This window comes from Foliimonas ilicis (genome assembly GCF_039939195.1).
Lineage (GTDB): Bacteria > Pseudomonadota > Alphaproteobacteria > Rhizobiales > Rhizobiaceae > Foliimonas > Foliimonas ilicis.
Genome location: NZ_JBDUUH010000002.1, coordinates 222,728 through 277,964, shown reverse-complemented (window position 1 = coordinate 277,964; position 55,237 = coordinate 222,728). Strand labels below are relative to the sequence as shown.

The window sequence follows — 55,237 nt, the reverse complement described above, 5'->3', positions numbered from 1 at the left end:
GACTGGCATCGAGATTCAGCAGGCGCGGCTTCATCGGTGCTCTAGGCACGGGAGCCACGATACTGGCAACAACACCTCTCATTTCCGGTGGGACGCCTGCACAAGCTCAATCGGGGGTGGGCGCTGCGACCTCGACTGCATCTGCTCGGACGCGCGTAATTCCGAGAACGGAACAGACCCTGACAACACTCGGTCTCGGCACTTTCTTGACTTTTGACGCCCTCCCAGGCGCCGATCGTAGTAACCTTGGCGAGGTCGTTCGACGCTATGTGGCGGGCGGCGGAAGGGTCATTGATACGTCGCCCCTTTACGGATCGGCGGAAGTGTCTGTTGGCGCTTTCCTGGCGGGCACGCCGGAGGCATCGGAAATCTTTGTCGCCAATAAGATTTGGTCGACGGGCGATTATGCTGGCGACGAAAGCCATGCGGTGGCGAGCTTCGAGCAGTCGAGGCTGCGCATTTGGCGTGACACCATCGACCTCATGCAGTGCCACACCCTCGTCAATGCAGCAGTGGTTCTCCCCCTCATGCAGGCCTGGAAGAGAGAAGGCCGCATTCGGTACGTCGGCGCGACCCACAATGAAAACGTCGCGCATGACCAACTCACCGCGCTAGTCGAGACTGATGCTGTCGATTTCATCCAAACGAATTACTCGATTTTCAACCGAAGCGCCGAGGATCGTCTGCTGCCGGCCGCTGCCTCGCGTGGCGTCGGCGTCCTCATTAACCTGCCGCTCGAAAAGGCTCGCTTGATGAGGGTGGTGGAAGGCCGCCCCCTGCCGGACTTTGCTAGCGAATTCCAGGCGGCGACCTGGGCACAATTCTTCCTCAAATGGGTCATGGCACATCCGGCGGTCACGACGGTGCTTTGTGGCACCTCGAACCCAGAGCATGCCGAGGACAACGCCCAAGCTATGTATGGGCCTTTGCCAAACGAGGCGATGCGCCGTCGCATGGTGCAGCACATGGAAACGATCCCTGGCTTCGCGGATATAGGACGGATGCCTTGGTATCCCGGCAAGGATGGCCAGTATCAAGGACTCATTCAAGCGGCACAAGCAAGAGCTCGGGCTCGTGCGGCTCAGTGAGTTTCGCAGGCTGACGAACTCAGGCTTTCGCGAACCTTCGTCACAAGATCGCCAAACGGCCCGAACGAGACACATGTCTAGTAACGGTCGCACTCGATCAGTTTAGATTCGCTATTCAGATGGTGCCACGAACATCTCGAACGCGCTCATTAACGCGTTCAACTTACGCAATTATGGTCTTGTAGTTGCCGGCTGAGTGCGCTGGCCGCCGCCTATGGTTTGCTTGTCGCCTCCGGCCTTGCGCTGCGCAAGCCGCCGGACCGACGTGTTTTTTTAACAGGAGTTTACTGTGCAGATGAACGAACTTTCGCCCGCCGCCATTGACGAAGCAGAGCAAACGCTCGGCGACGGCCCGGTGGTTATGGTCAACCTCCTGTGGTTCCGCGAGACGCCGGACTATCCTGCCGATTTCGTAGACGCTAAGCTGAGCGCCCGCACCGGTTATTACGAAGGATATGTCGGCGGTTTTCGCGCGGCCGCGGAGCAAGTCGGTGTTGTCCCCGAACTTCTCTATGCCGGAACACAACTACACGGATTGTTGGCTGGCCCAGAAGACGATTGGGACGAGATCGCCATCGTTCGCTATGACAGTTTCGCCGACCTCCGGAAGATACTGAACTCCGAGATCTACGCCCAGGCGGCCAAACCGCATCGGTTGGCGGTGGTCGCGAACTGGCGCTTCTTCGCCACCCGCAGCCAGTCATGACAAACACCCGCTGGCTCCGTCCGGGCCATTGCCAACTGGCTGGGCGCAAAAGCCCGGCCAACCTGTGAACGGTGCGTAATAACCGAGGAAACCGGAGCTGCGTGGTGGCCGGCCTTTCCGGTGCGAATCTGGCGGGCGACGGCGTAGGCGCGAGCCGGATGGTCCAGGCGCGATGCTGCTCGAACCGCGACGCGCCGGGACGCAAGCAATCCATCCGCGCTGATTTGGAAGAATAGGCACGCAATCGCTAGGTTTGGGCATTCTCGGAACGACCCGGATGAGTAGCATCGGCGGCAATGTCTCAAGCGGCCGCCGATCGAATTACACCAGAAGTCGCGTTCATCGGCGCACAGATGCGGGTGCTGGCGGAGCGATATGAAGGGGTCTTCGTCACCCTGCATCACACGCTGAAGGACGAGCTCTCGCGATCCGCAAGCCTCTCCGAAGGCGCCTTGATCGCTATGACGATCGCGGACGCGGCGGCCTCCGCCTTGGTGACGCATCTTCCAAACCAGCCGACGCGCGATTGCCGGGCAGGCTGCGCCGCCTGCTGCCACCTGTACGTCATGGTTCCGCCGGGGGTCGTGGAGGTGATCGGGGACTATCTGACCGATCGCCTGGATTCGGAGGCTCTGGCCACATTGCAGGACAGCCTTGAGCGAGCGGCGGCCGCGGCGCAGGCGGCGCCGGATCCGTCGCAGCTGCGCCATCGGTGCCCGTTCCTTGGAACGGACGGGCTCTGCACCATCTATGAGGTGCGTCCGCCGACGTGCCGCGCCTTCACATCCACCTCCGCCGTCGCATGCCATTCGATGGCCTTCGATCCGGAAGGCGGGGTGTCCGCCATCCCACAGAATCCCTCGCAGTTCCGCGTCTATGTCGAGGCGACGACCGCACTGGAGCACTCGGCGCTAGCCCGGGGCCTTCCGTCGCGCCAGACGGGTCTCGCGGCGGCCGTGCTCGCCGCCTTGCCCTCGTCCTCGCGCACGCACTCGCCGAACACTGGAGCCTAGGAAATGGCTGCCGCGCAACGCCCTCTAGAACACCATGTCGCCCTCGTCACAGGTGCCAGTTCAGGCATTGGACAAGCGATCGCGGCGGCCATGGCCGAGGCAGGGGCCGCGGTGGTCGTCAATTATCACGCCCATCCGGAGCCAGCGAACGACCTTGTCGCCCGGCTAAAAACGGCTGGCGGCCGTGCGCTCGCCGTTGAGGCGGACGTGGCCCGCGAAGACGACGTCATTCGTCTGTTCGATGAGACCGTCGCCGCCTTTGGCCGCATCGATGTCGTGGTCTCCAACTCCGGCATTCAGGCGGACGCCCCGATCGCCGACATGTCCCTGGAAGCCTGGACCCGCGTCATCGACGTCGATCTCACCGGCCAGTTCCTTTGCGCTCGTGAAGCGATGCGGCGGTTTCGCCTTCAGCCGGGAGCGGCCAGGCCGTCGCGCAGCGCCGGCGTGATCGTCGCGGTGAGTTCCGTGCACGAGGTTATTCCCTGGGCGGGCCACGCCAACTACGCCGCCGCCAACGGCGGCGTCCGCATGTTGGTTCGGACGCTCGCTCAGGAGGTGGCCGCCGAGGGGGTCCGGGTCAACGCCGTGGCCCCCGGGGCCATCCGCACGCCGATCAATCAGGACGCGTGGGACGACCCGGACGGGCTCGCCAAACTGCTGCGCCTGATTCCTTACGGCCGCATTGGGGAACCCGAGGATGTCGCGCGTGCGGTCGTCTGGCTGTCGTCGGACGAGGCGGACTACGTGACCGGAACGACGCTGTTCGTGGACGGCGGAATGAGCCTCTATCCGGAGTTCCGCGACAATGGCTGACCCTGCGCGCAAGATCGCCGATCACGGCATCATCGGCGACCTGGAGACCGCCGCCCTTGTCGCGCGGGACGGCACGATCGACTATCTCTGCTGGCCGTCGCTCGACAGCCCCACGATCTTCGCTGACCTGCTCGACCCGGATACAGGGGGCGCGTTCTCGATCGCGCCGGTGTTTGAAGAGTTTCGATGCTCTCAACTCTACATTCCAGACACCAATGTCCTTGTGACCCGATGGACGGCGGCGGGCGGCTCGGCGGAGGTGACGGACCTCATGCCGTATCCGGTTCCAGGCGGCCCGAGCCAGATGGGCGCCCAACGCCTCTTGCGTCGCATCAGCGTGACGCGCGGCGTCGTCACCTTCGACGTCCGGTGCGCGCCACGGTTCGACTACGCCCGAGAGGTTCCAAACGTGGCCCATGCGGATGAGGGTGTGACCTTCTCCGGGCGAGCGCTGACCCTTCGCCTGCATGCCTCGACGCCGCTGGAGAGAAATGACGGCGCCGCGGAGGCGCGGGTCACGCTCAAGGCCGGCGAGTCGGCCTGGTTCGTCCTGGGCGAGGCCGATCTCGCGATGCCTTCGAACGAGGCGGTCGAGACGACGGTCGAGAGCACGATCCAGGCCTGGCGCGGCTGGGTCGCGCACTCGACCTATAAGGGGCGCTGGCGCGAGGCGATGATGCGCTCGGCCCTGGCGCTCAAGCTTCTGACCTCGGCGCGACACGGTTCGATCGCGGCCGCCGCGACCTTCGCCCTCCCTGAGGTGGTGGGCGGAGGCCGGAACTGGGATTATCGGGCGACCTGGATCCGAGACGCCTCCTTCACGGTCTACGCCTTCATGCGGCTGGGCTTCGTCGAGGAGGCCGAGCAGTTCGGCCGATGGATGACCGAACGCCTGAGGGCGGCGGGCGGCGAGCGCGCGCTCGGGGTCCTCTACGCCCTCGATGGTTCGGAGATGGCCGCCGAAGTGGAACTGGATCACCTCGCCGGCTACGGGGCCAGTCGGCCGGTCCGGATCGGGAACGGTGCCCGGGACCAGCACCAGCTGGACATCTTCGGCGAGCTGATCGACAGCGTCTATCTGTCCAACAAGTACGGCGCCGCGATCAGCCGGGAGGGCTGGGCGGGCGTGCAGGACGTGGTCGGCCATGTGATGGGCCACTGGCAGGAGCCGGACGCTGGAATATGGGAGATGCGCGCCGAGCCGCGCCACTATCTGCACTCGCGGATCATGTGTTGGGTCGCCCTGGATCGCGCGATCCGCTTGGCCCAGAAGCGGTCCCTCCCGGGCCCGGTTGCGGCCTGGGCGGAGTGTCGGGACCGGATCGCCGAGGATGTTTGGGCCAACTTTCGGCATCCGGAGCATGGCTATTTCGTACAGGAGCGCGACGGCGTGGACCTCGACGCTTCGCTGCTGATGATGCCTCTGGTTCGGTTCGTGTCGGCGACCGATCCGGTCTGGTTGCAGACCCTTGACGCGATAGAGGCGCAGCTTTGCGACGACAGCCTCGTCTATCGATACCGGGTCGCCGACGGTCTCGAAGGACGCGAGGGCGCGTTCACGACATGCACCTTCTGGTACGCCGAATGCCTGGCGCGGGCCGGGCGGCTGGATGAGGCGCGGATAGTCCTGGCTAAAGGGCTCGGCTACGCAACGCCGCTCGGTCTCTTCTCCGAGGAGGTCGACGTCCTTGGCGAACCGATCGGCAACTTCCCCCAAGCCCTGACGCACCTCGCCTTCATCAGCGCGGCCTTTTTCCTGGATCGGCAGCTTGATCCGCGGAACGGCGCGACTTGGCAGCCTTGACTTCGCCAACCCATGGAACTTCAGGCAAAAAGCCGGGGTATCCGCAGTGGACACAAGCATGACCCACGTCGAAATGCCTCGGGCGCGGGCATGACGGCGCGGTCGACATCTTCCGCTTGCGCTTCCGCGACACTGCCGAAGACTTCCTCTGTTCAGGAGTTGATCACGTCAATAAGCGAGCACTGGAGGGAGCTGTCCACTGGCCCCCAGTGAACGGGGCAGCCGGATGCTGGAGCGGTGCCGTTATCTTTCCGGACATCTCTAGCTTCTCTCCTCAGGCACCAAGGTGTCTTGAGTAGAACGGCACGAGTCGGTCGATAGCCTGATCCACGAATTCGGGTATGTAATACATGTCGTAGTGACCGGCCCCCTCGATGACGAAGAAGTCTTTCTCCGTGGTCGGTGAACGATCGAACAAGGCTTGCCCGGCTTCATACTGACCGGTGTTGCCGCGGCGACCGCCAACGATGACCTGAAGGGGCTGCGTCAGCAACTCGGGCACGAGACCGAAGGCATCGAAGCTCAGGAGATGGCTGTAACTTTTGAAGAGCAAACGGTTGGTGGAGTTCGGGTGGCGATTGCGCGACTCCCGATAGAAGGTGACGGCTTCGAACACTTCCGGATCCGTTATACCGGCCGCTTCCGCTTCTCTCAGACTGTCCGGAATCCAGGGATCCCGCCGCAGTTCGCCGCCACGAGCTTCGGCAGTGCGTTGCTTGCCGACGGCCTCCAGCGTCTTGAGGAGGTCATCCTTGGGCTGCATCTGGCGGAACGCTAGGCCGATGTCGTTGGCGACGACCGTTCCGATCGCCTTGAAGCGGTGTTCGGTCAACGCCGCGTTGATGGCATATCCGCCGCCGGCGCAGATGCCGAGCAGCCCGACGCGCTCCTCTCCAACGAAGGGCAGCGTCATCAGATAGTCGACGGCGCAGCGGATGTCCTCAACACGGGCTGCCGGGTCTTCCAAATCGCGGGGCTCACCGCTGCTTTCACCCTGATATGACGGGTCGAAGGTCAGGGCCACGAAGCCGCGTTGCGCCAGCCTCTTCGCGTAGATCGCGCCGATTTGCTCTTTCACACTGCTGCCGGGCGTCGCAAGGACGAGTGCCGTATAGGACTTCGTCTCATCGAATCCGTTCGGGAAATGGATATGACCGGCAACGTCAATATTTCTGTTCTTGAACGAAATTCGTTCCATATCGCCTGTCCTTCTATTATCTTCGGATGGATGCGCGGCATGGGTTGGGAAGGCGGCAGTGGCAGCGGTGGCGCTCGCTGCGATCAGGATGTCTCGTCTGGAAATTGTCAGATTGGGGCCTGCCATGTCGCTCGAACCTCAGGAGTTGCTGCTGGCATATTGTTCAGAAAATAGATAGTTCAGAGAATGAACATGTGCAAGGTTGGAAAGTGAATGACTGAGGCGGACGCCGCACGAATCTTCAGGCTGAACCTCCAGCTTTCGACGGAGACGCTTACCGCGGCGGTCCCCGAGATCGAGGCGCTGGGTCTTGAGGCCAAGGAGTTCTTTGTTTTGGATGGGCTGGAGGAACGGCCCTATCCAGCGGAGCTGGCCCGCCACCTGTCGATACCCAAGCCGACGGTCACGCTTTACCTGAAGACTCTTCAGGGAAAGGGTCTGATGGCCCGCGCGATCGATTCCAATGATTTGCGTCGGCATCGTCTTGAACTGACTGAAGCCGGGCGTGAAACACTCACGCAAGCGCGCGCGATTCTCGCCGATCGGTACGGTGAGAGGCTCGCTAGACTGAGCCGTCGTGAGCAGGACGAATTTGCGAAGCTGCTGGAGAAGCTCTCCAGCTAGGCGTCCATCAGGCGGCCGGCGCCATGCGCGTCTTCGCGGCCTTGATGTCTCGCGCGGGTGGCAGACCGAACATCCGACCATATTCCCGGGTGAATTGTGGAATGCTTTCGTAGCCCACGGCATAGGCGGCGTTGCTGATCATCGCGCCTTCGGCCAGCATAAGGCGACGCGCCTCGATGAGCCTGAGCTGCTTTTGAAACTGCAGCGGCGACAGCGAGGTGATCGCCCGGAAATGTTCGTGGAAGGATGACACGCTCATCCTCGCGGCCTCCGCCAGAGTCTCGATCCTTAGCGGTTCCACGAAGCGCTCGCGGATTATCGCGACGGCCCGGGTGATGCGCTGCGCGTGGCTATCGAGAACTCCGAGCGCGCGGATGGCGCCCCCATGTCGACCCGAAAGCAGCCAGAAATGCAATTCGCGGGTCAGCTGCGACTGGAGTATGGGCAGCGATGCGGGCCGGTCGAGAAGCCGCAGAAGGCGCAAGGCCGCGTCGGTGACCTCCGCCTCCGTTGGATCCACACGGACGGGCGTGTCGACGGCGAACGGCGTGAAACCCATCTCGACGACCAAGCGCTCGATCAAGGCGTAGTCGAGGTCGACGACGAGCGCCAGATAGGGAGCGTTGAGGCTGGCCTGCGTGATCTGGCTGGCAGTCGGTACGTCAGCCGTTATCAGGAGCGATTCTCCGGCGCTGAAGCTGAACGTCCTGCTTCCCGTCATGACCCGCTTGCTGCCTTGGAGCACCAGCGCGACGAGCGGCCGGGTGATCGCGTACTGCAGCGTGGTCGGTGCGGTTTCCCGGATGATCGTCAGGCACGGGATAGGCGTTTGGGCGACGCCCATCTCGTCGGCGTGCGCCTCGGCATAGCGGCGTACAGTGTTGAGCAGATCCTGGGTCATGCATGTCGTTGTAGATCACGCCGCTCGTCCCTTCAACGACAACTGGATAATCAGGCAAGAACGACCGACGATCCGGCAACAAAAGCGGCTGCCGTTCGGCGATGGTGGCGTCAGCACGACCGCTCACCTTTGAAGGACTTGCAGATGACCACGATCTCGATTGTCACGGGCGGCAGCCGCGGCCTGGGCCGCAACACCGCCATCAGCATCGCCCAGCGCGGCGGCGATGTCATCCTCACCTATCTCAGCGGCGCCGATGCCGCCCGGGCCGTCGTTGCCGAGATCGAGGGCCTCGGCCGCAAGGCGATCGCGCTGCCGCTCGACGTCAGCGACATCTCGACCTTCCCCGGCTTCGTCCAGAGCGTCCAATCAGCGCTGCAATCGTCCTGGGGCCGTGACAGCTTCGATCATCTCGTCAACAATGCCGGCCACGGCGAGATGGCCGGTATCGCCGAAACTACCGAGGCGCAGTTCGACAGCCTGTTCGGCGTGCACGTCAAGGGCGTGTTCTTCCTAACCCAGGCTCTGCTGCCACTTCTGGCCGACGGCGGTCGTATCGTGAACTTTTCGTCGGGGCTGACTCGCGTCTCCAATCCCGGCTTTTCGGCCTACTCGGCCGCCAAGGGCGCGGTCGAAATCCTGACCCTCTACATGGCCAAGGAGTTCGCCGCCCGCGGCATCACCGCGAACACGGTGGCGCCCGGCGCCATCGAAACCGACTTCCTGGGCGGCGCGGTGCGCGATACGCCAGCCTATAACGAGGCCTTCGCCGGCATGACGGCCCTCGGCCGTGTGGGTCTGCCCGACGATGTCGGTCCGGCGGTCGCCAGCCTTCTCGGCCCTGACAATCGCTGGATCACGGCGCAGCGCATCGAAGTGTCGGGCGGCCAGAACATCTGATCGCGACCAGCCCCGACCCAGCCTCGACGCTCACGGGTTCAGGAAGGTCGCCGCGTCACGACGCGGCGGCCTTCGTTCGCAATGCGACCAAGATCTTCGTCCAGACGAATAGGCAACGAAGCGCGCTCACTTTCGAGACGTCGCTTTGAGCGTATCGATGAACGCTCGCAGCGTCGAAGGAACATGTCGATTTCGCGGATAGTAGAGTGCGAGGCCCGGGCTCGGAGGGCACCAATCCTCCAGGACGGTGACGAGGCGCCCTGAATCCAGAAGCGTTCGGGCGAAACTCTCCGGCAAATAGGCTATGCCGAGCCCGCGCGCAGCGGCGGCGACCAAAAGGTCATTGTCGTCCAGAGTCAGGGTGCCGGGAACGTCCACAATCACTTCCGCGCCGTGTTTTGAGAACTCCCAGCGATAGCGCTTTCCGCTCGGCAGGCGCTGGCGGATGCAGCGGTGGGCGTGCAGATCGTCGGGCGCGGTTGGTGGATCGCGTCTCTCCAAGTAATCTGGCGATGCGACCGCGATGAAACGGACGTCGCCGCCGAACTTGACCGCGACCATGTCCCGCGGAACTGCTTCGGTAAGCCTGACGCCCGCATCGAAACCTTGCTCGACGATGTCGACAAGCCTTCCCTCGGAAACGAGGTCAATCTCGACTTCGGGATGATGAGCCAGGAACGGCGGTACGACCTCGCGGAGCAGGATCGCAGCTCCGCTCTTGTTGGCATTGATCCGCAGCGTTCCGCTCGGCGTGCCGCGCACGTCGGCGAGAGAGTCGAGCGCCGTATCGAGGTCCTGTAGGACCGGCCCCAGGTGCGCGAGCAGCCGGGCACCCGCCTCGGTGAGCGAAACACTACGGGTGGTCCGGTTCAGCAGCCGTATGCCCAGATTCTTCTCCAGGCCGATCATGGCATGGCTAAGCGCAGAACGTGAAACCCCCATGATCTCGGCGGCTTTGCGGAAGCTGCGATGATTGGCGATGGCCGCGAAGGACGCGAGATCGTTGAGGCTGGGGCGGGTCACTGGTGAAATTTTCTCACGTACCTATAAAACGATGGGCTTCTTATATCACCAATTGATCATCGCTACATCAAGGGAGCAACTTTCGAAGGAATTATTCGTGGCAAAAACTTGGTTCATTACTGGCGTGTCATCGGGCCTGGGCCGTGAACTGGCCGAGCAGCTTCTTGCCCGAGGCGATCGCGTCGTCGGCACAGTCCGTCAAGAAGCGGCCGTTGCCGATCTTCAGGACAGGCATGGCGACAATCTCCTCGTGAACAAGCTCGACTTGACGGACACCAACGGCCTGCGTGCCATCATCGATAGCGTGTTCGAGCGCATGGGACGGGTTGACGTGGTCGTCAGCAATGCCGGGTACGGGCTGTTCGGCGCGGCCGAGGAAGTCAGCGACGCCCAGATCGACCATCAGATTGCTACCAATCTGACTGGCTCGATCCAGCTCATCCGCGCAACATTGCCGCATCTGCGACGTCAGGGTGGTGGGCGCATCGTTCAAGTGTCGTCGGAAGGCGGGCAGATCGCGTATCCGAACTTCAGCCTCTATCACGCGACGAAGTGGGGCATCGAGGGCTTCGTCGAAGCCGTCGCGCAGGAAGTCGCGCCCTTCGGGATCGATTTCATCATCGCTGAGCCCGGTCCCACGGCCACGAACTTCGGAGCGGGCCTTGTGCGTCCCGCGCCGATGGAGGTCTACGACAATACGCCCGCCGGCGAGATACGCCGCGCGATCGACGGCGGCGGCTTCGTACTGAAGGGCGACGCGACCCGCACCGCAACTGCGATGATTGCCGCTGCTGACAGCGCCAGTCCGCCCCTTCGTCTGGCGTTGGGTAGCACCGCTTACGGTTCGATTTCCCAAGGTTTGGCGCAGCGCCTTGCCGCAATCGAAGCGCAGCGCGATGTCGCGTTTTCGGCCGATCGCCCGGACGCCTGACACTTGGTCCGAGCGTGTCTCGAACAACTGCGACGTGACCGGAAGGCCATCACGCCTGGTCGAGGCTCATTCAGACACTGCGATAGGAAGGAAGAAAAATGATCGTGCGTCCGATGCTTCTAGCGATCCTGATGGGGGTCACCGCGGTCAGCGCTCATGCGCAAACGGTTCCGTCGAACCAAGTGGTCGGCACTTGGCGTATGGTGTCAGCGCAGATCGATCCGGAAGGCAGAAATGTTCCTGCTTACGGCGAGCGGCCGAGCGGTATGCTTGTCTTCACACCGGATATGCATTTCGTCGAAGTTCTTACGGACGCCGATACGCCTCGCTTTGCGTCCAATGTGCGTGGTGAGGGTACCGATGTTGAGAATCGGGCTGCCATGTCCCGAAGCATCGGCATGTTTGGGACATACAGTGTGGATGAGGACGGAGTGTTTAGTGGCAACATAGTCGAAGGCGCCACCTTCCCGAACTGGGTTGGAGATACGCGGACGCGACGTGAGCTGACCCTTGTAGTCTCTGGCGACCGGATGACTGAGAATTTCCAGCGCCCGGACGGAACGAGGATTGCCATCGAATTTGAGCGCGTGAGGTAGCGGACTTCCGATGAGCGGAACCGCTCAACCCTATTCTCAAAGGAGACTTTGCATGCCTTTCAATCGCCGTTCACTGTTCAAGATGGGAGCGTTGGCCAGCGCGGCAGCGCTAGCCGCCCCACAAATCATGACGCGCGCCGCCTTCGCCGCCGTGCCTCAAAGGCCGGATGTCGCTAACGCCGGATTTCATCGCTTCACCATGGGCAATTTCGAGATCACCACCATCCTCGATGGAGGGGGCCTGGTCGACGGGCCGCATCCAATCTTCGGCGCCGACCAGCAGGCAGCTGATGTTGAGGCGCTCATGGAGGCGAACTTCCTGCCGGCCAATCGGATGATGGGCCAGTTTAACCCAGTGCTGGTGAATACTGGCACCGAACTCGTCCTTTTTGATACCGGCATGGGGCCGGAAGGGCGCGGGGCGGGCTCGGGCCACCTCATGAGGCGCATTTCTGAGTCTGGGTATTCGCCGTCTGACGTCACCATCGTTGTTATCACGCACCTGCATGCTGATCATATCAATGGCTTGATGGAAGGTGATCAGCCTGCATTCGCCAATGCCCGATATGTCACCGGGCAACGCGAGTGGGACTTCTGGACGTCCGCAGATGGTGCCGACACACCAGTTCATCATGTGGCAGCGGTAAATGCCAAGGTTCTGCCGTTTGCGGAAAAGATGGCTTTTATTGACGACAATGAGACCGTGACGGGTGGAGTTACTGGCATGGCCGCTGCCGGCCACACGCCGGGCCATATGGTTTTCATGGTTGAGTCGGAAGGCCGCAATCTGCTCCTGACTGGAGATACTGCGAACCATTTTGTAGCCTCACTGCAGAAGCCGGATTGGGAAGTCGCATTCGATATGGATAAAACAGCCGCAGCCGAGACCCGCAGGAAAATCTTCGGCATGCTGGCGGCGGACAGGGTGCCCTTTATCGGTTATCATATGCCGCACCCATCGGTCGGTTTTGTCGAGCCGCTGGACTCTGGCTTCCGCTTCGTTCCGGTAAGCTACCAATTTGCGATCTGACCGGAACATCGCCGTAGGCTTGCTGCATCTGGCTGCGGCTTTAGAGCTGTTTCCGATCAAGTTGGGTCATAGGCGTCGTAGCCTGCGGCGGCGGGATAGTTGCGGCACTCGTCAGAGGTGAAGCGGGTAAAGGCTTGCCGGATGGCGGCGTGCAGATCTGGGTCGGTGCGGGCTTCCGCGATCCGAGGCAGCGTTTTCAACAGCCGCCTTTTCATTGTAATAAGACGAGTTAATTTTGTGTCACGCGAGACGATGCAGCCGCAAGCATTCGGATGCCGCGGCGGCGGCGGCCTTTCGAGCGGCCAACGGGCGTCACGCGGCGAGCGGCGGCGGAGCGAGGAGACGGCGATGGCGACGCCCTACAAGATCGAGATTTCCGACGACCGGCTCGCGACCATCGCGCGCAAGGTCGCCGCCTACGACTGGAGCGAGCTTCCCGACGCGGGAGGTTGGCGATCGGGCGTCGGGGTCGCCGACCTCCAGCGGCTCGTCACCTATTGGCGGGATGTCTACGACTGGCGTGCCGTCGAGCGGCGCCTCAATCGGCTTCCGAATTTCATGACGGATATCGACGGCGAGCACCTACATTTCGTGCATTTGAAGGGCGACGGCTCGAAGCCGCCGCTTCTACTCCTGCACGGCTGGCCAGGCTCGTATCTCGAGTTCGAGCCGCTGCTGGAGCCGCTGGTGGCGGACGGTCACGACGTCGTCGTCCCGTCGCTGCCCGGCTTCGCTTTCTCGAAGCCGATCACCGGCCTCGTCGGGCCGCGGCGGGCCGCGGCGCTGATGAACGGGCTGATGGGCGAGCTTTACGGTGCCGAGCGCTTCATCGTCCAGGGCGGGGATTGGGGTAACGCCATCGCCGCGTGGATGGCGCACGACCGGCCCGACGCGCTGCTCGGCATCCACCTCAACATGGTCAACCTACACGCGGAGGATGCCGCACCGACGAGCGACGCGGAAAAGGCATTCGTCGCCAAACGGGACGAACTCTTGGAGCTGGAGAGCGGCTACAGTCACCAGCAGGGGACGCGCCCGCAAACGCTCGGCGCGGCGATGGCCGACAGCCCCGTCGGCGCGGCCGGCTGGATGCTCGAGAAGATCGGCAAGTGGGCCGATCTCCCGGTGGCGCCCGATGGCCGCCCGGACATCTGGAGCAAGTTCTGCGAAGAAGAGCTGCTCACCAACATCATGCTCTACGTCGCGCCGTCCTCGGTCGTCACCGCGACCTGGATCTATCAGGGCCGGCGCCTCGAAAAGTCGAACAAGTTTCCCGCTGGAACGCGCATCAAGGTGCCGACCGGCGTCGCCGCCTTCCCCGACCCCGTATTCATCCCGCCGCCACGCTCCTTTGCACAGAAGACCTACGACATCGTGCACTGGAGCGACATGCCGTCGGGCGGCCACTTCGCCGCTTGGGAGGAGCCGGACCTGATGCTGAGCGACCTGCGGGCGTTCGTCGCCCTGGTCCTCGGCGAAAGCTCGTGACGTCGGCAATCTTGGCGACCGCGGAATTGGCAGCTATACCCGCGGCCCTGCCGCGGGCGTGGCGGAACTAGCTAGCTTCGCCGAGCCTTGGCAAAGCCGCGATCCGTCGCAATGAATCTCTCCAGCATTGGGACAACCAGACGTATGGGATCCGCGACTGGTTGGCCATTTTCGTTTGCCAGGGCCTCGGCATAAGCGACGAGATCGCGATGAAGCGGCGCAGGCAGATCGAGAGTGATTTTCACTGGCTTATCGTCGGGCAGCGGCCCCAGCTTCAGCTTAGCCATTATTGTCCTCCGTAAGGCTCGAGCACCAGATCCCGTGTGACGATGACCCTGACCGGGAAGCCCGGCCGGATCGTCAGAGTCGGGGCGATGTTGAGCTGGCGCCGCACAATCTGCTGTCCGGCGTCGTTGATGGTATCCTGCCCGCCATTGCGGATCGCCTGGATAAGGCGATCGTCATTGTCGACGGCGAGTTCGGCGCCGACGCTGAGCAGCGTCGAAAGGCCTGCCGCCTTGGCGAGATCCCACCAATGATAGTCGACGCCGTCCTGTAGTCCGGCGAACCCCTCGGCGTCAGCGCCAGGCTGGCGCTCAAGGACGATCGAGCGTCCGTTCGGGAGAATCAGCCGGTTCCAGACGAGCAGCACGCGGCTTTGCCCGAACTGCACATTGTTGTCGTACTGCCCGATCACACGCGTGCCCTGGGGCACCAGAAGGATGCGGCCTGTCGGACTGTCGTAGATATTCTCGGTCACCTGCGCGGTGATCTGGCCCGGAAGGTCGGAACGGATTCCGGTGATCAGCGCCGCCGAGATCACGGCGCCGGCCTGAAGGATGTTTGGTGACGCTGGCGCAGTTACGCGATCGGGCGCGACCGTCCTGCGATCGGCCGCCGCGTTCAGGAAGGCGTTCTGGCGATCCTGCGCTGAGGGCGTGGCCGGCGACGGAGCAAGGCCAAGGCTCGCCAGATCCGGCGCTGGCGGGAGTGCTGGGATAGCCCCAGTCGCAGCGGGTGCGCCCCGGCTTTCCGATCCGGAGAAGAGGCGGCTGGTGCGCGCGGTCTCGATCTCCTGAAGGCGGCGCTGCTCTTCTGGACTGATGCCCGGATTGGGCGTGGCAATGCCAGGTGTCGGTACGGGTTGTCCCCGGTCTTGCGAACCGAGGATTGGCCGGCCGAGATCTCCGGGAAGCGGCGGACCGAGTTGTGGCACTCCGCTATAGTCGCGCGGCAGGCCGGCGAGCCCGTCAGCGGTGGAGCGGTTTTCGGTCGAATAGAGTTCGTCGTTCGGCCGGCCGCCATCACGGGTCTGAAGCGCATAAACGAGAGCACCGCCGAGTCCGACGCTGGCGACGAGGCCGATTCCCGCGAGGACCTTGCGCGATAGCCGGGTGACGCGCGGTGGCTCCGCGCGCAGACGCATTGGCACGGGTCCGACGGGCTCGCCGGTCAAGGGCTGTGCATCCTCGTCCGGCACTTCCTCATTCCGGGGCGGGGTCTCACTCACGATGCGGGCCTCCCGTCGGTGCGGGTGATGCGGACTCGCCGCTGCCGATCGCCGGAGCCGAAGCGCAGCTCGGCCGCCGCGAACAGGCGGTCGACGATCATGTGGTGGCCGCGGACGCGGTAGTTCACCAGTTCGGAGGTGTTGCCTTCGGCACCGACGACAAAGAGCGGCGGCATCTCGCCCTGACCGATGCCGCGCGGAAACTCGATGAAGACCTGGCGGCCGTCGTCGAAGGCGCGGAGCGGCCGCCACGGCGCACGGTCGCCCTCGATCGCATAGCGGAAATTGACGTTGGCGAGATCGACGCCGCTTGCCACCGGCTGAGCGGCCTGCGCCTCTGCGTTCTGCCGGCGCAGCGCGATGAGCTGGTCCTGCGGGTACTGCCAGGAGACCGACGCCATGTAGGTGCGCTCGGTCGAGCGCAATTCCATGTGATAGGTTCGCATATTGGTGTTGATGACGAGGTTCGTCATCAGGTCGGCCCGGGTGGGTTTCACCAGGATGTGAATCTGGCGCGTGGCGCCCGAGCCACTCTCGGTATCGCCGATGATCCACCGCACGGTGTCGCCGGCCGCAACAGGCCCTGCGCCGACGAGCTGTTCGCCGGGTTGCAGCGCGATGTCGGTGATCTGCCCGACGGCGGTATAGACCTGATAGAGCGCCCCTTGGGTCCAGGGGTAGACCTGCATGGAGTTGATGAAGCCGTCGCGCACCGGCTGGATACGCGCAGCGGCATTGGCCTGGTTGACCCGCGCCGTTGGGTCGGTCGGCTCTGGCGCGCGGCGCGTCTCCGGCACGCGCTGCAACTGGCCGGGAAGCGGCAGCGGCCGGGGCAGTTCGACCACCGTGACCGGCGCAGGCGGGTCGACCGTCTGCACGGCGGGAGCCGCATTGTCGTAGAATATCTCGGGCGGCGGATTGGTGGTCGCGCAGCCCGCGAGCGCCGACGTTGCCAGCAGGACCATGGGGAATGCGGCTTTACGAAGAGCCGGGAATACGAATGTGTGTGAAGCCGGGTTTCCGGCTTTACGGAAAGACGGCTTCATTGACCAAGCTCCCGTGACCAGTTGATGGCGTTGACGTAGATGCCGAGCGGGTTCGCCCTGAGCCGGTCGGCATTGCGCGGGATCTGCACGACGATCGTCAGGATCGCAGTCCAGCGTGTGGTCTCGGCGAGCTGGCCATTTTCGTATCGGCGCTCGACCCAGGCGACGCGGAAGCTGTCGGGCGACGCGCGGATGACGCTGGAGACGTCGACGGCGACCTGCTGGCGGCCGACGCGTGTGAAAGGATCGTTGGACCGGGCATAGTCATTGAGCGCCATGGCGCCGCGATCGGTCGTGAAGTCATAGGCGCGCAGCCAATTCTGTCGGACGATGATCGCGTCGGCCGGGATCGAGCGGACCTGCTCGATGAAACGCGCGAGGTGGAAGGCGATTTGCGGATCGGTTGGCCGGTAGTCGGCCTCTGCGGGCGCAACGGCCTGAGCCTGACCGAGGCGATCGACCTGCACGACCCAGGGCACGATTGTTCCGCGCGCGGATTGTACGACGAGCGCGGTGGCGAATCCGGCCGACAGGATCAGCGAGCCGAAGGCCATCAGCCGCCAGTTCTTGGCCTGCACGCGCGAGGCGCCGATGCGTTCATCCCAGACCTGGGCGGCGCGCTGATAGGGCGTCTCCGGCTCGGAGGCTTTGCCGTAGTGGGTGGAGGGTCGTTTGAACATCAGCGATCGCCTTCGGAAAGATTGACGGAGGAGCCGCCGCCGTGGGCGTCGCCGGAGCGGACGGCGTGGGCTGTGGCCTGAACGGCATGGGTCATGCGCTGGGAGCGGCGCATCCGCTGCGCCCATGCCGGCGGACCGCCGGCATTCGCGGAACCGGCGGCAGCGGCGCCGTCACCGGCCGCGTCACCGCCGATCGAGCCCGCGGTGGAGGTGCCGCCCGTCGCCTCGAAGGCGGCCTTGCCGCCGGCGTTGAAGCTGGAGCGCATGCTCTCGGCAGCGCGCGAGGCCGCGCGACGCAGTGGAGAGGCGGCGGCGCTGCCGCCGGCACGGGCGATGCCGCTGAGTCCGGAAGCGACGCCGGCCGCACCGGACTGACCGGCCGCGCCGAGGCTGTAGGCGGTGGATGCTCCGCCGGCGACCGCCGCGCCACCACGGGCGGCAGCGGCCGCACCGCCAGCAAGGGCTCCGACGCCTCCGGCTGCGGCGCCGACCGCAGCGCCTCCGGCGGCGATCATGCCGCCTGCGGCGAGGCCAGTTCCGACCGCGGCGCCGGCGCTGAGCTGCGGGCCGCCGGAGACGAGACCACTGGCGATGCCGGGACCGAAGATGCCGAGACCCAGAAGAGACAGCGCGGCAAGCACGATAGCCATGGCTTCGTCGATCGACGGGTTCTGGCCACCGAAGCCGGAGGTGAATTCGGAGAACAATGTCGAGCCGATGCCGATGATGACGGCGAGAACCAGCACCTTGATGCCGGAGGAAATGACGTTGCCGAGCACACGCTCAGCCATGAAGGCGGATCTACCGAACAGGCCGAACGGGATCAGCACGAAGCCGGCGAGCGTCGTCAGCTTAAATTCGATCAGCGTGACGAAGAGCTGGATGGCGAGGATGAAAAAGGCGAGCAGCACCAACGCCCAAGCGAGGAACATGCAGGCGATCTGGATGAAGTTCTCGAAGAACGACCAGTAGCCCATGAGGCTGGAGATCGAGTCGAGCAGCGGCCGTCCGGCATCGAGCCCGGTTTGGGCGACCCTGCCGGGCCGCATCAGATCGGCCGTCGTGAACCCGGTGCCGCTGGCTCTCAAGCCAAGGCCGGCGAAGCTCTCGAAAATGATCCGGGCGAGGTTGTTCCAGTTGCCGATGATGTAGGCGAAGACGCCAACGAACAGCGTCTTCTTCACCAGCCGCGCCAGGATGTCATCGTCGGCGCCCCATGACCAGAACAAGGCCGCCAGGGTCACGTCGATGACGATAAGTGTGGTGGCGATGAAGGCGACTTCGCCGCTGAGGAGACCGAAGCCGCTGTCGATGTAGCGGGTGAAGACTTCGAGAAAGTGGTCGATGACGCCGGTGCTGCCCATAATGCTACCGAACCTCGTCAAGCTGGGGCGCGCTCTCGCGGCGGATCGGATTTTCAGGGATTTCGCGCGGAATCGCATTCGGCGGAGGCGGTTCGGGAAGGCGCTCCATCGGACGGGCGCCAGGCGCGAGAAAGCGATGACGGTTCTCTGCCCAGGCTCGGAGGCATCCCGGATCGCGTGGTCCGGCTTCGCCAAGCAACTGGCAGCGGATCAGTTCATCGCGAAGCGGGTCCATTTGTGCCTGAGTGGCGCGACCGGACGGCCACTCGGCCGGGGCTTCCTCCTTCCGGTTCATCTCGATCGCGGTCGCGGTGATCGCAACTGCGATGAAGACGACGGCGCCGAGCCGGGCGAGCATCTTGCCGTCCATGGCCAGCACCCTCAGTTGCCGTTCGGGAACATGCGGGCGTTGCCGGGCTGGTAGCCGGTGCCCGGCGTCAGAAACCGGCGGCGCTGTTCGCGGCCCTGTTCGGCCGCGGCCGCACGTTCCGCCTCGGACAGGCTCTGTGCCCGGCCGTTGGCGGCAACGACGGCGGTCAGATCCGCGAGCTGCTGAGCCTGAAGCGCCAGGAGCTGGTTGCCGGCCTGCGTTGCCTGCAAAGCGCCGGTCGCGCCCTGACTTTGCCCGACCAGAGACGACATTTCGGTCCGGTTGGTGTCGATGTTGCCGACCACACCGGCCTGAACGCGCATGGCGTCCTGCAGCCCGCCGACAGTGTTCTGCCAGCGCTCACGCGCACCGGCGACGAGCTGCTGATCCGAGGCCGACATCGATGCGTTGCCATAGGTGGTCTGGAACGCCCGGTCGATTTGCTGGACGTTGAGGGCGATGCCCTGCGCCTCTTGCAGGAGCTGCTGCGTGCGCTGCACCGACTGCTGAAGCTGCTGGAGCGAGGAATATGGCAGGCTCGCCAGATTGCGCGCCTGGTTGATCAGCATGGTGGCTTCGTTCTGGAGCTGAGTGATCTGCTGATTGACCTGCTGGAGCGTGCGCGCGGCTGTCAGCACGTTCTGCGCATAGTTGGTCGGATCGTAGACGATCCACTGCGCGGCCGCGGGCGGCGCGAAGATCGGCGACAGCGCGAGCGGCGCGGCGAGGAGCGCGGCGGACATGCGCAGCGCGCGTGAGCGGGAATGAATCGGACGGGTCATGGGCGTGCCTCCGGATCGGTTTGGGGGGTGACGTTGGTGAGGTCGGCGATGAGGTCTGCGGCCCAGCCGAGCCGGTTTTCGCCAAGCCACTCGGCGAGGAAGCCATCGGTGCCGCTGCGGGCATGGACTTCGGCGATCAGCGCCTGGTGCTGTTTCGATGAGGCGGCGCAAAGCGCCAGCGCCACATCCGACAGGCCCAGCTCGAACAGCCGGTTGCCGCGCCGGGACTGGCAGTAATAGTCGCGCTTGGGCATCGCCCGCGCGAGGATCTCGATCTGGCGATCGTTGAGGCCGAAGCGGCGGTAGATGGCGGTGATCTGCGGCTCGATCGCGCGTTCGTTCGGCAGCAGGATGCGGGTCTGGCAGCTCTCGATGATGGCCGGCGCGATCGCCGAGCCGTCGATGTCGGAGAGAGACTGCGTGGCGAAGATGACGCTGGCGTTCTTCTTGCGCAGCGTCTTCAGCCACTCGCGCAGCTGACCGGCGAAGCCCTCGTCATCCAGCGCCAGCCAGCCTTCATCGACGATCAGCAGCGTCGGGCGACCGTCCAGGCGGTCTTCGATGCGGTGGAAAAGATAGGCGAGCACGGCGGCGGCGGCGGCGGTGCCTATCAATCCTTCGGTCTCGAAGACCTGGACGTTGGCTTCGCCCAGATGCTCGGCCTCGGCGTCGAGCAGGCGTCCGTAGGGTCCGCCGACGCAATAGGGTCGCAGCGCCTGCTTCAGGTCGTTGGATTGAAGGAGGACCGACAGGCCGGTCAGCGTGCGCTCAGTGACCGGCGCCGAGGCCAGCGATGTCAGCGACGACCAGAGATGCTCCTTCACCTCGGGCGTGACCGGCACGCTCTCGCGCCCGAGTATCGCGATCAGCCAGTCGGAGGCCCAGGCCCGCTCGGCGACGTCGTCGATGCGGGCCAGCGGTTGGAGCGACACGCTGTCGTCCGATCCTTCGGTCAGGCCGCCGCCGAGATCATGCCAGTCGCCGCGCATGGCGAGGGCGGCCGCCCGGATCGATCCGCCGAAGTCGAAGGCAAAGACCTGGGATTGCGCATAGCGACGGAATTGCAGCGCCATCAGCGCGAGCAAAACGGATTTCCCGGCGCCCGTGGGGCCGACGATCAGCGTGTGGCCGACGTCGCCGACATGGATGGAAAGCCGGAACGGGGTCGAGCCCTCGGTTCTGCCGTAAAGCAGTGGGGGTGCATCGAAATGCTCGTCCCGTTCCGGTCCCGCCCACACCGCCGAGAGCGGGATCATGTGGGCGAGATTCAATGTGTTGATCGGCGGCTGCCGGACATTGGCGTAGACATGGCCGGGCAGCGAGCCGAGCCAGGCATCCACGGCGTTGATGGTCTCCGGCATCGCGGTGAAGTCGCGGCCCTGGATGACCTTCTCGACCATCCGCAGCTTCTCGGCGGCGATCCGCGGATCATCGTCCCAGACGGTGATTGTCGCGGTCACATAGGCCTGGCCGGCATAGTCGGCGCCCAGTTCCTGAAGCGCCATGTCGGCATCGGCCGCCTTGTTGGACGCATCCGTGTCGACCAGCGCCGACGCCTCGTTCGTCATCACCTCCTTGAGGATGGCGGCGATTGACTTGCGCTTTGCGAACCATTGCCGCCGGATCTTGGTCAGCAGCTTCGTCGCGTCGGTCTTGTCGAGGAGGACGGCGCGGGTCGACCAGCGATAGGGAAAGGCCAGGCGGTTCAGCTCGTCGAGGATGCCGGGCGTGGTCGCGGTCGGAAAGCCGACGATGGTGAGGATGCGCAGATGCGCATCGCCCAGGCGGGGCTCCAGCCCGCCGGTCAGCGGCTGGTCGGCGAGCAGCGCGTCAAGGTACATTGGTGTCTCGGGGACGCGGACGCGGTGCCGCTTCGTCGAGACGGTTGAGTGCAGATAAGTCAGCGTCTCACCGTCATCGAGCCAGGCGCATTCCGGCATGAAGGCGTCGATGAGCTGGAGGATGCGATCGGTGCGGTCGGCGAAGCCGCGCAGGACCTCGTGCGCATCGACGCCGGCATGATCGCGGCCCTCGTAGAGCCAGGTCTCGGCGCGGGCGGCGTCCTCGGCCGGCGGCAGATAGAGGAAGGTCAGGAAATAGCTGGACTCGAAGTGCGCCCCGGCTTCCTCGAAATCGGCCTTGCGCTCGGCATCGACCAGGCCGGAAGCGCTGTCGGCGAACATGCTGGCCGGATAGGTGGCGGCGCCATGGCGCTGCGCCTCGACGAAGATCGCCCAACCGGAGCCGAGGCGACGGAAGGCATTGTTGAGACGGCCTGCGACTGCGACCAGCTCGGCCGGTACGGCGCTGTCGAGATCGGGGCCGCGGAAGCGCGCCGTGCGCTGCAAACTCCCATCCTTGTTCAGCACGATGCCTTCGCCGACCAGAGCGACCCAAGGGAGGTAGTCGGCGAGCCGGGTGTTGCGGTTGCGATATTCGGCAAGGTTCATCATCGGCGTTCCTCCTCAGACCGACAGGTGGCCGGGAATGCGCAGATGCTTGCGCACGACATCGACGAACTGCGGATCGCGCTTGGCTGCCCATACGGCCGCGAAATGCCCGACGGCCCAGAGGCCGAGACCGACCAGCCAGAGGCGCAGGCCGAGGCCGAGGGCTGCCGCCAGCGTGCCGTTCAGGATGGCGAGCGAGCGCGGCGCGCCGCCGAGCAGGATGTGCTCGGTCAGCGCCCGGTGAACTGGAACCGAGAAACCAGGCAGCTCGCCGCCATGGTCCGCGCCCTCGGCCATCAGACGAGCGCCCCGCCGCCGAACGAGAAGAACGACAGGAAGAAGCTGGATGCGGCGAAGGCGATGGACAGGCCGAACACGATCTGAATCAGGCGGCGCGCGCCGCCCGACGTATCGCCGAAGGCCAGCGTCAGGCCGGTAATGATGATGATCATCACCGCGATGATCTTGGCCACTGGCCCCTCGATCGATTCGAGGATGGATTGCAGCGGCGCTTCCCACGGCATCGAGGAACCGGAGGCGTGGGCTGCCGGAGCCAATGCCAGCGAGACGAAGGTGACGGATACCGCCGTGGCGACGTGGCGGCGGATGCGCAGGGCATGCTTGATCATGACGGGTCTCCGGTGAGGGGTTGGCTTGCGGGGGTGACGTGGTAGTCGCCGTCGGGGCCGAGTCCCTCGATGCGGGCGAGTTCGGCGAGCCGGCGCGACGCGCCGCGACCGGACAGCACGGCTACCAGATCGATCGTCTCGGCGATCAGCGCGCGCGGGACGGTGACGACGGCTTCCTGGATGAGTTGCTCCATGCGGCGCAGCGCGCCGATGGCGGTGCCGGCGTGGATGGTGCCAACGCCACCGGGATGGCCGGTGCCCCAGGCCTTCAGCAGATCGAGCGCCTCGGCCCCGCGCACCTCACCGATCGGGATGCGGTCGGGGCGGAGGCGCAGGGATGAGCGGACGAGGTCGGAAAGCGAAGCCACGCCGTCTTTCGTGCGCATCGCCACCAGATTGGGGGCGGCGCATTGCAGCTCGCGGGTGTCTTCGATCAGCACGACGCGGTCGGAGGTCTTGGCGACCTCCGCGAGCAGTGCGTTGGTGAGGGTCGTCTTGCCGGTGGATGTGCCGCCGGCGACGAGGATGTTGCGGCGGTCGGCGATGGCCTGGCTCAGGGTCGCGGCCTGATCTGCGGCCATGATGCCGGCGGCGACATAGTCGTCGAGGGTGAAAACCGCGACGGCGGGCTTGCGGATCGCGAAGGCCGGCGCGGAAACGACAGGGGGCAGAAGCCCCTCGAATCTTTCCCCCGTTTCGGGAAGCTCAGCCGACACACGCGGGGCGCCGGGATGAACCTCCGCGCCGACATGATGGGCGACGAGACGGATGATCCGCTCGCCGTCCGAAGGCGACAGCACTTCACCCGTATCTGAAAGTCCTTCGGAAAGCCGGTCGATCCAGAGCCGCCCATCGGGGTTGAGCATCACCTCGACGATCGCGGGATCTTCCAGAAACCGGGCGATCGCCGGCCCCAGGGCCGTGCGCAGCATGCGGGCACCGCGAAGGATCGCCTCCGATTTCTGGTGAGTGGTCGCCACGTCGTCCCCGTTCTCTTGCGGGTCCGCGAAGTGCGGCCCTGGATCGGGGATGAGTAGAAGAGGCAGAAATTATGGTCTGACAACAACCAACATGTGGTCGTCGTACTGTGGCGTGCAAATACGTGGAAACGGCGGAGCTTCTATTGATGCTGTCGTTTCACGCAGAACTTTCGGTATCAGCCGTCCCCCCATCACGGAGCTAGCGGCTTGCGGCTAGATCATGGAAACCGTCCTAGCTTCGCCGCAATGACAAATGACATAATCGCGATATTGTCATTTGTCACGGTTTGGACTATACGGAATGGGTTCAAACAACCTGGAGGTCACAATGGCCACTGAGATACGCTCGCTCGGAACGAAAGGCCCGATCGTTTCGGCTTTGGGGCTGGGCTGCATGGGAATGTCCGAGTTCTACGGGCGTAGCGATCGCAAGGCATCGCTTGCCACGATCGCCGCAGCGCTCGAAGCCGGCGTCACTCTGTTCGACACAGGTGACTTCTATGGAATGGGCCATAACGAGATGTTGCTCGCCGAGGGGCTTCGCGGGCAACGTGACAAGGCGTTCCTTCAGGTGAAATTCGGCGCGCAGCGCGGTCCGGATGGCGCGTTCATGGGTATCGATGCTCGGCCAGCCGCGGTCAAAACCGCGCTGGCGTATACCCTCAAACGGCTGGAAACGGATTATGTCGATCTCTATCAGACTGGACTGGACCCTGCTGTGCCGGTCGAAGAGACGATTGGCGCCATCGCCGAGCTGGTCCAGCAAGGCTATGTCCGTCACGTCGGCATTACCAATGTCGATGCTGAGACCATCCGCCGCGCGTACAGCACGCATCCGATAACGGCGCTGCAATTCGAGTACAGCATCATGTCCCGCGACATGGAGCAGGACGTCTTGCCGGTTTGCCGCGAGTTGGGAATTGGCATCACCGCTTATGGCGTGCTGAGCCGAGGCCTGCTTACCGGCAGCAAGGGAAGCGGCGACGGGGATGTTCGCAGTACCTACTATCCGCGCTTTCAGGGTGAGAATCTCACCAGAAATGAGCTGCTTGCGGCAGCGCTCGCCGCAGTGGCGCAGAGCGAGGGCATCAGTGCAGCACAGGCGGCAATAGGTTGGGTCGCGAGCCAAGGGGACGATATCATTCCCTTGATCGGCGCCCGCACCCCCGAGCGACTCGCGGAAGCGCTCGCGGCACCACTCCGGCTGTCGTCGACTGCATTGGCTGCAATTGAGGCAGCGGTTCCGACCGACGAGGTTCAAGGAACCCGTCATATGGCGCACTGACCTCGTAGCCATTATGCGGGGTAGAAGTTTTCCCGAACTTTCGAACGTCAATCCGGAGCCGCCGTTCGGCGCTCCGCAAACATAGGCCTCGACGTCATGCGCAAGTTTGCGCCATCAAGGGACATGGAGCAGAGCGACAAGGATGCGGGCGCCATGCGTACTCGCATCCTCGACACTGCCGAAACCCTTTTGCGTCGCCACGGCCTTGAAAAGCTGACCGTCGTCGATGTTGCTCGGGTACTGAAGATGAGCCACGGGAACGTGTATAGGCATGTCCCTAGCAAGTCAGCGCTGCGGGCGGAGGTGATCGAACGCTGGCTTGACCGCGTCTCCGATCAGACGAACGCTATTGCTACACAGGAGGGTCCGGCGGACGCTCGCTTCAGGGAATGGCTAACGGTGCTTGCCGTTATCAAACAACGGAAAATTACTGATGACGCTGAGATGTTGGCCGCTGCGATACATGTCGTAGAGGAATCGCCTGCTGTCCTGAAAGACCATTCAGAGAGGCTAACGTCGCAACTGGCGAAGATTCTTAACGATGGACTGGTCGACGATACGTTACCCGGTGTTGGAGACGCATTTTCGACAGCCACGATTGTCCTCGATGCAACCTTCCGCTTTCACCATCCGAATTTGGTCGCGTCTGGCGGGCCCGCTGGCGAACAACTGGTTGCGCTGAACGGAGTTATCGATCTTATCCTTCCAACGCTCAAGGCACCAGCGAGAGCTTAGAGACCAGAAACCGGGCGATCGTCGCCCAAAGGGGCGCCCACAGCATGCGGATTCCATGAGGATCGCTTCCGGTTTCTCGTCAGTTGCCGCCAAGTCGTCCCCGTGGTCTTGCAGGACCACAATCCGCGACCTTGGATCGGGGATGAGCAGAAGAATCAGAAATATTGGGATCGTTAGGCCTTAGAGATCGTGAGCGCCCATGGACGAAGAGCTTGGCAAGATCTGTGTAGTCGCGCTGATCCAACAGTTTGATGAAGCGATGGTTCAAATTATTGATCGCGGCATAATCATCGGTCACGCAAAATTCTTTTTCAAGCAGTCGGGATTAACTGTGATTGCGTCCGATCATCCCGGTCATCTCGAAAGCTGGAGTTGATCGCGATCGGCGCTCTTGCCGGCTACACAACGCCGAGTGCCAAAGCGCTCTGCGCAGCGTCAATGATTGTGGTCGCGGCGGGGCGTGGCTGCCAGGCGAGCCTTGCTCCGGCTTTGGCAGATGTGAAAATGTGTTGTCGATCGAGCAGAGGCACGACAAATCTCACGGGCCGGTCGAACAGCGCAGCGATCCTTAGAACGAAGTTTGGCAGCGTGCGGGTCGGCACGCGGTTCGCGGCGTCGCCCAGGTTATTGCGAAGTGTCGCGGCGATGTCCGCCATCCACATCCAGTTACCAGCGGCGATAAACCTCTGTCCGGCAGCATCGGCGTCCTCCATGGCACGAATGTGCAGGTCGACGACGTCTCGAACGTCCACCACGCAGAACCCGATCCGCGGTACTGCCGGCGGCTTGCCGCTCAACAACCGCTTCATCAGCACCAGGGAGTGTTCGTACTCGGCGCTGAAGACCGGTCCGAGAATGGCCGAGGGCAAGATCGTGGTCAGCCTCGTCGCGCCGGATTGACTTGCGATGAAATCCCATGCCGCTTTCTCGGCAAGCGTCTTGGCGAGACGGTAGGGGCCAATGAGGGGGTCATTGGTGTCGGTCCAGCGGCTTTCATCGTAGAGCCCGTCCGGCGCGGTCATGAGCGGCCGACAAGCTTCGATCGCCGAGGTCATGACGACACGGCTGACGCCTGCGCGGCAGGCAGCGCGCAACACGCGCAACGCCCCATCCCTGGTAGGGACAATGAGTGCCGCCGGATCCCGAGGCGCGTCGACCCCCACGGGAGCGGCGATGTGCAACACGTGTTCACACCCTTGGGCTGCCGCGTCCCAACCCTCATCCTTCGTGAGATTCGCAACCGCAAATGACAGCCGGTTCCCGGCGTCAATCTGCGATGCGATCTGCGTTCGCAGCCAGCCTTCCTTATCCGGGCTGCGGATCGTGGCGCGCACCTCGTAGCCGCGCCTGAGCAATTCGACGATTGTCCAACCGCCGATGAAGCCAGTTCCGCCGGTAACGAGGATGGTACTCATGCAATGCTCCTAAAACGTGTCATTCGTTGTCAGATTGAGAAGGCTCCTGCGGCACGGGATCTGGTGCTATCGCTCGGTGCTACCGCCCGATTCGTAAGTGACGCCGGGTACAAGGTTTCCGCGTTGTCGGATTAGCTCCGGGACGGTGACGAACTCAAAACCCCTGGCGGAAAGATCTTTCACGATCGCCTCTGTGGCGTCGATGGTTTGCGCGGAGGTGTCGTGCAGAAAGACGATGTCGCCATCGCGCGCGTGATCGACAACGCGGCTTCGAACCGTCGCCGCACTGAATGCCAGCCTTTCGGGGTAGATGCTCCACAAAATCACGGACAGGCCGTTCTCGCGGACGATGCTGGTCACGGCGTCGTTCATCGCGGCATAGGGCGGTCGGAAAACGATGGGTCGCTGCCCGGTCAACCTCGTCAGAACTGCGTTTGCCTCTTCGATTTCAGCGCGGGCCGCTTCGACAGAGAGCGACGTCAGGCGCGAATGGCTGATGGCGTGATTGCCGACGGCGTGACCTTCGAGCGCGATCCTGCGCATGATGGCGGGCGCGGACTGGACGCTTGAACCGGTCGGAAAAAACGTCGCCCGAGCTTTATGCGCTTTGAGGATATCGAGGAGCTGCGGCGTAAACTCGGTCGGCCCGTCGTCGTACGTAAGGGCGATCAGCTTCGTCGCGCTACGCTCAGTGGCGTTGGACGTCTGCTGCTCGGCCGAACATGCGGTCGCGGCCAGCGACAAGACGACGCCAAGTGTAAAGGTTCGGACTGCCTCAAACATTCATCACCCACGGTCTCCAGCAAGGTTGGTGACACGAGCCGGGATCGGCCCGCGCCGAGCGGGCATCGCAGATGGTCCGGTGGCGTCGTGATGGTGCATGACAACCAATGTAACGTGCCGGATCGGCGGGAATAAGCGGCCGCGGGGGGACGACCCTGTTCGAAAAATCGCACAGTCAAATGCTAGGCATCGTCACCATATAGTTTTGCGCGCATAGTCTGGCGCTGACCAATGGAGTGCAGATTATCAGAAGGATTGGCTGTGAGCGATGAACTGGGAGAACTGAAAGCGTTTGCGGCTGTGGCGAGGGCGGGCGGGTTTCGCGAGGCGGCCAGGCTTTTGGAATCCAGCCCATCCGGGCTGAGTGAAGCGGTTCGACGCCTCGAAACCCGGCTCGGCGTTCGCCTCCTTCACCGCACTACGCGAAGCGTTCTTCCGACCGAACAAGGACAGCGGCTGCTCGAACGGGCTGCGCCCGCGTTCGAGGAGTTGGATCACGCCTTGAAGGACGTGGCCTCATCAAGGGATCAACCTGCCGGAATATTGCGGCTCAATGTTCCGGCGAATGCGGCACGCCTCTTCCTTCCGCACGTCCTTCCGCCCTTTCTCAAGAAATATCCCGATATCGTTGTCGAGGTCGTCGCGCAGACAGGGATTGTCGACGTCCTGACGGCCGGATGCGATGCTGGGATCCGTTACGACGACCGCCTTGAGCAGGATATGATCGCGATCCCAATAGGGCCGCGCGAGCAACGCTTCGCAACTGCTGCATCGCCGTCCTATCTCGAGCAGCATGGAAGACCGGAGCATCCCCGCGACCTGATGAACCATGAATGTCTAAGGGGAAGGTTCGGTAGCGGCAACCTGGAAATCTGGGAATATGAGCAGAACGACGAGGTTTGCCGGATCGAGCCTAAGGGTCAGCTGATTTACAGCGCCGGTACCGCCGTCGACCTTGGCGTCTCGGCGGCGGTTGCGGGACTGGGTGTTGTTTATCTCTTCGAGGACTGGTTGCGGCCACATCTCGACAGCGGCGACCTTCAGCCGGTGCTTGAGCCCTGGTGGCAGTGGTTCACTGGCCCGTATCTTTATTACCCAGGCCGCAAGCTTGTGCCATCGCCTCTACGGGCGTTCATCGATTTCCTCAAGGCCGGGGCCGGCAATTTTTCGTAGAGGGCGGCAGCGCTCATGGGGAGAAGACACCGCCAAACCGTCGCGTCCGAACTTACTTTGAGGCGCGGCGTGGCATCTTCCACATAATCAAGGCCGCGATAAGCGCGGCGGCCCCCATGATGCCGGTAACCCATGCGCGGTCGAACTGTTGGTCGAACAATATCGCTCCGAAAGCGGGAGCGACCGCGCTTCCGATCCGGCCGACGCCGATAACGAAGCCGGAACCCGTCGCAAGCATCCGGCTTTCGAACGCCGATGTCGTGACCACATAGAGCGCGACGGTCGCGCCCGTGATTGCCGCGCCGACCAGCGCAGCCGCCAGGGCCAGCCACCACAAGCTCGCGGGTACCAGACCGAACAATATCAGCGAAAGCCCGAGGCCGAGTACAGATATGACCGAAATCCGTCGCTCGTCGACACGACTTGCGATGAAGGCGAAGAAAAGTACGCCCACTGCTCCTGAAAAGCTGCTCGATCCGGAGATCGCTGCTGCCGTTGTGGGGTCTAAACCGGCGGCGACCAGCATTTGTGTTTGCCAGCTCAGGAAGAAGAAGATCGCGACCCAGGTCAGAAAGCTGAAGGCCGAGGCACAGAGCGTTCCAGCGATATGCTTCTTCTGAAAGATGGCAAGGTAAGGAGTGCGCGCGTTATCGGGCGGGGCCGGCAGGCGATCGATCGGTCGATGACCAAAGCGCGTAAGGATTGCGTTGATCCTTCCCACCGCGTTGCGAGGCTGTCTCTCCATTAGGTATTCAATGGACTCCGGAAGCAGCCAGATGACCACCGGCACCAACGCAAGGCCCGCCGCTGCGCCGACGATAAACACGATCTGCCATCCATACGTTGCGGTTAGCGCCGCCACGAGGCCTCCTAGTACGCCTCCGATCGGAAATCCGATCGACTTGATCGCGATCGCGAATGGCCGGCGCCGTTCATTGGCAAGTTCTGCGGCGATGGGGTTGACGATCACCATCATCGCTCCAATCCCGACGCCGGCGAACAGCCGTGTCGCCGCCAACTGGGTCAGGGAGGTGGTAACGGCGGAGGCGGCCATGCCGATAACCATGATCAATAGGCTGATCAGGACGATCGGTTTGCGCCCGATGGCGTCGGCGAACGGCGCGAGGAGGAAGGCTCCGAAGAGCGTGCCCGTTAGTCCAGACGAGAGAACGATGCCCAAGCCAGAAAGACCTACGCCGAATTCCGTTGCCAGTGCGGGCGCGACGAAAGCCGTTGCGAGAAGATCATAGCCGTCGACGACAGATAGCAGTCCAGTAATGATGATGCCGTTGATCTGGCTGGTCGACATCGGCTCATTGCGGATAATTTCTCGCGGATCCCTGATTGGGGCCTGCTCTGTACCCTGTGATGGCATTTTGTCGTCCACTTCAAATCTGGCAAACACTCCCCGGCACGACGGCGCGCGGCATCGAGCTTGGCGAACCGTTAAGGTTTAGATCATCGGGCCGGGCTGAATAACCGGCAGCCGCCCGCACATCCCCGTTCGCTCGGGCGAACAATCGGTCCGTTTTGCTGGGTGAGAACTCTGGCTTGCTACGGTACTGTTCGCTTAAATGAACGGCCCTGTCCTTGGCCACCCCTCTACTGGTGGGTGCCGGCGAGGCTTACCCTTAGTTCCAGACTTCGAAGCATCTCGCTCGAACCGGAGGATCTGATCGTCCGTGCCACGAGAGTCGGTGACCAAGGCTTCGACGATTCATGGACAAATCAATCAAACGAAAAGGTGGGTTTTAATGCCAAACGACAGCGAAATCAAAACAGCACTTGTCACTGGTGGTAATCGCGGGATCGGCAAGGAGATCGCGCTGGCGCTCGGACGGGCGGGTATCGATGTGGTGCTGACATATCGCTCGAATGACGACGAAGCGAACGCGGTTGTGGAGGATCTCCGGTCATTGGGGCGAACGGCGACCGCGCTGAGGCTAGATCTTGCCGAGCCAGCAGAATTGGACCGCTTCGTTGAGAACTGCCAAGCTATTCTCGAGCGTGGTTTTGCAAGCGCCAGATTGGATTATCTCGTCAACAATGCAGGTTTCGGCAAGAACCTTCCGATCGAAAGTCTGACTTTCGAGGATTTCGATGCTTTCAACAACGTTCATTTCAAGAGCGTGGTGTTCCTGACGCAGAAGATACTGGCCACGATGAATGATCAGGGAAGCGTCGTTTTCATAACCGCGGCTGGTGATCGGTACATCGTGCCTGGCTACGCCACCTATGGCGCGTGCAAGGGGGCCATCGAAGTGTTCTCGCGCTACGTGGCCAAGGAATATGGCCCGCGCGGCATCAGGTCGAACACCGTGGCTCCCGGCGGCATCGTGACCGACTTCAACAACGCCACAATCCGTAGCAATCCGCAGGCGCAATCCTTCATCATCGGTCAGACGGCCATGGGGCGCTTGGGTCAGGCTGACGATATCAGCGGCGTCGTCTCGTTCCTGTGCAGCGACGGTTCACGGTGGATGACCGGGCAGCGCCTGGAAGTCACTGGGGGATTCAACCTGTGAGCTCGTGCCGACCTGTCGAGATGAGCATCCGGGTTAGGGCTGCACCGGCGTTGCTTGGTTACTCGGCCGTAGTCAGATGGAGCCTGATGTGAGCAATGCCAAACTGCAGGTGGGGTTCGTTGGGCTCGGCGATCAGGGGTTGCCGATGGCGGTGGCCATAGCCGGGGCCGGCCACGATCTGCATGTATGGGCGCGCAACCCAGCGTCTTATGCTCAGTTAAGCAGCGTGCAGCACACCCAGCATAAGAACTTGGAACAATTTGCTCAACAATGTGAATTCGTGGCGCTTTGCGTTCGCAGCGATGAAGATGTGCTGGAGGTTCTGCAATCAGGGTTGATCGCGGGCCTTAGAGCTGATGCCGTCATCATCAATCACGGAACCGGACTGCCGCGACACGCTGCGCGTGTGGCCGAGCTTTGCAAGATGAAAGGAATAAACGCGTTGGACTCGCCGGTGAGCGGTGGTCGCTCCGGCGCGGAGGAACGTCGATTGACGACATTCGTCGGTGGCTCAGTGGACGTCGCCGAGCGAAGTAGCCCAGTGTTCTTGAGCTATTGCAAAAGCGTATTCTACATGGGCGATCACGGCAGTGGTCAGTATGCCAAGCTCTTCAACAACGCGCTCATGATCATGAATCAAGCCGCGATTGCAGACATAGTCGCACTGGCGGACGGGTGCGGCATGGACGTACCGGCGCTGAGCGAAGCTTTGAAGAACGCCAGTGGTGCGAGCCGATCACTCGGCTATTTCGGGACAATGATCACCGGCGAGACGGTCGATCACCTCTCGGCAGTCGAGCAGGAGGACATGGAGATGTTCGCAAGCGCGATGTCGAATGCCGGTCTGGACGGGTCTAACGTCACCAAGAGGGGGATGCAGGGTGCACGATCATTGCGACGTGTTCTTGAAAGCCTAATAGCGCGCGCTTGATCGATCAAAGGGCAGTTATCGGGCTGCGTAGCACCGAATAAAGATACGAGGATGTCGTCAGCTTATCCGGGCTGTCCTAATCGTACTTAGCACATTAGGCGATCCAGAGGACGCCCGGAGATCGACATGGGCCACCGCCGGCTATTTCTCTTCAGCCGCAAGGGGGATGTCTTCTGCAATCTCTTGTCGCAGCTTCGGTCCCTGCGCGAGTCGCCGACCGAGCGCGGTGACGAACGCCTCGTAGCGCTCACCGGCTTTGGCACGGGCCGCGACCTGCGCGGGCTCCGGTAGTGGCGGGTTTGTCGTCAGCCAGAAGCGGATGAACACGGCGAGGGTTTCGACGGCGATGCCAAGGTCGCGCTCCATCCGCGCCATTCGCCGGTCGAGCTGGTCGAGCCGCTTCGTTGTTGCGGCCTCCTGCCGTTCGGCAGCATCGGGCGACAGGAAGGAGGCGATGCCGGCTTCCGCGATCAGCGAAAGGGATTGATCACGCCGGGCGGCGTGCGCGGCGAGCGCCTTCATGACGTCTGGTTCGAGATACACCGACAGGCGCTGCTTTTTGGGAGGCTTTGCCATGGTGTCTCCTAAAGCTCGATGCCATCGCCAGGATCGAGCGACGCCTGGCGTGCGACCTGGCGCATGGTCTGATTCATGCGTGAGAGCCGTGCGGTGTCCTCATCGGCGTCGTCGCGGGGATCGATCTCGAACTCGTTTTCGATGGGTTGCTTAGGCTCGACGGGTTTCGAGCGGCTCAGCTCCGGCTGGTGCCGGCGCTCGGAGTCGGTCGTATCCTCATCCTCCGATCCGTCGCCGCTGGCGGCCATCGCGACCGCCGGCGCCGCCGGCAGGGCCAGCGTGCTCCAGTCGTCCGATTGGGCCTGTGCCGGTTTCAACAGGTTCGGCGGCGGCAGGATGCGCTCCTGAAACCGACGATCCTCGTAATATCGCGCCTTCTTGGCGCGGATCGGCGGGGTGCCGGCGACCATGACGATTTCGTCGGATGGCGGAAGCTGCATGATCTCGCCCGGCGTCATCAGTTGCCGGGCCGTTTCCGAGCGGGAGACCATCATGTGGCCCAGCCATGGCGAGAGGCGATGACCGGCATAGTTCTTCATAGCGCGCATCTCGGTCGCGGTGCCGAGCGCATCCGAGACACGCTTGGCGGTCCTTTCGTCATTGGTCGCGAAGCTGACGCGGACATGGCAGTTGTCGAGAATGGAGTTGTTGGGCCCGTAGGCCTTCTCGATCTGGTTCAGCGACTGGGCGATGAGAAAGGCTTTGAGGCCGTAGCCGGCCATGAAGGCGAGCGCGCTTTCGAAGAAGTCGAGGCGACCCAGCGCCGGGAATTCGTCGAGCATGAGCAGGAGCCGGTGGCGGTTGCCCTTCGCATTCAGATCCTCCGTGAGCCGTCGACCGATCTGATTGAGGATCAGACGGATCAGTGGCTTGGTGCGGTTGATGTCCGATGGCGGCACGACGAGATAGAGCGTCGTCGGATGCTTGCCGCCGACAATGTCGGTGATGCGCCAGTCGCAGCGGCGCGTGACCTCGGCGACGACGGGATCGCGATAGAGGCCGAGGAATGACATGGCGGTTGACAGCACGCCCGAGCGCTCGTTGTCGGATTTGTTCAGCAGCTCGCGGGCCGCACTAGCAATCACTGGATGCGGTCCGGCCTCGCCGAGATGCGCCGTCCTCATCATGGCGGCGAGCGTGGAATCAATCGGCCGCTTCGGATCGGAGAGGAAGGCGGCGACGCCCGCCAGGGTCTTGTCGGCCTCGGCGTAAAGGACGTGCAGGATGGCTCCGACCAGCAGCGCGTGGCTGGTTTTTTCCCAGTGGTTCCTTTTCTCGAGCGAGCCTTCCGGGTCGACCAAAATGTCGGCGATGTTCTGGACGTCGCGGACCTCCCACTCGCCGCGGCGGACCTCGAGCAGCGGATTGTAGGCGGCCGACTTCGCGTTGGTCGGATCGAACAGCAGCACGCGGCCATGCCGGGATCGAAAGCCCGCCGTCAGCGTCCAGTTCTCCCCCTTGATGTCGTGGACGATGGCCGAGCCCGGCCAGGTCAGCAGTGACGGCACGACCAGGCCGACACCCTTGCCGGACCGAGTTGGCGCAAAGCACAACACATGCTCGGGACCGTCATGGCGGAGATAGTCGCGCTCGAACTTGCCCAGGATGACGCCATCCGCGCCCAGCAGGCCCGCGGCACTCACTTCGCGAGCAGCGGCCCATCGGGCGGAGCCGAAGGTCTCGGCGTTCTTGGCTTCGCGCGCCCGCCAGACGGACATGCCGATCGCGACGGCAATGGAGATGAAGCCGCCGGACGCGGCGATATAGGCGCCCTCGACGAAGATCGGCGGAGCATAGGCATCGTAGAAGTACCACCACCAGAAGAAGGCGGGCGGATAGTAGATGGGCCAGCCGGCCAGCTCGAACCAAGGGAGGCCGAGCTGCGGCTGGAAGCCGAGCCGATAGGCTGTCCACTGCGTCGCCGCCCAGGTTGTCATGACGACGATCAGGAAGACGGTGAGAATCTGGCCCCAGAGGATTTTGGTCGCCGACATGGCGGGCACTCCTTTTTTCTTGATTGGGCTACATGCCGAGCCCGCGGTTGCGGCCGAAGCTCCAGTCGACGCCGCCCGCGCCGCGCGACACGCCGGAGACGTGCTGACCGAGCTGGCGTTCAAGGGATGGCGACCAGGGCACGAGCTGGAATCCGAGGCCGTCGTCGATCATGGCGAAGCGGCCGGACGCGAGCGCGAAGCGCTGCCGGTAGGTGCCCGCCACATACTCGCCCGTTGCGGCCTTCGAGAATTGTCGGCCGGTCTCGGCCGCGAGCTTCTCGCCAAGGGCGTCGACCTCGCGCTGCCGTAGCGTGTCGATCAGCCCCGGCGAGAAGCTGACGCCGCGGGTCTGCCGCTCGGCGAGCCCCTGAGTGATGAGGTGTTGGGCCCGCCGATCCATCGCCTGGCGAACCTCCGCGCCGAAGCCGCCACCGCCGAGTGCGACCGGATCGCGGGCGATTGCCTGCCGATCGAGCCAGGTTGCGCCGGTCGCGTTGACTTGGGCGGAGATGTCGAGATCGGAGCGGACGGCGAGCGCGACCCGTCTGCGTCCCTGCGCGTCGTCGAATTTGCGCAGCTCCACGATCGAGCCCGGCGCGCTGTCGCCGGCCGCGTCGAGGTCGGGCAGCTTGATGTGATGGGTTCGTCCGTCCGTGCCGTCGACCACGGCATACGCCGTGCCCTTCAGTTCATCGTCGAGACCACGATCGACCAGCCGGCCGACGACAGGATCGTTGAGGCTCTCGCCGGCGAGCACATAGCTGGCGGCGCCGCGCTCGATACCGCGTTCCGTCAGGCCGCGATGAATGCGTTTGATGATGTCGCCGCGCTCGCCCAGTTCGCGCAGCGTCGCTTCGGCATTCTCCGATACGACCCATTGGCCGGGGCCGATCTGATCCGCAAGTCCGAGCGTCTCCAGCTTGCGCAGGCGGCCGACCTTCATCGCGTGGAATTCGTCGGGCTGGCGGTCAGGGTGCGGCGCCAGATCGACGACACCGGTGCGGTAGCTGTCTCGGGCAAGCTGCCGGTCAAGGTTGGTCCAGCGCTCCGCGTCGATCTGCCGTTCGAGATTGCGGCGGATTTCGTGATCGGTGCGCGGTCCCAACTCCTGGGTAACAAGATCCTGCGCGCGGGCGCGCATGCCTTCCTTGATGTAGTCGCGCGAGATGACGAGGTCCTGGCCGTCATCGGTGCGACCGCGAAGGATGATATGGACGTGCGGATTATCCGTGTTCCAGTGATCGACCCCGACCCAGTCGAGCTTCGTGCCGAGGTCCCTTTCCATTTGCCCCATCAGGTCGCGGGCAAAGGTCTTGAGGTCGGACATCTCGGTCGCGTCCTCGGGCGAGACGATGAACCGAAAATGGTGGCGGTCGTCCTGGGTCCGCTCGGCGAAGGCTTTGGGGTCGGCGTCCTCGGTCTCAGGGCCGAACAGCTTTGCCTTCTCCCCATCCCGGGTGACACCCTCGCGCCGGAGATAGCTGAGGTGAGCGGACAGCGGCGCGGCGCGAGCGGTGTGCCGGACGACGCGCGTCTTGATGACCGTGTTGCGCGATCGGCTGGTGAGCAGCCGATTGGCCTGCACGGTCGCGCGCTGGCCGCGCCCGAACCGTGAGCGGTTGCCCGGGCTGATCTTGCCGGACCGCGAGACGCTGCCGCCGGCGCGCTGGGCGGCGGCCAGCGCTTGGGCGATGAAGGGCCGCGCCTGTTGTGCACGGGTCGAGCGGATGCGGCCTGGCCGGATGCGGAAATCGTCCTCGCCGCTCATGGCCGAGGTCCCGCACATCGCGCAATCGCGCGGTAATCCTTGGCGAAATGACGGTTGCGCAGGCTGCGCCGATCAGGCGCACCTCGCGCAGATGCGCCATAAGTCTCTGAAAACACACGACCGCACCAAGCCGCACCTCGCGCGCTTTTATCTCGCCATCGTGCGGTTGTGTTGCCTGCTCCTCCTCCTCGGACCGCCCATCTTCCGCCAAAGTACGCCATTCCACGAAATGCTGCGAACACCGTCATCGCGGCCCCCCATCGCTGTTTCGGGCGACAAACAGGCCTCCGGATTGCGGAGCGATGGCCGGAGCATCGCGCACCGAAGATGCAACCGAAGTCTCGTTCGAAGCGCGATTGCTGGCCGTAAAAACAGCGGTCGCGGCGCGCTCGGACTGCACGATGAAGAGGGGCGAGCGTGCCCAGGCGTTGGGATCGGCCGCCGCGACCGTGACGGGAGCGAGGGCATCTCCGCCGCCGATAACAGGCGCGAGCGCAGCGACATAGGCGCGCGTTTCGGCCGGTAAAGGTCGGCCAGCAAGATACTCTTCGTAGCGGCCGGGACCCGCATTATAGGCTGCGAGAAACCCCGGCGATCCGTAGCGGTCGTGCATCTCGCGGAGATAAGCCGCGCCCGCCAGAATGTTGTCGCGTGGATCGTAGGGATTCGCGCCGAGCCGGTGACGGGCGCGCAGATCGGTCCATGTGGCGGGCATGATCTGCATCAGTCCCATCGCGCCTGCTGACGAGATCGCTCGCACGTCGCCAGCGCTTTCGACGCGCATGACGGCGCGAATCCAGTGCTCGGGAACGCCGAACCGTTGTGCGGCCTCGGTGATGAACGCGGCGTAAGGATCGACGCGAGAGGGGCGCTCGGCCGACACCGTCTGCGCATTCGCGGTGACGGAAAGCGGCGCGGACAGCAGAAGGCCGGAAAGGAGAAGGGCGGCTGTGTGCCGGGCGGTTTTCGACCGCCGGGCACCAGCTTGATGGCGCGGGACCGACATCGTTCAGTCCCGCTCTGCGCGCTTGGGCGGGCGGTTCCAGTGCAAGCCCCAGGCGGCCTTGTCGTCGGCCGACTGAAAGAGGTTGGCGCGGATCGGATGACCGAAGGTCGGATCGTCGATCTGCAGCGAAACGTAGTCGCCGGCCTTCTCGCCGGTGCGCTTCCAGCCCGCACCGATCTCCGCGCCGGTTTCGTTGTTCATGCTGTCGAGAACATGGACACGGAAGTCCGGCGCGTTCTCGGCATCGGACGGTTCGGCCGGAACGATGACGATGTCCTGGTGCAATGACAGCGTCATCAGATGGCCGATGAAGCCGTCATTCTCGCGCGTGAATTGACCGATAACGGACATGGGTTTCTCCTTGGCTGTGCGGTGGAAGGGGTCATGGGCGTGACGTCACCGCGTCGGCGCGCGCCAGACGAAGCGGTCATCACCGTCCTCGTCGGTGTAGAGGGGGGTGGCCCGGCCGATGACCGAGGTGGCGGGGAGCGGGCCGAAGTAACGGCCGTCGAGGCTGTCGCGGACCTGCCAGTTCATAAGGAACAGCTCGTCGTCGGCGATGAGGCGGCATCCCCGCCAAATCGGCAGTTCGCGGCCCCGGCGATCACGGTCGAGCGCATCGCCGATGGCCTGGCCGTCGACGGTGATCGTGTGGCCCGAGCGGCAAACCCGTTGACCGGGCAGACCCGCGACCCGCTTCAGCAGCGGCACGCCACGTGGCAGATATCCGCCATCGGCAAGGAACGTGGCGATCGGCTCGGGCGCCGCTACGGCCACGAGGTCGGACGCTTCCAATCCGTCGCTGGCGCTGATCGCATAGAGGCCGATCGGCGTGCTCGCGGAGGCATTCCAGATCAGCTTCGGCGCGAAGGAAACGATCGAGAGGACGCCCATCAGCATCACCGCGAAGTACGTCGTCATGACGTATCCAAAGCGGCTCATGGCATGATCCTCCGGCGCAGGAGGAAGGCGCGATGCTGCTGCGCGTCGTAGGCGCGGGGTGCTTCACCGGCCGTCAGACGGTTGTGGACGTGGCGCCAGTGATCAGGCGAAACGTCGATCGCACCGATGCCCCGCGCCTCGATGGCATCGATGAGCTGGAGGACGCGCTCGACCTTCGGCCAGCCATCGGCGCGCAACAGGATGTCGCCGCCGGGGCGCACGAATGGCAGGGTCTGGAAGCACTCGCCCGCACTGACGGCGCGCACGATGTCGAGGCGCGAAAGTGCGGTGCCGTAGTCGTTGGAGGTCCAGCGAACGAAGGCGAAGACGCTGTCAGGCGCGAACGACACGACGCGCCGACGTCGGTCGAGGATCTGTTCGGCCGTCTCGCGACCGAACCTGATCCAGAATTCGATCTTCTTCTCGACCCACGTCAACTCGACATGGGTCAGTGCATCTGCCGCAGGCGCGTGCGGCAAGCCGCTGCGCAGCGACGTGTCGGCGACACCGATCATCGCGGCTCTCCTTCGCTGGTGGGGAACTCGCGCTCGAACAGGGCGCGCAGCATGTCGGCGACCGTCTGTCCGCGCTGGAAGGCGGCAATCTTGATCCGGCCTCGCATGTCGGCGGTGACGTCGATCGTCAGCCTGGCGGTGAATTCGGCGGCGGGGTCTGTGCGCGGCGATGGACGGTCCGGCGCCTTGATCCAGCTTTCCGGATCGGCCGGTCGGGACGCGAAGCTGCGCTTTGTCTCGCGCCCACTCATTGGGCCGCTCCGTCGATGAAGGGCAGCACGCCGCTGACGCGGACGCGGGCGCGCTCCGCCATGTCGGCGTCGATCTCGCAGCCGAGATAGCGCCGGCCGGAAAGCCGGCAGGCTTCGCCGGCCGCACCCGATCCGGCGAACCAATCGCCGACCAGGCCTCCCTTGGGGCAGCTCGTGCGGATCAGGATTTCAAGGAGGCCGCTGGGTTTCTCGGTCGGGTGGATGGCATGGCCGTGCGCGTTGCGGGCATAGATGACCGAGCGCATGAGGCGCGGTCCGCCGTCTTCGCTGACATAGGAGCCGGCGTCGATATGGCCGGTGTGGGGTGGACGCTGCTTGCGCCGCACGGTGCGTGTCGTGGCGTCAGGCGTCGTCTGGACGGCATTGTAGATGTCACGCCATGCGACTCCGGTCGGGTAGAACTGGCCAGCCAGCTCGTGAACTCGCTTGAAGCGGTCGGCGTGGAAGCTGCTACCGTTCTGCTTCTCCCAGATAACGTCCTGCGCGAGGCGAAGCCCTGCTTCGGCAAACTGATCGGCGGTGGCCATGAAGCAACGCAGCGAGCCAAAGACCCACAGCGATCCGCTCGGTGCGAGCGCAGCGCGCGCGAGCGGCAGCCAACCGTCGACACGGCGGTCCCAGGCAAGGGAGGTATCGCCATAGGGAGGATCGGCGAGAATCAGATCGAACGGCGCGTGCGCTGGCATGACGACGCGGCAGTCGCCGGTGAGGATTGTCATGGCGCGATCCTCCCGACGCGAAGCCGGTCGATCTCGGCGGCCAAGGCCGCGATCTCGCGTGCGGCGGGCGATGTCTCGTCTTGCTCGGCCGCGAGCCGTCCCGTCTGCACGACATCAGCAAAAGCGATGCGCTGGCCGATGGTGGTCAGGAGCGGCGGGGGATCATGCTCCGCGAGCGTCTCGGCGGTTTCTCGGGCGAGGATCGTGCGGGCGGCACAGCGGTTCAGTACGAACCGCGCCTTGAGGTCCGGTCGATAGATCCGCGCTTCGCTGAGCAGCGTCAGCATCTCGGCCGACGCCCAGCCGTCGAGCGGCGACGGCTGCACCGGGATCAGTACAAGATCGGCGGCGAGCAGCGCCGAACGCATCAGACCGGCGACACGCGGCGGTCCGTCGATGACGACATGATCGACGTCGCGCGCCAGCTCCGGCGCTTCGCGGTGGAGCGTGTCGCGCGCCAAGCCGACAACACCGAAGAGCCGCTCCAATCCCTCCCGGCTGCGCTGCTGTGACCAGTCCAGCGCCGAGCCTTGCGGATCGGCGTCGATCAGCGTGACGCGCTTGCCGTCCCGTGCCCATTCGCCGGCGAGGTGCAGCGCCAACGTCGTTTTGCCGACGCCACCCTTCTGGTTGAGGAACGCGACGATCATGACGGTCTCCCGGCGATCGGGGACTCGTCCACAGCGGTCGAAAAACGCGTTTGCGTTAGAAAGATTCCGTAGGAATCTAGGTTAGATAAGTTACGGGGCTCGCAAGCTGCTGATTCAGCGCGATGAATCGACGATTCCGGTCCCCGATAGCACGAGAGTCCGGTCCCCGATGGCACGATAGCGCCGGTCCCTGATAGCACGAGATGATTCACAGCTTATCCCCAGGTCGAGTTGTCGAGCGGCGACGGCGGCGCGGGATGCCGAGCGCGTCGGGATCGGTGGGTACGAAGGACAGAATTTCGGGGCCGCCGAAGCACTGCTCGATGGTCAGCCGATAGCCAGGCAGCGGCTGGCGGCGGACGATGTCGCGCAGGTCGTAGGCGAAATGCTTGAGCGGCGAGAGACTGCCGGACTTCGCGTGCAGATGCGGAAAGTCGAAGCTCCAGCCGTATTCCTGCTTGCCGCCATGCTTGCGCACGAGGCGGTAGAGCCAGCGCTCCAGACCGCCGGTCAGCCTGAAATAGTTGCGGTCGATCGTGAGGACGAGAGCATCATCGAGGACAGCCGCGTAGAACCAGTCGGGTACGATCAGTTCGAGCCCGAGCGGGCGGCCGCGGTGATCGGCGCGTTCCTTCCACTCGTTGATCCAGGAAAAGCGGTGCATCCGCCGCTCGGTCGGCTGGCGAATGGATGTCGCTATGGTGGTGGACTGGAGGCGGTCGAGCGCGGCCTTCAGTCGGTCGTAATCGCGCAGCGAGACACCGCGTCCAATGAAGTTCAGTATCTCGTAAGGCGTGGTCGCCATCAGGCGTGACGGGCGCAGGCCGACGTCACGGGCCTCGACGATTTGCGAGGCCGCCCAGATCAGAACATCGGCGTCCCAGATCGTTGCCATGCCGTGCTCGGGCACGGCTTCGACACGGATCTTCACCGAGCCTGCCTTGAAGTCGATCGGCGCCAGGCGCTTCGACTTGGCAAGCGAGAAGAATGGATAGGCCATGAGGTCCTGCGCGTCGCGCGGCGCGAGATCGCCGGGGAGTGCCCGGAACAGATCGAGCTGCGCTCGCTCATCGTGCGGATGGTGCCGGGACAACATGGCAAAGCGGCTCAGCGGGAGCCGGCCATGCCGCCTAGGCGGCCGGCCTGCGGCTTCGCGGCAGACAACCCGCCATGCCCGGGATCAGACGTCGACGTCTTTGCCCCGCGCTCCGCCCAGCGCTGTAATTCTTCCAAGGCGTACACGACTCGCCCGCCGAGCTTGAGGAAGGCCGGGCCGGTCCCATAGGTGCGGTGCTTTTCAAGGGTCCGACCGGAGAGCCCGAGAAAGCGGGCGGCTTCTGGTGTGCGAAGAAAGCGTGGCGGCAAGCCCGCCTGTTGTGCGGCCATGATCGAAACCTCCGTGCGGTGATCGGACGCCGCCGGTGGCAATCGGCGGTGTCAGAGCACGGTGGCTTCAGACAGCCCGTCTCTCCATGTCGAAGGTAGCCGCGTAAAATCGACACGCTGCGGTGGCGTGTAAGCGGCTAGGATCGGCGGGAGTAGCGAAGCAAATCGCGGTAACCCCCGCGGACCAGTTTGACGCCGTCACGAACGAGGCGGATCGTCGTTTCGCGAATGGAATTGACCGCCCATGATCCGGCATGAAGCGTATGGCGAGGGAAGAGCGCCTCTGCGATCGAGCGGTAGGTCGCGCCCTCGTCGCGGCCATCAAGCGCCTGCAACATCATGCGGAGCCGCAAACGTCGCTGGGGCGTGATGCGCCCGTCGGGCGGACCGCCGTTGCTGCTTACAGATCGCCAGAACCGGTCGAGGGCGTGGAGTCGATCGTGCGTATCTTCATTCAGCAGCACTACTGCGGCTAATGGCGAAGCTCGGCCGTCTCCGATGATCTGCACATCGAACGAGTGCTCACCAAATCGAAGGCGGAGAGTGCCATCCAATGCCGTGGAAATGGCAACCGCATGGACGGCGCTGCTAGAAAGTCCGTCTGCAGGCGCGGCCGGGAACTGGCTGAGAATAATTTTGGACGGGTCGGCGATTGGGGTCCAGGAGATCGGTGTCGCCAAGGCATTGAGTGCTGGGTCGATAGCGAAAAGACAACCCCCAGTGTTCCAGCAGAGCAAGGATTTTGTCGGCGTCAGCTTGCTCGCCATTTTGTAATTGGGTGAATTCCCGACGATAGTCGGGATTTCGCCGCAGAAATTCCCAAGCGAGATCAGACGTATTCAAGCTGTCAACATAATCGTAGGCGGAACTCGTCCGCCAACTACCTTCCTCTGGCATGACATCCTCCCGTTTGCTTGCGTTATGGCGAGCAATACGGCGCTCACGATTCCAAGTTGTGTGTACGTTGGGAAGTTCGAAGTTGGCGCCACGTGATGCGGCCCACGCATCACTCGTGTCCGTCAGTGGTAGCTTGACCGGATCAGGTGGCGCAGGCCGTTTTCGGTCATCCATTTGGCGCGGGCCAGATGCGTCGCGTATACACGCCCCGCGCGATCTGGCTCCTTCTCGGCATCCAGGCCGAAAACCACATGAACTATTTCTTCCCAAGGGCAGCCCTCTGCGTCGGCATCGAGCAGTCGCAGATAGGTCTTCAGATGCTCACGATCATAGGTCGTGAGCGCAGCACTCTGAGGTGGTTCGTCCTTAAACGTCACTTGTGTCACCGAGACCCCCAGCACCGATGATATCCATTTCGGAGGGATTTGTTAACCAATCCCGAAATGATCGCAATGTGAAGAGTGCCGGGCCGGAAGGCGGGCTGTCTGCTATGCTTTCGGTTGCTTTGCACGAACGATCATCACTCCTTCGCCCCGGTCGGAGTTCAGGAGAACGATGCCGCTTGCCTCAAATGCCCGTCGAACCTCATCGCGCGTCGCCTCGTATACCGCGAGCCCGTTTTCGGACTCGAGGCGCTTAAGCGCGGTCAATGATACTCGGGCCTTGTCAGCGAGCGTCTCCTGTGTCCAACCCAGCAACGCGCGTGCGGCCCGCGATTGTCGGGCGGTGATCATGCATGATCACCTCCCACTCAGACCTACGCACATGCTAGAACTACGACTATAATAGTCGCTCTTTGGCGAGGATGCTACCTCATACTGGCTTGGCGGGATGGCTGGGCACTCAGGGGGTGCCAACTGATTCGGTCGCTCTCAAAGCGATTGGCCCCGCCCGGATTGTCCGGACGGGGCGTCGCGCTGGCCTTAATCGCCGTTGCGGCGGTTGGGGCGGGACCAGATGAGGCTGTAGCCTTCGCCTTCCTCGTCGTCGAAGAGGTTGGCGTAGATCGGGGCGTTGAAGCTGGGATCGTCGAGCTTCAGGCCCAGGTAGGCGCGGCCCTCGTTGGAGGTCTTGGACCAGGCGGCGCCGATTTCGGCGCGGCCGACGAACAGGCGGTGGCTGGGGGCGTTCTCGCCGGTAGCGCGGGCCTCGGGGACGATGCGGACGTTCTTGGTCTGGACACTGAGGGTGACGATTTCGCCGGTGAACTCGTTGTTGCCGGTCTTCTTGAAGGTGCCGATGGTCGCCATGGTAGTTCTCCTTGAACTCTGTTCCGAGCCCGCACCATTGCGGCCTCGATGGCGATCGACAGGCCGGAGGCGATTGACGGCGCACCCCGCAGGGGCCTGACAGCAAAGGAGGGGCTTTCTTGGCGCGCGAGGAATGACGGCGTAGCCGGCAGGGGAAGAAAGTTCCGACGCCGCTGTTGCGGCATAGGCGATCGAGGCGCAGCCGACCTTCGGCCAGATCAGCCCATTGAAGAGGCCGTTTTGGAGCGGTCGACCTGACAGAGACGCATCACAGGAGAACGTGGCGGCCACCCAGGACCGATATGACCGTGACCACCCCGGACACCGCGGTTCGAACCCGCTCCGTCTGACGCTACGTACCGTCGCTTCCTGCCCGTCGCCCGCGAGATCGCCCCTCTCGACACTCGCACCGTCGGGCGCGTTGTCACGGCATTGACGCCAGCGCCGTCACCGAGGGAGTGACGCGTCGGCTGGGATTAGCCGTCGATCCGATCAACGCGATTGCAAGCCATCCTGACGACGAGGAGCGCGCTAGGTGACATCAAGCTCAAGCTACCGTACTGCCCGCCGCCGGCAACGATGTTAGGCGCGCGCGACGTTTTGCCCGGTCGGCCGGGGCGCGGCCATCGCCGTCACCCGGATCAGCGCCGTGATGCCAACGGCGATTGCGCCGATGACGGAAAAGATGATCTGCCAGGTGTCGGAGGGCATGGTGTGTTTCACGATGCCATGTGTCGCATGGTAGCCGGCGAGCGCCGCAGGCGCGACGAAGGCGAGTGCGATCGCGAGCCGTATCCAGAGCGGACGGATGAAGGCGAGTAGGAATTGCCCGAGGCCGAGCGTCAGTGCGGCGGTGACAAAGCCGATGAGGATCGCGCCGAGCCAGCCGGCGCCGGTCTGATAGGCCCACGTCGCGGCGCTGACGCCGGCGAAGAACGGGAGCGCGAAGACGGCCAATGTGAACAGCAGCCAGCACAAAACGCCGATTGCTGCGATGCTGGAGAGGATGCCGATGAAGATCATGGTGGTGTTCTCCGTGAGATAAAGGTCTGACGGTCGCGCCTCCACCACCACCACGGCGCGTTGCCAGTGTAGCCGAATAGAAGGCTGGACGGGCGCGGAAATCCCATGGGACTTCCGCTTACGGCCCTGTGAAATTGCCCGCGATCAGCGGGCGAAGGGATCGACCTCGTGAACGATGGCGGCGACCTCGCCGTCATATTCGCCGGCCGGCATGACGCCCATGGTGCCGTCGCCTGCCTGGAAGATGACGATCGAGACCATAAGGGTGGTGGCGAGGCTGAAGGCGAAGGCGTGAGCTTGATTGAGGGACATCTGACCGGCTCCTGTCTCGGAGGCGGGAGACCATCTCCCGCGCGACAGGCGCCCGATATGTCCGGCCGATGGCCGCAATCACCGCGCAGGCGAAGCTGGAGCGGCGGCATGCTCGCATAGCCGACCCTTTATGGGTTGATGGCGTCAGGCCAGCGGCTGGACCAAGGATCAGCGCAATGGAAGCGGGAGATGGTTTCCGCCATGAGCGGCGATGGCTCGATTGACAGTCCGATACATCAATTGCCGATAGGTAAAAGTCAGCGGTGTTTCAGGTCACCAAGGAAGGGCGCCCATCGTGGCATGGGTAAACGTCCCGGTCGGCGCCTCTGGACCAAGTAGCGCGACGCGCACGGCTTCGGCAGCGCCTTCTTCAACTGTCTCCGTGCCTGCAAATCCGGTGAGCCTGGTCTTGGTGTAGCCAGGGGAGACGGCATTTACCTTGATGCCCTCGGCATCTAATTCGATCGCCATCGCGAGCGTCAGGCCGTTAAGCGCGGCCTTCGAGGCCGCGTAGCCCGCGTCGAAGAGAGGTCTCAAGGGGAAGTCCGGATCGGAATTCAGCGTCAGCGACCCGGCGCCGCTAGAGATATTGATGATACGCGCGTTCGGCGTGTCGCGCAGGATCGGCAGCATGGCCTGATAGACGGCCAGCACGCCGAACACGTTGGTGTCCCAGATGGTGCGCATTTCATCGAGGGGGATGACGCTGGGGCGACCGGCATTGGCAAGCTCATCGGACGTTTGCGGGCCATCGCTCGCGGACGCGATGGCGGCATTGTTGATCAGCACGTCCAGGCGGCCGAACTCCTCCCTGACCCGCTCTGCGGCCGCCGTGATCGAGGCCTGGTCAGTGACATCCAGTTGGATCGCGACGGCGGTCGTTCCCACCTCCCGGGCAGCAGCTTCGCTGCGCTCAAGGTTGCGCGACCCCAATAGGACCGTGAGGCCATTGGCGGTCAGCTCTTTGGCGATCTGTAGACCGATGCCTTGGTTGGCGCCTGTGACCAGCGCGACGGGCGTGTCCTGCATAAGAATCTCCTGGTGGATTGTTGTAAGCGCTGCAGCATTCGGCTAAATCAAAAGGAGCAACGCTCCGTTTCTTAATACGGAGCAATGCTCCTTTTAGCAAGCGAGATTCGTGTTGAGCGCCCGATCAGATGACCAGCGTCCCTCTATGTCGGAGGAGGCATGCGGCGAGCGGCGCCTTCGTGCCGATGCGCAGCGGAGTGTTGATGCGCTAATCGCGGCGGCACGCGAACTGTTTGTCACGAAGGGTGTCGATGCCACGACCCGGGAGATCGCCGACCGGGCGGGCGTCGGCATGGGCACGCTCTATCGCCGTTTTCCCCGCCGGGCCGACCTCGTCGGCGCCGTCTTCCAGAGCGAGATGGACGCCTGCGCAGAGGCCGCGACAACGCTTGCCTGGGACAATCCGCCGTTCGAAGCGCTGGCGAAATGGATGCAGCTCTATGTCCAGCTTATCGCCACCAAGCGCGGTCTGGCCAAGGCGATGAGTTCGGACGATCCGGTCTATGTCGGCATGGCGGCGCGCTTCGATCAACGGCTGCGTCCCGCCGCTCGTACATTGTACGAGGCGGCGGTAGCGTCGGGAGAAGCGAGGCCCGATATGGATGCGGCGGAGATATTCTCCGCTGTATCGACATTGTGCATGTCAACCTACGATGGCCGGCCGGATCACGCCAGCCAGATGGTAGCTCTCCTTGTGTCGGGCCTTCGGCTCCCGCAATGACCCGCATCTTCTGGAGGGAAAGCCGCCGCCGAACCGGGGTTGGTCGGATCGGACGTGGTGCATGCGGTCACAATCGCGGTTCTTCGAACCGGAGATCTTGAGCATTCTCTGTGAGATCAGGTCCGACGGTTGCGCCTTTTGCTTCGAGCAATCACCGCTCGCTGCCGCGCTCACGTTTGGCTGTTCCTATCAACCCGAGATGACTGACGCCGAAGCCACTACTGTATTTCAGGCCGTACCCGAGGGCACGGTCAAATCCGATGTGCGCAGCCCAGATCAGACCCACTGCCAGCACCATCTGCCGTGGCTCGGACGCGCCCCATGCGATGCACGCGAGCGGCAAAGCATACGAATGGCCGGCGTTGTATACTGCCGCTCCCACCTTTCGGCCTGCTAGGTAGCCTGACATGGATAGGTCAGGTGCCAGGAAGAGGACAGCGAATACCCACCAGCTAAGGCTTTGCTGTTGATAGGCCGCCGTAGCAACGGCGAGCACGCATAGCCCCTCCAAGCGCAGGAGAAGCTTGGGCGTTCCAGTGACATATCCGGACATTTGACATCTCTTTCATCGATGTCCGAACCTTAACCGACGCATCTTTGCATAGATATATAGCAAAATCGGATGTATGACTTTCAAATATGAATAGTATCGATTGGACCTTACTCCGCTCCTTCCTCGCGGTGGTCGAGAATGGTTCGCTGTCGGGAGCCGCGACGCGCAGCGCAACGTCGCAGCCGACCCTAAGTCGCCACATTCGCGAACTGGAAGCAGCGCTTGGCGTCACGCTGTTTACCCGCTCGGTGCGTGGGCTCGATCCCACCGAAGCTGCACTGGGGTTGATAGACGACGCCCGCGCCATGGGCGCGGCGGCCCAAGCTCTCGCGCTCAAAGCAAGGGGGCGATCCCAGCAATTGACTGGCACCGTGCGAATAACGGCGTCTGTGATCGTAGCGAACCTGTTGTTGCCGTCGATCCTCGTAGCTTTTCGAGAAGCCGAGCCGAGCATCCAGATCGAGATCGTCGCCTCGGATCTCACGCAAAACCTGCTTCGCCGGGATGCCGATATTGCTATCCGTATGGTCGATCCCACACAGGGCGCCCTTGTGGCGCGCAAGTTGGGAAAGGCGCCGCTCGGCCTGTTCGGCTCCCGAGTTTATCTAGACCGTCGGGGTCGGCCCCGGACGATAGGCGACTTGTTGAAGCATGAGGTTCTCGGTTTCGACCGCAGCGAGGCGGTTATCAAAGCGTATGACGCCCACGGGCTCGAGCTGGATCGCGAGGCGTTCTCTATTCGTTGCGATGATCAGATGGTTTACTGGAACCTGCTGCTGGCCGGAAACGGCATCGGTTTCGCACAGTCACTACTTGCAGCCCGTCATCCGGAGCTTGAGCGAGTGGACATCGGCCTAAACCTGCCGCCTATGCCCGTGTGGCTGGTTATGCATGAGGAGGTCCGCAGCAATCCCCGCATTCGACGCGTCGCCGATTTTATGTCCGAGGCGTTAAGTGATTTGCTGCGCCAGGTTGCTGACGAAGAATAGAAATTCTAGGGCTCGCTTGGGAGCTTTGTCTGTGGAATTGCATCGAAGAAACATCGACAGTCGCTGCTCCCTATCTGCGGTCGGCGTTTCTAGCATCAGGGCCGTGTGATCGGTCGCAGTTCTTCTTTCGACCCGGATAGTGAGAGAGGGGCGCTCACGCGCCGCCCCCCTTCGGGCGGAAATCGAACAGCGGGATGCCGAGCTTCCTGGCCTTGTCGGCGAGGTTGTCCTGGATGCCGGTGCCGGGGAAGACGATGACCCCGATCGGCAGGACGTCGAGCATCTGATCGTTGCGCTTGAACGGTGCGGCCTTGGCGTGTTTCGTCCAGTCGGGGGCGAAGCCGACCTGCGGCACCTTGCGGGTGTCGGCCCATTTGGCCGCGATCTTCTCGGCGCCCTTCGGCGACTTGCCGTGCAGCAGCACCATGTCGGGGTGTTTGGCGTGGACCTGATCGAGCTTGGCCCAGATCAGGTGGTGATCGTTGAAGTCGAGCCCGCCAGTGAAGGCGATCTTTGGACCTGCGGGCAGCAGCACCTGATTGTCGGCGCGCTTCTTGGCGGCAAGGAAGTCCCGGCTATCGATCATCGCCGAGGTGAGGTTGCGATGGTTGACCATCGATCCGCTGCGCGGACGCCAGTTCGATCCGGTGTGGCGCTCATAGTGTTCGGCGGCCTGGTCGCGCATCAGCTCGAAGGCGTTGCGGCGCTCGATCATGGTCTGCCCTTCAGCCGTCAGGCGCTCCAGCTCGACAGCTTTCACTTCGCTGCCGTCCTGTTCGCGCTGGCCGCGACGCTGCGCCTGCTCATTGTCGTCCAGCTCGCGCTCGATCCGGTCGGTGGCTCGGTGGAAGACGTTGACCGTCGACCAGAGGAGATCGTCGAGGTCGGGCTCGAGGCGGGTGTCCTCCAGGGTGACGATCAGGGCGTCGAAGATGTCGGCGATGGCGCCGGCGACATGGTCGCCCTCCGGAAGCGGTCGTGGATCAGGTTCATCCGTGAAGGGACGGTACCCATAAAGCTGGAGTTCGCTCAGGACATGGTCGGTGGGTGAAGAGGCGTGGTGCGGTTCGTGGTCGTCGTGCTCGCTCATCGGGATGCTCCGTCGGTTCGACCGCGACCCTCGCGGCCTTCATGGCGACGAAAGCCGGCGGGCGGTTCGGACCTGCACCCGCAGCGAAGCGGAGGGCCGGAGCGCAGCGGAGGATGGCGAAGGCGGGCTATTTTGCCTCGCGATGGAAAGCGGCCCTCGGCCGCGCCGGAAAATAGTCCGCCGCAGACATTGCGGGTCCGGGCCGTTTGCTGGCCGATCGCCCTCTCGAAGGCCGGGTCGCGGTTCTCTCCGACATGGGAATCATCCGAGCGATGCCGACGACGGCGCTCCGCCGCCTGCATTCTCCTGTCGGCCTATGCCGCAAGCGCCATGAAGCGTGTGACGTCCTGTGGCGCGATCTGCACCCGTGCCGCTGCCCGGAGGCTCTCCAGACCTTCCAGGCGGAGATCTTCGTTGAAGTCGCCCAGGCTCGGAGACACCACGACCGCCTCGATCCCGGCCGCGTTCGCCCGTTCGATCAAGGTCGTCATCGCACCGTCGCCGGCCGGATCGTTGTCGCGGGCGATGTAGAGCCGGCGCAGCGTGTCGGGGAACAGGATGGCCGAGAGATGTGCTGCCGAGAGCGCCGCCGCCATCGGCATGGTGGGCAGCGCCATCCTGAGCGACAGCATCGTCTCGATACCTTCGCCCGCCGCCATCACTTCGCCCGCCACCCCGAAGCGAACGGCGTGCCCAAGGAGGTCGCCCATCGCCCGTCTCGGTGTGTCGATCGGAGCCTTGTCCGAGCCGTCCGGGGCGAGCCAAGTGCGATGCGCGCCGGTCTGACGCCCGCCGAGATCGGTGACCGATGCGATCATCGCCGGCCAGGTCTCGGTGGGGGAATATTCGTCAGGCCGGTAATAGCAGCGGGGATGAAAGCGAAGGCTTCCGGTTCCCTGCAAATCCGTAATGCCGCGTGTGCGGAGATACGTCTTTACGAGCGTGCCCGAAATTGGCTGCGCCATGGCAAAGAGCCGCCGTGCCGCTTCGGGTGGGCCGGTCGGCGCCGGTGACTGGCGCTCGCCACCATGCGGACGGTCCGGTTCGGGATGTGGCATCGACAAGAAGGTGCGTGCCTCATCGGCGACGTCCTTGAAGTCGACCAGGCCGCAGCTCTCGCGGATGACGTCGAGCAGGTCGCCATGCTCGCCGGTGGCGGCGTCGGTCCATTTTCCGGCCGCGCCCCTGCCGGTTTCGCCGCCCTTCAGCCGCACGAACATCGAGCGGCCCGGTGTGTTGCGCACATCGCCGACCAGCCAGTAACGACCTTCGCGATGGCCGGAGGTGAGATAGTGGCGGCACACCGCCTCGGCCTGTCGGCCGAGACGGATTGCCAGTTCGGAGGCGTCCTGCCGTGCCATCACGCCGCCTCCCGCTCGCCGATGCGCTCGACGGGATAGCGCTCCAAGACCTTGGCCAGGATCGCAGCGCCGGTCGTATCGGTCGGCACGAACATCCGCAGCTTCCACGAGATGATCTCGTGAAAGAGGCCGTAGGCGCGCAGACGGTCGCGCATGGCGTCGGTGAAACCGGACAGCTCGATGCGGTTGGCGCCCATGACCCGGATGCGGCGAAGCTGAAGACCCTCGGCCAAGTCGAGGATGGTCTTCCCGTCCATCAGCGCCATGAAGGCGTCGTCGGGCGTCAGGGTTGACGTGCCGGTCGCGAGCGCGCCGGCCACCCATGCGGGGGAGACGCGGCGGCCGACGATGCGCTCGCCGTCGTCTGTCTGGAGTCGATAGACCCGCGTCGACTCGTTCGGAAGCCGCTTCCAGATCGGCAGCAATAGCCCGCTGACGACATGGATGGTGCTATCGGCATACTCCGGCACCTCGGCGGCCTCGGCATCCCATGCCGCTGTGAAGGCGATCCGCTCCGCCTGCACCCAATGGGTCTCGTCCATCACCTTGATGGGAATGTTGTGCGCCTCCATCGGCCGGATCAGCCGTACGCGCCGTTCGATCTCGCCATCGTCCAGCATGATGCTGGTGGTTGGTATCTGCACGGCGGCGCGGCCCGAACGCTCGTTGACCAGCAGCTTCGCGCCCGGGTCATCGAGATGGTCGAGCGCCTCGGCCAGCGTCACGGGACGGTTTCGCTGGCGCTGGGTGATGGTCAGCAGCCGAGCCTCGGCCCCGGTGCCAGGATGAACGTGGATCGTTCGGCGGTCGGTGACGATGAAGCTCTCGGCCTGCAGCGTCTCCAGCCCGACGTCGTAGCTGCCCGAAGCGATTGCGCCTTCGATCTTGGCGTTCAGCAGCCGCTCGAACGCGGTGAACAGGACACCCTGAAGCTCGATGGTCAGCGCCAGCAACCGGTTCAGGAACGTCGTGATGGGCGGCAACTCATCCTTGATGCCGGTGGAATCCATCAGCGAGAGGCCCGTGGCATCCTCGAACATCTGGAGTGAGCACCCCTCGACCTTGCCGCGCACCAGCAGCAGGTAGAGCTGCCGCAGGGCGTCGCGGGCGTAGTGGCTCTCCAGATTGTCCTCGGGCCGGAACAGGCCTTGACCGCCCGTCTGGCGCTGGCCGCGCGTGATCGCGCCCAGCGTGTCGAGGCGGCGAGCGATGGTCGAGAGAAAGCGCTTTTCCGCCTTCACGTCCGTCGAGATCGGCCGGAACAGCGGTGGCTGCGCCTGGTTGGTCCGGTTGGTGCGGCCCAGGCCCTGAATGGCGGCGTCGGCCTTCCAGCCCGGCTCCAGCAGATAGTGGACGCGTAGGCGCTGGTTCCGCGCCGACAGATCGGCGTGGTAGCTGCGCCCGGTGCCGCCGGCGTCGGAGAAGATCAGAATGCGTTTCTGATCATCCATGAACGCCTGCGTCTCGGCCAGATTGGCCGAGGCGGCGCGGTTCTCCACGGCGAGGCGGTCGATGCCGCCGGTGCTGGTCATGGAGTCGGCACCCGACTTGCGGACGATGCGGCGCGAACGTCCCGTCACCTCTGCTACGACATCGGTGCCGAAGCGCTGGACGATCTGGTCGAGCGCGCCGGGGACGGGTGGCAGCGAAGCGAGCCTCTCGATCAGGCGGTCACGACGGGCAACGGCGTCGCGGCTTTCGACCGGCTGGCCGTCGCGAAACACCGGCCGCGACGACAGGTTGCCCTCGCTGTCGGTGAACGGCTCATAAAGCTGCACCGGGAAGGAATGGGCGAGGTAATCCAGGACATACTCGCGCGGGGTGATGTCGACCCGGACGTCATTCCATTCCTCGGTGGGGATCTCCGCGAGACGGCGCTCCATCAGGGCTTCGCCGGTCGACACGATCTGGATCACGGCGGCATGGCCGTCGACTAGGTCCTGCTCGATCGAGCGGATCAGGGTGGGCGTCTTCATCGAGGTCAGCAGATGGCCGAAGAAGCGCTGCTTGGCGGATTCGAAGGCCGAGCGGGCGGCGGATTTGGCCTGGCGGTTCAGCGTGCCGCCGTCGCCGGTGATATTGGCGGCCTGCATGGCGGCGTCGAGATTGTTATGAATGACGGCGAAGGCGCCGGCATAGGCGTCGTAGATGCCGGTCTGCTCGGGGGTGAGCTGGTGCTCGACCAGTTCGTATTCGACGCCGTCGTAGGAGAGTGAGCGGGCCGTGTAGAGGCCGAGCGAGCGCAGGTCGCGGGCCAGCACCTCCATCGCCGCGACGCCGCCATCCTCGATCGCCTCGACGAATTCGGCGCGGGTCGAAAACGGGAAGTCCTCGCCGCCCCAGAGGCCGAGGCGCTGGGCGTAGGCGAGATTGTGGACGGTGGTCGCGCCGGTCGCCGAGACATAGACGACGCGCGCATTCGGCAGGGCGTGCTGGAGCCGTAGGCCCGCGCGGCCCTGCTGCGAGGCGGCGACATCGCCGCGTTCGCCCTTGCCGCCAGCGGCGTTCTGCATGGCGTGGCTCTCGTCGAAGATGATCACTCCATCGAAATCGGAGCCCAACCATTCGACGATCTGCTTGACGCGGGAAAGCTTTTCGCCCCGGTCGTCGGACCGTAGCGTGGCATAGGTGGTGAATAGGACGGCTTCCGAGAGCGTGATGTCCTTGCCCTGCGAGAAGCGCGACAGCGGCGTGACCAGCAGCCGCTCCATGCCAAGCGCCGACCAGTCGCGCTGGGCGTCCTCCAGCAGCTTGTCGGATTTGGAGATCCACACCGCCTTGCGACGACCCTGCATCCAGTTGTCGAGGATGATGCCGGCCGACTGTCGGCCCTTACCGGCGCCGGTGCCGTCGCCAAGCATGAAGCCCCGGCGGAAGCGGATGGCGTTCGGCGCGTCGTCGGGCGCGGCCGAGACGACGTCGAAGGTCTCATCGAGCGTCCATGAACCGGCGAGGAAGTCAGAATGCGCCTCGCCGGCGTAGATGACGGTTTCAAGCTGGGCGTCCGAGAGAAGGCCATCGGTGACGATGTTCACGGGCAGCCGGGGCCGATAGCTCGGCTTGGGCGGCGCGACCGAGGCCATCGCCACAGATTGCACAAGTTTGGTGGGATGGGCCTGCGCACCGGGAATACGGATCGCCTGCAATCCGTATTCTTCATAGATCCCGTCGGTCATCCGGCCGACTTCGGCGGGCGTCCAATCCACGGTCTCGTAGACGAGTTCGACGCCCTCGGGCTCGGTAATCGCGCGTGCTGGGAAGGACGTGCCGGCGCGGGCGACGTAGCCGCGCACGGTTCGGGGCGTCGCCGAGATCGGCAGGGGGCGGACGGCGACAACCGGATCGATAGCCAGCCGCGCCGGGACGTGTTCGCTGATCCACGCGATAAGCGTCGCCGCATCGGGCGCC

The 55,237-nt window shown here is 63.8% G+C and carries 60 protein-coding genes and 1 pseudogene (2 of these 61 cut by a window edge); 19 read left to right on the top strand and 42 right to left on the bottom strand.

The annotated features are described in order from the left end of the window. From ABFT80_RS06880 to ABFT80_RS06860, 5 genes are all read left to right on the top strand, one after another. Positions 1-1,088: the 3' portion of an aldo/keto reductase gene (locus ABFT80_RS06880; RefSeq protein WP_347971131.1), read on the top strand. It extends 10 nt beyond the left edge of the window; 1,088 of the gene's 1,098 nt are visible here — the last part of the coding sequence; its start codon lies off the left edge, out of view; the stop codon is at positions 1,086-1,088. Positions 1,089-1,383: 295 nt separating this feature from the next. After that, positions 1,384-1,794, top strand: coding sequence for a DUF1330 domain-containing protein (locus tag ABFT80_RS06875; RefSeq protein ID WP_347971130.1), 411 nt, complete (start codon positions 1,384-1,386; stop codon positions 1,792-1,794). A 296-nt stretch (positions 1,795-2,090) separates the two neighbouring features. Next, positions 2,091-2,807 (top strand): YkgJ family cysteine cluster protein, encoded by a 717-nt coding sequence (locus tag ABFT80_RS06870; RefSeq protein ID WP_347971129.1) that lies wholly within the window; start codon positions 2,091-2,093, stop codon positions 2,805-2,807. Between the two features lie 3 nt (positions 2,808-2,810). Beyond that, entirely contained in the window at positions 2,811-3,623 is an 813-nt protein-coding gene (locus tag ABFT80_RS06865) for a glucose 1-dehydrogenase (RefSeq protein WP_347971128.1), read from the top strand. After that, entirely contained in the window at positions 3,616-5,427 is a 1,812-nt protein-coding gene (locus ABFT80_RS06860; protein ID WP_347971127.1) for a glycoside hydrolase family 15 protein, read from the top strand. The genes ABFT80_RS06865 and ABFT80_RS06860 overlap by 8 nt, the downstream gene beginning before the upstream one ends. Positions 5,428-5,701: 274 nt before the next feature. Here the strand turns inward: ABFT80_RS06860 and ABFT80_RS06855 are convergent, their stop codons facing one another. Then, entirely contained in the window at positions 5,702-6,751 is a 1,050-nt protein-coding gene (locus ABFT80_RS06855; RefSeq protein WP_347971126.1) for an alpha/beta hydrolase, read from the bottom strand. A gap of 87 nt (positions 6,752-6,838) precedes the next feature. On the opposite strand from ABFT80_RS06855, the gene ABFT80_RS06850 reads away from it, so the two are divergent. Beyond that, positions 6,839-7,249: a MarR family winged helix-turn-helix transcriptional regulator gene (locus tag ABFT80_RS06850; RefSeq protein WP_347971125.1), complete on the top strand. Its 411-nt coding sequence runs from the start codon at positions 6,839-6,841 to the stop codon at positions 7,247-7,249. 7 nt (positions 7,250-7,256) lie between these two features. On the opposite strand, the gene ABFT80_RS06845 is transcribed toward ABFT80_RS06850, so the two are convergent. Then, positions 7,257-8,150: an AraC family transcriptional regulator gene (locus tag ABFT80_RS06845; RefSeq protein ID WP_347971124.1), complete on the bottom strand. Its 894-nt coding sequence runs from the start codon at positions 8,148-8,150 to the stop codon at positions 7,257-7,259. Positions 8,151-8,294: 144 nt separating this feature from the next. Between ABFT80_RS06845 and ABFT80_RS06840 the strand changes: the two genes are divergently transcribed. Beyond that, complete coding sequence (locus ABFT80_RS06840; RefSeq protein ID WP_347971123.1) at positions 8,295-9,050, top strand: SDR family NAD(P)-dependent oxidoreductase; 756 nt, start codon at positions 8,295-8,297, stop codon at positions 9,048-9,050. Positions 9,051-9,176: 126 nt separating this feature from the next. On the opposite strand, the gene ABFT80_RS06835 is transcribed toward ABFT80_RS06840, so the two are convergent. Beyond that, positions 9,177-10,073: a LysR family transcriptional regulator gene (locus ABFT80_RS06835; protein ID WP_347971122.1), complete on the bottom strand. Its 897-nt coding sequence runs from the start codon at positions 10,071-10,073 to the stop codon at positions 9,177-9,179. A 97-nt stretch (positions 10,074-10,170) separates the two neighbouring features. Between ABFT80_RS06835 and ABFT80_RS06830 the strand changes: the two genes are divergently transcribed. The 3 genes from ABFT80_RS06830 (at position 10,171) to ABFT80_RS06820 (ending at position 12,630) form a co-directional block, all read left to right on the top strand. Beyond that, positions 10,171-11,004 (top strand): SDR family oxidoreductase, encoded by an 834-nt coding sequence (locus ABFT80_RS06830; RefSeq protein WP_347971121.1) that lies wholly within the window; start codon positions 10,171-10,173, stop codon positions 11,002-11,004. Positions 11,005-11,102: 98 nt separating this feature from the next. Then, positions 11,103-11,600, top strand: coding sequence for a lipocalin-like domain-containing protein (locus ABFT80_RS06825; protein ID WP_347971120.1), 498 nt, complete (start codon positions 11,103-11,105; stop codon positions 11,598-11,600). A gap of 52 nt (positions 11,601-11,652) precedes the next feature. Continuing rightward, entirely contained in the window at positions 11,653-12,630 is a 978-nt protein-coding gene (locus ABFT80_RS06820) for an MBL fold metallo-hydrolase (RefSeq protein ID WP_347971119.1), read from the top strand. 56 nt (positions 12,631-12,686) lie between these two features. Here ABFT80_RS06820 and ABFT80_RS06815 read toward each other — a convergent pair. Continuing rightward, positions 12,687-12,830 (bottom strand): annotated as a pseudogene (locus ABFT80_RS06815) (IS630 family transposase); the annotation flags it as partial. Positions 12,831-12,978: 148 nt separating this feature from the next. On the opposite strand from ABFT80_RS06815, the gene ABFT80_RS06810 reads away from it, so the two are divergent. Next, positions 12,979-14,118: an epoxide hydrolase family protein gene (locus tag ABFT80_RS06810; RefSeq protein ID WP_347971118.1), complete on the top strand. Its 1,140-nt coding sequence runs from the start codon at positions 12,979-12,981 to the stop codon at positions 14,116-14,118. Positions 14,119-14,189: 71 nt separating this feature from the next. On the opposite strand, the gene ABFT80_RS06805 is transcribed toward ABFT80_RS06810, so the two are convergent. From ABFT80_RS06805 to trbB, 11 genes are read right to left on the bottom strand one after another with little or no spacing between them, the layout of a single operon-like run. Then, positions 14,190-14,405 carry a DUF2274 domain-containing protein gene (locus ABFT80_RS06805; protein ID WP_347971117.1) on the bottom strand — a complete coding sequence of 72 codons (216 nt, stop codon included), beginning with the start codon at positions 14,403-14,405 and terminating at the stop codon, positions 14,190-14,192. Next, the gene (locus tag ABFT80_RS06800) at positions 14,405-15,628 is read right to left on the bottom strand and encodes a TrbI/VirB10 family protein (protein ID WP_347971116.1); all 1,224 of its coding nucleotides are present in this window, start codon (positions 15,626-15,628) and stop codon (positions 14,405-14,407) included. Before ABFT80_RS06800 ends, ABFT80_RS06805 begins: the two co-directional genes overlap by 1 nt. Continuing rightward, on the bottom strand, positions 15,625-16,674 hold the full coding sequence (gene trbG / locus ABFT80_RS06795) for a P-type conjugative transfer protein TrbG (protein ID WP_455189888.1): 1,050 nt from the start codon (positions 16,672-16,674) through the stop codon (positions 15,625-15,627). Before trbG ends, ABFT80_RS06800 begins: the two co-directional genes overlap by 4 nt. After that, on the bottom strand, positions 16,671-17,354 hold the full coding sequence (gene trbF, locus ABFT80_RS06790) for a conjugal transfer protein TrbF (RefSeq protein WP_347971115.1): 684 nt from the start codon (positions 17,352-17,354) through the stop codon (positions 16,671-16,673). Before trbF ends, trbG begins: the two co-directional genes overlap by 4 nt. Beyond that, positions 17,354-18,718 carry a P-type conjugative transfer protein TrbL gene (gene trbL / locus ABFT80_RS06785; protein ID WP_347971114.1) on the bottom strand — a complete coding sequence of 455 codons (1,365 nt, stop codon included), beginning with the start codon at positions 18,716-18,718 and terminating at the stop codon, positions 17,354-17,356. Before trbL ends, trbF begins: the two co-directional genes overlap by 1 nt. 4 nt (positions 18,719-18,722) lie before the next feature. Next, complete coding sequence (gene trbK-alt / locus ABFT80_RS06780; RefSeq protein ID WP_347971113.1) at positions 18,723-19,088, bottom strand: putative entry exclusion protein TrbK-alt; 366 nt, start codon at positions 19,086-19,088, stop codon at positions 18,723-18,725. 11 nt (positions 19,089-19,099) lie between these two features. After that, a complete protein-coding gene (trbJ, locus tag ABFT80_RS06775) occupies positions 19,100-19,870 on the bottom strand; it encodes a P-type conjugative transfer protein TrbJ (protein ID WP_347971112.1) in 771 nt (256 codons plus the stop codon). Then, the gene (gene trbE / locus ABFT80_RS06770; RefSeq protein ID WP_347971111.1) at positions 19,867-22,323 is read right to left on the bottom strand and encodes a conjugal transfer protein TrbE; all 2,457 of its coding nucleotides are present in this window, start codon (positions 22,321-22,323) and stop codon (positions 19,867-19,869) included. The genes trbJ and trbE overlap by 4 nt, the downstream gene beginning before the upstream one ends. 12 nt (positions 22,324-22,335) lie before the next feature. Next, positions 22,336-22,617 carry a VirB3 family type IV secretion system protein gene (locus ABFT80_RS06765; protein WP_347971110.1) on the bottom strand — a complete coding sequence of 94 codons (282 nt, stop codon included), beginning with the start codon at positions 22,615-22,617 and terminating at the stop codon, positions 22,336-22,338. After that, positions 22,617-22,949 (bottom strand): TrbC/VirB2 family protein, encoded by a 333-nt coding sequence (locus ABFT80_RS06760; RefSeq protein WP_347971109.1) that lies wholly within the window; start codon positions 22,947-22,949, stop codon positions 22,617-22,619. Before ABFT80_RS06760 ends, ABFT80_RS06765 begins: the two co-directional genes overlap by 1 nt. Next, entirely contained in the window at positions 22,946-23,929 is a 984-nt protein-coding gene (trbB, locus tag ABFT80_RS06755; protein WP_347971108.1) for a P-type conjugative transfer ATPase TrbB, read from the bottom strand. Before trbB ends, ABFT80_RS06760 begins: the two co-directional genes overlap by 4 nt. Positions 23,930-24,257: 328 nt before the next feature. Between trbB and ABFT80_RS06750 the strand changes: the two genes are divergently transcribed. The 3 genes from ABFT80_RS06750 (at position 24,258) to ABFT80_RS06740 (ending at position 26,325) form a co-directional block, all read left to right on the top strand. After that, positions 24,258-25,214 carry an aldo/keto reductase gene (locus tag ABFT80_RS06750; RefSeq protein WP_347971107.1) on the top strand — a complete coding sequence of 319 codons (957 nt, stop codon included), beginning with the start codon at positions 24,258-24,260 and terminating at the stop codon, positions 25,212-25,214. 96 nt (positions 25,215-25,310) lie between these two features. Continuing rightward, positions 25,311-25,949 carry a TetR family transcriptional regulator gene (locus ABFT80_RS06745; RefSeq protein WP_347971106.1) on the top strand — a complete coding sequence of 213 codons (639 nt, stop codon included), beginning with the start codon at positions 25,311-25,313 and terminating at the stop codon, positions 25,947-25,949. Between the two features lie 199 nt (positions 25,950-26,148). Next, positions 26,149-26,325 carry a hypothetical protein gene (locus ABFT80_RS06740; RefSeq protein WP_347971105.1) on the top strand — a complete coding sequence of 59 codons (177 nt, stop codon included), beginning with the start codon at positions 26,149-26,151 and terminating at the stop codon, positions 26,323-26,325. Positions 26,326-26,347: 22 nt separating this feature from the next. On the opposite strand, the gene ABFT80_RS06735 is transcribed toward ABFT80_RS06740, so the two are convergent. Both ABFT80_RS06735 and ABFT80_RS06730 read right to left on the bottom strand, forming a co-directional pair. Next, positions 26,348-27,364: an NAD-dependent epimerase/dehydratase family protein gene (locus tag ABFT80_RS06735; protein WP_347971104.1), complete on the bottom strand. Its 1,017-nt coding sequence runs from the start codon at positions 27,362-27,364 to the stop codon at positions 26,348-26,350. Positions 27,365-27,430: 66 nt separating this feature from the next. Further along, the gene (locus tag ABFT80_RS06730; RefSeq protein WP_347971103.1) at positions 27,431-28,147 is read right to left on the bottom strand and encodes a polysaccharide deacetylase family protein; all 717 of its coding nucleotides are present in this window, start codon (positions 28,145-28,147) and stop codon (positions 27,431-27,433) included. A 261-nt stretch (positions 28,148-28,408) separates the two neighbouring features. On the opposite strand from ABFT80_RS06730, the gene ABFT80_RS06725 reads away from it, so the two are divergent. Then, positions 28,409-29,320 (top strand): LysR family transcriptional regulator, encoded by a 912-nt coding sequence (locus ABFT80_RS06725; RefSeq protein WP_347971102.1) that lies wholly within the window; start codon positions 28,409-28,411, stop codon positions 29,318-29,320. Between the two features lie 52 nt (positions 29,321-29,372). Here the strand turns inward: ABFT80_RS06725 and ABFT80_RS06720 are convergent, their stop codons facing one another. Then, positions 29,373-30,629: an MFS transporter gene (locus ABFT80_RS06720; protein ID WP_347971101.1), complete on the bottom strand. Its 1,257-nt coding sequence runs from the start codon at positions 30,627-30,629 to the stop codon at positions 29,373-29,375. Positions 30,630-31,017: 388 nt separating this feature from the next. Between ABFT80_RS06720 and ABFT80_RS06715 the strand changes: the two genes are divergently transcribed. Beyond that, positions 31,018-31,845, top strand: a complete 828-nt coding sequence (locus ABFT80_RS06715) for an SDR family NAD(P)-dependent oxidoreductase (RefSeq protein ID WP_347971100.1) — start codon at positions 31,018-31,020, stop codon at positions 31,843-31,845. 88 nt (positions 31,846-31,933) lie between these two features. Then, complete coding sequence (locus ABFT80_RS06710; protein WP_347971099.1) at positions 31,934-32,776, top strand: NAD(P)-dependent oxidoreductase; 843 nt, start codon at positions 31,934-31,936, stop codon at positions 32,774-32,776. A 141-nt stretch (positions 32,777-32,917) separates the two neighbouring features. On the opposite strand, the gene ABFT80_RS06705 is transcribed toward ABFT80_RS06710, so the two are convergent. From ABFT80_RS06705 to ABFT80_RS06615, 20 genes are all read right to left on the bottom strand, one after another. After that, positions 32,918-33,352 carry a CopG family transcriptional regulator gene (locus tag ABFT80_RS06705; RefSeq protein ID WP_347971098.1) on the bottom strand — a complete coding sequence of 145 codons (435 nt, stop codon included), beginning with the start codon at positions 33,350-33,352 and terminating at the stop codon, positions 32,918-32,920. Positions 33,353-33,360: 8 nt separating this feature from the next. Continuing rightward, entirely contained in the window at positions 33,361-35,346 is a 1,986-nt protein-coding gene (locus tag ABFT80_RS06700) for a conjugal transfer protein TraG (protein WP_347971097.1), read from the bottom strand. Between the two features lie 28 nt (positions 35,347-35,374). After that, complete coding sequence (locus tag ABFT80_RS06695; protein ID WP_347971096.1) at positions 35,375-37,114, bottom strand: relaxase/mobilization nuclease domain-containing protein; 1,740 nt, start codon at positions 37,112-37,114, stop codon at positions 35,375-35,377. A 244-nt stretch (positions 37,115-37,358) separates the two neighbouring features. After that, positions 37,359-38,120 carry a lytic transglycosylase domain-containing protein gene (locus tag ABFT80_RS06690; RefSeq protein WP_347971095.1) on the bottom strand — a complete coding sequence of 254 codons (762 nt, stop codon included), beginning with the start codon at positions 38,118-38,120 and terminating at the stop codon, positions 37,359-37,361. Between the two features lie 3 nt (positions 38,121-38,123). Then, on the bottom strand, positions 38,124-38,471 hold the full coding sequence (locus ABFT80_RS06685) for a DUF736 domain-containing protein (RefSeq protein ID WP_347971093.1): 348 nt from the start codon (positions 38,469-38,471) through the stop codon (positions 38,124-38,126). 45 nt (positions 38,472-38,516) lie between these two features. Further along, positions 38,517-39,062, bottom strand: a complete 546-nt coding sequence (locus tag ABFT80_RS06680) for a S26 family signal peptidase (protein ID WP_347971092.1) — start codon at positions 39,060-39,062, stop codon at positions 38,517-38,519. Then, positions 39,059-39,577 carry a DUF2840 domain-containing protein gene (locus ABFT80_RS06675; protein WP_347971091.1) on the bottom strand — a complete coding sequence of 173 codons (519 nt, stop codon included), beginning with the start codon at positions 39,575-39,577 and terminating at the stop codon, positions 39,059-39,061. The genes ABFT80_RS06680 and ABFT80_RS06675 overlap by 4 nt, the downstream gene beginning before the upstream one ends. Then, positions 39,574-39,828 carry a ribbon-helix-helix protein gene (locus ABFT80_RS06670; RefSeq protein WP_347971090.1) on the bottom strand — a complete coding sequence of 85 codons (255 nt, stop codon included), beginning with the start codon at positions 39,826-39,828 and terminating at the stop codon, positions 39,574-39,576. Before ABFT80_RS06670 ends, ABFT80_RS06675 begins: the two co-directional genes overlap by 4 nt. Next, positions 39,825-40,568, bottom strand: a complete 744-nt coding sequence (locus ABFT80_RS06665; protein ID WP_347971089.1) for a DNA-methyltransferase — start codon at positions 40,566-40,568, stop codon at positions 39,825-39,827. Before ABFT80_RS06665 ends, ABFT80_RS06670 begins: the two co-directional genes overlap by 4 nt. Then, entirely contained in the window at positions 40,565-41,218 is a 654-nt protein-coding gene (gene parA, locus ABFT80_RS06660) for a ParA family partition ATPase (RefSeq protein ID WP_347971088.1), read from the bottom strand. The genes ABFT80_RS06665 and parA overlap by 4 nt, the downstream gene beginning before the upstream one ends. A gap of 208 nt (positions 41,219-41,426) precedes the next feature. Next, the gene (locus ABFT80_RS06655) at positions 41,427-42,314 is read right to left on the bottom strand and encodes a replication initiator protein A (RefSeq protein WP_347971087.1); all 888 of its coding nucleotides are present in this window, start codon (positions 42,312-42,314) and stop codon (positions 41,427-41,429) included. 11 nt (positions 42,315-42,325) lie between these two features. Next, positions 42,326-42,604 carry a helix-turn-helix transcriptional regulator gene (locus ABFT80_RS06650; protein WP_347971086.1) on the bottom strand — a complete coding sequence of 93 codons (279 nt, stop codon included), beginning with the start codon at positions 42,602-42,604 and terminating at the stop codon, positions 42,326-42,328. Between the two features lie 137 nt (positions 42,605-42,741). Next, positions 42,742-43,068, bottom strand: coding sequence for a DUF2285 domain-containing protein (locus tag ABFT80_RS28055; protein ID WP_455189897.1), 327 nt, complete (start codon positions 43,066-43,068; stop codon positions 42,742-42,744). Between the two features lie 124 nt (positions 43,069-43,192). Next, the gene (locus ABFT80_RS28050; RefSeq protein WP_455189887.1) at positions 43,193-43,501 is read right to left on the bottom strand and encodes a transcriptional regulator domain-containing protein; all 309 of its coding nucleotides are present in this window, start codon (positions 43,499-43,501) and stop codon (positions 43,193-43,195) included. Positions 43,502-43,623: 122 nt separating this feature from the next. Next, a complete protein-coding gene (locus ABFT80_RS06640; RefSeq protein WP_347971084.1) occupies positions 43,624-43,887 on the bottom strand; it encodes a DNA -binding domain-containing protein in 264 nt (87 codons plus the stop codon). 102 nt (positions 43,888-43,989) lie between these two features. Next, complete coding sequence (locus tag ABFT80_RS06635) at positions 43,990-44,235, bottom strand: helix-turn-helix domain-containing protein (protein ID WP_347971083.1); 246 nt, start codon at positions 44,233-44,235, stop codon at positions 43,990-43,992. 189 nt (positions 44,236-44,424) lie between these two features. After that, the gene (locus ABFT80_RS06630) at positions 44,425-44,751 is read right to left on the bottom strand and encodes a DUF736 domain-containing protein (protein ID WP_347971082.1); all 327 of its coding nucleotides are present in this window, start codon (positions 44,749-44,751) and stop codon (positions 44,425-44,427) included. A gap of 582 nt (positions 44,752-45,333) precedes the next feature. Further along, the gene (locus ABFT80_RS06625; RefSeq protein ID WP_347971081.1) at positions 45,334-45,774 is read right to left on the bottom strand and encodes a hypothetical protein; all 441 of its coding nucleotides are present in this window, start codon (positions 45,772-45,774) and stop codon (positions 45,334-45,336) included. A 144-nt stretch (positions 45,775-45,918) separates the two neighbouring features. Next, positions 45,919-46,086 carry a hypothetical protein gene (locus ABFT80_RS06620; RefSeq protein WP_347971080.1) on the bottom strand — a complete coding sequence of 56 codons (168 nt, stop codon included), beginning with the start codon at positions 46,084-46,086 and terminating at the stop codon, positions 45,919-45,921. A 273-nt stretch (positions 46,087-46,359) separates the two neighbouring features. After that, entirely contained in the window at positions 46,360-47,115 is a 756-nt protein-coding gene (locus ABFT80_RS06615; protein WP_347971079.1) for an SDR family oxidoreductase, read from the bottom strand. 112 nt (positions 47,116-47,227) lie between these two features. Here ABFT80_RS06615 and ABFT80_RS06610 point away from each other — a divergent pair, with 112 nt between their 5' ends. Then, positions 47,228-47,836 carry a TetR/AcrR family transcriptional regulator gene (locus ABFT80_RS06610; protein ID WP_347971078.1) on the top strand — a complete coding sequence of 203 codons (609 nt, stop codon included), beginning with the start codon at positions 47,228-47,230 and terminating at the stop codon, positions 47,834-47,836. Positions 47,837-47,987: 151 nt separating this feature from the next. On the opposite strand, the gene ABFT80_RS06605 is transcribed toward ABFT80_RS06610, so the two are convergent. Then, entirely contained in the window at positions 47,988-48,389 is a 402-nt protein-coding gene (locus ABFT80_RS06605) for a DUF4260 domain-containing protein (RefSeq protein WP_347971077.1), read from the bottom strand. Positions 48,390-48,475: 86 nt separating this feature from the next. Between ABFT80_RS06605 and ABFT80_RS06600 the strand changes: the two genes are divergently transcribed. Continuing rightward, positions 48,476-49,378, top strand: a complete 903-nt coding sequence (locus ABFT80_RS06600; protein WP_347971076.1) for a LysR family transcriptional regulator — start codon at positions 48,476-48,478, stop codon at positions 49,376-49,378. A gap of 154 nt (positions 49,379-49,532) precedes the next feature. On the opposite strand, the gene ABFT80_RS06595 is transcribed toward ABFT80_RS06600, so the two are convergent. From ABFT80_RS06595 to ABFT80_RS06585, 3 genes are all read right to left on the bottom strand, one after another. Further along, on the bottom strand, positions 49,533-50,468 hold the full coding sequence (locus ABFT80_RS06595) for a DUF2493 domain-containing protein (protein WP_347971075.1): 936 nt from the start codon (positions 50,466-50,468) through the stop codon (positions 49,533-49,535). 314 nt (positions 50,469-50,782) lie between these two features. Further along, complete coding sequence (locus ABFT80_RS06590; RefSeq protein ID WP_347971074.1) at positions 50,783-51,829, bottom strand: DUF7146 domain-containing protein; 1,047 nt, start codon at positions 51,827-51,829, stop codon at positions 50,783-50,785. Continuing rightward, positions 51,829-55,237, bottom strand: the 3' portion of a protein-coding gene (locus ABFT80_RS06585; protein WP_347971073.1) for a strawberry notch family protein. Its footprint extends 941 nt past the window's final position; only the last 3,409 of its 4,350 coding nucleotides appear in the window; the start codon falls outside the window, past its right edge; it ends in the stop codon at positions 51,829-51,831. Before ABFT80_RS06585 ends, ABFT80_RS06590 begins: the two co-directional genes overlap by 1 nt.

Coding starts and splice junctions, on each gene's coding strand:
- ABFT80_RS06670 (WP_347971090.1), bottom strand. CDS start 39,828: ATGAGTGGGCGCGAGACAAAGCGCAGCTTCGCGTCCCGACCGGCCGAT.
- trbG (WP_455189888.1), bottom strand. CDS start 16,674: ATGAAGCCGTCTTTCCGTAAAGCCGGAAACCCGGCTTCACACACATTC.
- ABFT80_RS06825 (WP_347971120.1), top strand. CDS start 11,103: ATGATCGTGCGTCCGATGCTTCTAGCGATCCTGATGGGGGTCACCGCG.
- ABFT80_RS06850 (WP_347971125.1), top strand. CDS start 6,839: ATGACTGAGGCGGACGCCGCACGAATCTTCAGGCTGAACCTCCAGCTT.
- ABFT80_RS06705 (WP_347971098.1), bottom strand. CDS start 33,352: ATGGCAAAGCCTCCCAAAAAGCAGCGCCTGTCGGTGTATCTCGAACCA.
- ABFT80_RS06870 (WP_347971129.1), top strand. CDS start 2,091: ATGTCTCAAGCGGCCGCCGATCGAATTACACCAGAAGTCGCGTTCATC.
- trbE (WP_347971111.1), bottom strand. CDS start 22,323: ATGATGAACCTTGCCGAATATCGCAACCGCAACACCCGGCTCGCCGAC.
- ABFT80_RS06740 (WP_347971105.1), top strand. CDS start 26,149: ATGGACGAAGAGCTTGGCAAGATCTGTGTAGTCGCGCTGATCCAACAG.
- trbK-alt (WP_347971113.1), bottom strand. CDS start 19,088: ATGGACGGCAAGATGCTCGCCCGGCTCGGCGCCGTCGTCTTCATCGCA.
- ABFT80_RS28050 (WP_455189887.1), bottom strand. CDS start 43,501: ATGCCAGAGGAAGGTAGTTGGCGGACGAGTTCCGCCTACGATTATGTT.
- ABFT80_RS06765 (WP_347971110.1), bottom strand. CDS start 22,617: ATGGCCGAGGGCGCGGACCATGGCGGCGAGCTGCCTGGTTTCTCGGTT.
- ABFT80_RS06665 (WP_347971089.1), bottom strand. CDS start 40,568: ATGACAATCCTCACCGGCGACTGCCGCGTCGTCATGCCAGCGCACGCG.
- ABFT80_RS06760 (WP_347971109.1), bottom strand. CDS start 22,949: ATGATCAAGCATGCCCTGCGCATCCGCCGCCACGTCGCCACGGCGGTA.
- ABFT80_RS06720 (WP_347971101.1), bottom strand. CDS start 30,629: ATGTCGACCAGCCAGATCAACGGCATCATCATTACTGGACTGCTATCT.
- ABFT80_RS06820 (WP_347971119.1), top strand. CDS start 11,653: ATGCCTTTCAATCGCCGTTCACTGTTCAAGATGGGAGCGTTGGCCAGC.
- trbJ (WP_347971112.1), bottom strand. CDS start 19,870: ATGACCCGTCCGATTCATTCCCGCTCACGCGCGCTGCGCATGTCCGCC.
- ABFT80_RS06810 (WP_347971118.1), top strand. CDS start 12,979: ATGGCGACGCCCTACAAGATCGAGATTTCCGACGACCGGCTCGCGACC.
- ABFT80_RS06630 (WP_347971082.1), bottom strand. CDS start 44,751: ATGGCGACCATCGGCACCTTCAAGAAGACCGGCAACAACGAGTTCACC.
- parA (WP_347971088.1), bottom strand. CDS start 41,218: ATGATCGTCGCGTTCCTCAACCAGAAGGGTGGCGTCGGCAAAACGACG.
- ABFT80_RS06845 (WP_347971124.1), bottom strand. CDS start 8,150: ATGACCCAGGATCTGCTCAACACTGTACGCCGCTATGCCGAGGCGCAC.
- ABFT80_RS06700 (WP_347971097.1), bottom strand. CDS start 35,346: ATGTCGGCGACCAAAATCCTCTGGGGCCAGATTCTCACCGTCTTCCTG.
- ABFT80_RS06655 (WP_347971087.1), bottom strand. CDS start 42,314: ATGTTGTCCCGGCACCATCCGCACGATGAGCGAGCGCAGCTCGATCTG.
- trbF (WP_347971115.1), bottom strand. CDS start 17,354: ATGTTCAAACGACCCTCCACCCACTACGGCAAAGCCTCCGAGCCGGAG.
- ABFT80_RS06750 (WP_347971107.1), top strand. CDS start 24,258: ATGGCCACTGAGATACGCTCGCTCGGAACGAAAGGCCCGATCGTTTCG.
- ABFT80_RS06605 (WP_347971077.1), bottom strand. CDS start 48,389: ATGTCCGGATATGTCACTGGAACGCCCAAGCTTCTCCTGCGCTTGGAG.
- ABFT80_RS06685 (WP_347971093.1), bottom strand. CDS start 38,471: ATGTCCGTTATCGGTCAATTCACGCGCGAGAATGACGGCTTCATCGGC.
- ABFT80_RS06635 (WP_347971083.1), bottom strand. CDS start 44,235: ATGATCACCGCCCGACAATCGCGGGCCGCACGCGCGTTGCTGGGTTGG.
- ABFT80_RS06615 (WP_347971079.1), bottom strand. CDS start 47,115: ATGCAGGACACGCCCGTCGCGCTGGTCACAGGCGCCAACCAAGGCATC.
- ABFT80_RS06595 (WP_347971075.1), bottom strand. CDS start 50,468: ATGAGCGAGCACGACGACCACGAACCGCACCACGCCTCTTCACCCACC.
- ABFT80_RS06730 (WP_347971103.1), bottom strand. CDS start 28,147: ATGTTTGAGGCAGTCCGAACCTTTACACTTGGCGTCGTCTTGTCGCTG.
- ABFT80_RS06805 (WP_347971117.1), bottom strand. CDS start 14,405: ATGGCTAAGCTGAAGCTGGGGCCGCTGCCCGACGATAAGCCAGTGAAA.
- ABFT80_RS06865 (WP_347971128.1), top strand. CDS start 2,811: ATGGCTGCCGCGCAACGCCCTCTAGAACACCATGTCGCCCTCGTCACA.
- ABFT80_RS06625 (WP_347971081.1), bottom strand. CDS start 45,774: ATGATCTTCATCGGCATCCTCTCCAGCATCGCAGCAATCGGCGTTTTG.
- ABFT80_RS06600 (WP_347971076.1), top strand. CDS start 48,476: ATGAATAGTATCGATTGGACCTTACTCCGCTCCTTCCTCGCGGTGGTC.
- ABFT80_RS06855 (WP_347971126.1), bottom strand. CDS start 6,751: ATGGCAGGCCCCAATCTGACAATTTCCAGACGAGACATCCTGATCGCA.
- ABFT80_RS06590 (WP_347971074.1), bottom strand. CDS start 51,829: ATGGCACGGCAGGACGCCTCCGAACTGGCAATCCGTCTCGGCCGACAG.
- ABFT80_RS06875 (WP_347971130.1), top strand. CDS start 1,384: ATGAACGAACTTTCGCCCGCCGCCATTGACGAAGCAGAGCAAACGCTC.
- ABFT80_RS06690 (WP_347971095.1), bottom strand. CDS start 38,120: ATGTCGGTCCCGCGCCATCAAGCTGGTGCCCGGCGGTCGAAAACCGCC.
- ABFT80_RS06735 (WP_347971104.1), bottom strand. CDS start 27,364: ATGAGTACCATCCTCGTTACCGGCGGAACTGGCTTCATCGGCGGTTGG.
- ABFT80_RS06840 (WP_347971123.1), top strand. CDS start 8,295: ATGACCACGATCTCGATTGTCACGGGCGGCAGCCGCGGCCTGGGCCGC.
- ABFT80_RS06650 (WP_347971086.1), bottom strand. CDS start 42,604: ATGGCCGCACAACAGGCGGGCTTGCCGCCACGCTTTCTTCGCACACCA.
- ABFT80_RS06675 (WP_347971091.1), bottom strand. CDS start 39,577: ATGATCGGTGTCGCCGACACGTCGCTGCGCAGCGGCTTGCCGCACGCG.
- trbL (WP_347971114.1), bottom strand. CDS start 18,718: ATGGGCAGCACCGGCGTCATCGACCACTTTCTCGAAGTCTTCACCCGC.
- ABFT80_RS06620 (WP_347971080.1), bottom strand. CDS start 46,086: ATGTCCCTCAATCAAGCTCACGCCTTCGCCTTCAGCCTCGCCACCACC.
- ABFT80_RS06860 (WP_347971127.1), top strand. CDS start 3,616: ATGGCTGACCCTGCGCGCAAGATCGCCGATCACGGCATCATCGGCGAC.
- ABFT80_RS06745 (WP_347971106.1), top strand. CDS start 25,311: ATGCGCAAGTTTGCGCCATCAAGGGACATGGAGCAGAGCGACAAGGAT.
- ABFT80_RS06680 (WP_347971092.1), bottom strand. CDS start 39,062: ATGAGCCGCTTTGGATACGTCATGACGACGTACTTCGCGGTGATGCTG.
- ABFT80_RS06695 (WP_347971096.1), bottom strand. CDS start 37,114: ATGAGCGGCGAGGACGATTTCCGCATCCGGCCAGGCCGCATCCGCTCG.